31 protein-coding genes, 3 tRNA genes and 9 pseudogenes are annotated in these 41,492 nt (G+C 36.7%); 23 read left to right on the top strand and 20 right to left on the bottom strand.

All coding sequences use genetic code 11. The features are described 5' to 3' along the window. The 4 genes and pseudogenes from ACFIMG_RS00935 to rpsL form a co-directional block, all read right to left on the bottom strand. A pseudogene (locus ACFIMG_RS00935) lies at positions 1-80 on the bottom strand (elongation factor Tu); the annotation flags it as partial. Between the two features lie 62 nt (positions 81-142). Further along, positions 143-2,227, bottom strand: coding sequence for an elongation factor G (fusA, locus tag ACFIMG_RS00930; protein ID WP_375678921.1), 2,085 nt, complete (start codon positions 2,225-2,227; stop codon positions 143-145). Positions 2,228-2,251: 24 nt separating this feature from the next. Continuing rightward, a complete protein-coding gene (gene rpsG, locus ACFIMG_RS00925) occupies positions 2,252-2,722 on the bottom strand; it encodes a 30S ribosomal protein S7 (RefSeq protein WP_015856589.1) in 471 nt (156 codons plus the stop codon). 18 nt (positions 2,723-2,740) lie between these two features. After that, a complete protein-coding gene (gene rpsL / locus ACFIMG_RS00920; RefSeq protein WP_005773262.1) occupies positions 2,741-3,112 on the bottom strand; it encodes a 30S ribosomal protein S12 in 372 nt (123 codons plus the stop codon). A 511-nt stretch (positions 3,113-3,623) separates the two neighbouring features. Here rpsL and xth point away from each other — a divergent pair. The 5 genes from xth (at position 3,624) to ACFIMG_RS00895 (ending at position 7,806) form a co-directional block, all read left to right on the top strand. Next, a complete protein-coding gene (gene xth / locus ACFIMG_RS00915; protein ID WP_375678920.1) occupies positions 3,624-4,406 on the top strand; it encodes an exodeoxyribonuclease III in 783 nt (260 codons plus the stop codon). Between the two features lie 123 nt (positions 4,407-4,529). Beyond that, entirely contained in the window at positions 4,530-5,435 is a 906-nt protein-coding gene (locus ACFIMG_RS00910) for a transporter substrate-binding domain-containing protein (RefSeq protein ID WP_375678919.1), read from the top strand. Positions 5,436-5,576: 141 nt separating this feature from the next. After that, positions 5,577-6,329, top strand: a complete 753-nt coding sequence (locus tag ACFIMG_RS00905) for an amino acid ABC transporter permease (RefSeq protein WP_375678918.1) — start codon at positions 5,577-5,579, stop codon at positions 6,327-6,329. A 2-nt stretch (positions 6,330-6,331) separates the two neighbouring features. After that, a complete protein-coding gene (locus ACFIMG_RS00900; protein WP_375607440.1) occupies positions 6,332-7,048 on the top strand; it encodes an amino acid ABC transporter permease in 717 nt (238 codons plus the stop codon). A gap of 11 nt (positions 7,049-7,059) precedes the next feature. After that, a complete protein-coding gene (locus tag ACFIMG_RS00895; RefSeq protein ID WP_273791447.1) occupies positions 7,060-7,806 on the top strand; it encodes an amino acid ABC transporter ATP-binding protein in 747 nt (248 codons plus the stop codon). 103 nt (positions 7,807-7,909) lie between these two features. Here ACFIMG_RS00895 and ACFIMG_RS00890 read toward each other — a convergent pair whose 3' ends face one another. The 6 genes from ACFIMG_RS00890 to ACFIMG_RS00865 form a co-directional block, all read right to left on the bottom strand. After that, positions 7,910-8,701 (bottom strand): tetratricopeptide repeat protein, encoded by a 792-nt coding sequence (locus ACFIMG_RS00890; protein WP_375678917.1) that lies wholly within the window; start codon positions 8,699-8,701, stop codon positions 7,910-7,912. Positions 8,702-9,843: 1,142 nt separating this feature from the next. After that, entirely contained in the window at positions 9,844-12,567 is a 2,724-nt protein-coding gene (locus ACFIMG_RS00885) for a valine--tRNA ligase (RefSeq protein WP_375678916.1), read from the bottom strand. Between the two features lie 137 nt (positions 12,568-12,704). Beyond that, the gene (locus ACFIMG_RS00880; protein ID WP_375678915.1) at positions 12,705-13,259 is read right to left on the bottom strand and encodes a DUF2497 domain-containing protein; all 555 of its coding nucleotides are present in this window, start codon (positions 13,257-13,259) and stop codon (positions 12,705-12,707) included. Between the two features lie 249 nt (positions 13,260-13,508). After that, positions 13,509-14,801 carry a TolC family outer membrane protein gene (locus ACFIMG_RS00875; protein WP_375678913.1) on the bottom strand — a complete coding sequence of 431 codons (1,293 nt, stop codon included), beginning with the start codon at positions 14,799-14,801 and terminating at the stop codon, positions 13,509-13,511. A gap of 66 nt (positions 14,802-14,867) precedes the next feature. Further along, on the bottom strand, positions 14,868-15,542 hold the full coding sequence (locus tag ACFIMG_RS00870) for a protein-L-isoaspartate O-methyltransferase (RefSeq protein ID WP_375678912.1): 675 nt from the start codon (positions 15,540-15,542) through the stop codon (positions 14,868-14,870). A 220-nt stretch (positions 15,543-15,762) separates the two neighbouring features. After that, positions 15,763-15,836, bottom strand: a tRNA-Cys gene (locus tag ACFIMG_RS00865). Positions 15,837-16,020: 184 nt separating this feature from the next. Between ACFIMG_RS00865 and ACFIMG_RS00860 the strand changes: the two genes are divergently transcribed. Then, positions 16,021-16,095: transfer RNA gene (locus tag ACFIMG_RS00860), tRNA-Asn, on the top strand. 221 nt (positions 16,096-16,316) lie between these two features. Here ACFIMG_RS00860 and dnaB read toward each other — a convergent pair. From dnaB to ilvA, 4 genes and pseudogenes are all read right to left on the bottom strand, one after another. Beyond that, positions 16,317-17,189: pseudogene (dnaB, locus tag ACFIMG_RS00855) on the bottom strand (replicative DNA helicase); the annotation flags it as partial. Between the two features lie 1,178 nt (positions 17,190-18,367). Next, on the bottom strand, positions 18,368-19,750 hold the full coding sequence (locus ACFIMG_RS00850) for a DEAD/DEAH box helicase (protein ID WP_375678910.1): 1,383 nt from the start codon (positions 19,748-19,750) through the stop codon (positions 18,368-18,370). A gap of 289 nt (positions 19,751-20,039) precedes the next feature. Then, positions 20,040-20,570, bottom strand: a complete 531-nt coding sequence (locus ACFIMG_RS00845; protein ID WP_375607472.1) for a hypothetical protein — start codon at positions 20,568-20,570, stop codon at positions 20,040-20,042. A 35-nt stretch (positions 20,571-20,605) separates the two neighbouring features. Further along, positions 20,606-21,883, bottom strand: coding sequence for a threonine ammonia-lyase IlvA (gene ilvA, locus ACFIMG_RS00840; RefSeq protein ID WP_375678909.1), 1,278 nt, complete (start codon positions 21,881-21,883; stop codon positions 20,606-20,608). Between the two features lie 146 nt (positions 21,884-22,029). Here ilvA and ACFIMG_RS00835 point away from each other — a divergent pair. The 13 genes and pseudogenes from ACFIMG_RS00835 to ACFIMG_RS00775 all read left to right on the top strand — a co-directional run bounded on the left by ACFIMG_RS00835 (position 22,030) and on the right by ACFIMG_RS00775 (position 28,075). Next, positions 22,030-22,115, top strand: a tRNA-Leu gene (locus tag ACFIMG_RS00835). 222 nt (positions 22,116-22,337) lie between these two features. Then, on the top strand, positions 22,338-22,616 hold the full coding sequence (locus ACFIMG_RS00830) for a hypothetical protein (protein ID WP_375640989.1): 279 nt from the start codon (positions 22,338-22,340) through the stop codon (positions 22,614-22,616). A 26-nt stretch (positions 22,617-22,642) separates the two neighbouring features. Beyond that, positions 22,643-22,957 (top strand): annotated as a pseudogene (locus tag ACFIMG_RS00825) (hypothetical protein). 198 nt (positions 22,958-23,155) lie between these two features. Next, the gene (locus ACFIMG_RS00820; RefSeq protein WP_375678908.1) at positions 23,156-23,401 is read left to right on the top strand and encodes a hypothetical protein; all 246 of its coding nucleotides are present in this window, start codon (positions 23,156-23,158) and stop codon (positions 23,399-23,401) included. 228 nt (positions 23,402-23,629) lie between these two features. Beyond that, the gene (locus tag ACFIMG_RS00815; RefSeq protein WP_375678907.1) at positions 23,630-23,818 is read left to right on the top strand and encodes a hypothetical protein; all 189 of its coding nucleotides are present in this window, start codon (positions 23,630-23,632) and stop codon (positions 23,816-23,818) included. Positions 23,819-24,239: 421 nt separating this feature from the next. Next, the gene (locus ACFIMG_RS00810; protein WP_375678102.1) at positions 24,240-24,371 is read left to right on the top strand and encodes a hypothetical protein; all 132 of its coding nucleotides are present in this window, start codon (positions 24,240-24,242) and stop codon (positions 24,369-24,371) included. A gap of 171 nt (positions 24,372-24,542) precedes the next feature. After that, positions 24,543-24,888, top strand: a pseudogene (locus tag ACFIMG_RS00805) (hypothetical protein). A 233-nt stretch (positions 24,889-25,121) separates the two neighbouring features. Further along, entirely contained in the window at positions 25,122-25,340 is a 219-nt protein-coding gene (locus ACFIMG_RS00800) for an antitoxin (protein ID WP_375678906.1), read from the top strand. Beyond that, a pseudogene (locus ACFIMG_RS00795) lies at positions 25,340-25,671 on the top strand (type II toxin-antitoxin system PemK/MazF family toxin). Before ACFIMG_RS00800 ends, ACFIMG_RS00795 begins: the two are co-directional and overlap by 1 nt. Positions 25,672-25,838: 167 nt before the next feature. Continuing rightward, positions 25,839-26,158 (top strand): annotated as a pseudogene (locus tag ACFIMG_RS00790) (hypothetical protein). A gap of 3 nt (positions 26,159-26,161) precedes the next feature. Next, positions 26,162-26,739: pseudogene (locus ACFIMG_RS00785) on the top strand (hypothetical protein). A gap of 456 nt (positions 26,740-27,195) precedes the next feature. Next, positions 27,196-27,884 (top strand): annotated as a pseudogene (locus ACFIMG_RS00780) (phage antirepressor KilAC domain-containing protein). Further along, on the top strand, positions 27,881-28,075 hold the full coding sequence (locus ACFIMG_RS00775; RefSeq protein ID WP_375678922.1) for a hypothetical protein: 195 nt from the start codon (positions 27,881-27,883) through the stop codon (positions 28,073-28,075). Before ACFIMG_RS00780 ends, ACFIMG_RS00775 begins: the two are co-directional and overlap by 4 nt. A 54-nt stretch (positions 28,076-28,129) precedes the next feature. Here the strand turns inward: ACFIMG_RS00775 and ACFIMG_RS00770 are convergent, their stop codons facing one another. The 3 genes and pseudogenes from ACFIMG_RS00770 to ACFIMG_RS00760 form a co-directional block, all read right to left on the bottom strand. Next, complete coding sequence (locus ACFIMG_RS00770; protein WP_375678905.1) at positions 28,130-29,524, bottom strand: hypothetical protein; 1,395 nt, start codon at positions 29,522-29,524, stop codon at positions 28,130-28,132. Between the two features lie 123 nt (positions 29,525-29,647). Next, positions 29,648-29,839: pseudogene (locus ACFIMG_RS00765) on the bottom strand (DEAD/DEAH box helicase family protein); the annotation flags it as partial. Positions 29,840-29,854: 15 nt separating this feature from the next. Beyond that, complete coding sequence (locus ACFIMG_RS00760) at positions 29,855-30,007, bottom strand: hypothetical protein (RefSeq protein WP_375678904.1); 153 nt, start codon at positions 30,005-30,007, stop codon at positions 29,855-29,857. Positions 30,008-30,460: 453 nt separating this feature from the next. On the opposite strand from ACFIMG_RS00760, the gene ACFIMG_RS00755 reads away from it, so the two are divergent. The 4 genes from ACFIMG_RS00755 to ACFIMG_RS00740 all read left to right on the top strand — a co-directional run bounded on the left by ACFIMG_RS00755 (position 30,461) and on the right by ACFIMG_RS00740 (position 36,295). After that, entirely contained in the window at positions 30,461-31,069 is a 609-nt protein-coding gene (locus tag ACFIMG_RS00755; RefSeq protein ID WP_375678903.1) for a fumarylacetoacetate hydrolase family protein, read from the top strand. A 150-nt stretch (positions 31,070-31,219) separates the two neighbouring features. Continuing rightward, positions 31,220-31,699 (top strand): LysE family translocator, encoded by a 480-nt coding sequence (locus ACFIMG_RS00750; protein ID WP_375678902.1) that lies wholly within the window; start codon positions 31,220-31,222, stop codon positions 31,697-31,699. Positions 31,700-32,491: 792 nt separating this feature from the next. Further along, positions 32,492-33,892, top strand: coding sequence for an amino acid permease (locus ACFIMG_RS00745; protein ID WP_375612030.1), 1,401 nt, complete (start codon positions 32,492-32,494; stop codon positions 33,890-33,892). 1,011 nt (positions 33,893-34,903) lie between these two features. Then, on the top strand, positions 34,904-36,295 hold the full coding sequence (locus ACFIMG_RS00740; protein WP_375678901.1) for an amino acid permease: 1,392 nt from the start codon (positions 34,904-34,906) through the stop codon (positions 36,293-36,295). 126 nt (positions 36,296-36,421) lie between these two features. On the opposite strand, the gene ilvC is transcribed toward ACFIMG_RS00740, so the two are convergent. From ilvC to ACFIMG_RS00725, 3 genes are all read right to left on the bottom strand, one after another. After that, positions 36,422-37,441 (bottom strand): ketol-acid reductoisomerase, encoded by a 1,020-nt coding sequence (gene ilvC / locus ACFIMG_RS00735; RefSeq protein ID WP_375612028.1) that lies wholly within the window; start codon positions 37,439-37,441, stop codon positions 36,422-36,424. 1,068 nt (positions 37,442-38,509) lie between these two features. Beyond that, a complete protein-coding gene (locus ACFIMG_RS00730) occupies positions 38,510-39,244 on the bottom strand; it encodes a pyridoxine 5'-phosphate synthase (protein ID WP_375678900.1) in 735 nt (244 codons plus the stop codon). Positions 39,245-39,327: 83 nt separating this feature from the next. Next, positions 39,328-40,449, bottom strand: a complete 1,122-nt coding sequence (locus ACFIMG_RS00725; protein ID WP_375629922.1) for an ATP-dependent RecD-like DNA helicase — start codon at positions 40,447-40,449, stop codon at positions 39,328-39,330. Positions 40,450-41,492 lie beyond the last annotated feature (1,043 nt).

The raw sequence follows: 41,492 nt of genomic DNA, 5'->3' as shown, positions 1-41,492 counted from the left end.
GAGGTCTTCCCATGATCAACGTGACCAATCGTACCAATATTAACATGCGGTTTTGTTCGTTCAAACTTGCTCTTCGCCATTTGAGCTCTCCATTTTCCGTCCAAGCCAAGGACTAAGTTAAAAATTAATTACCAACCTGAAATTACGCGTATTTCTTTTGAATCTCCAAAGCAACAGCTGAAGGCACAGGCTCGTAATGATCAAACTGCATTGTATACTGCGCACGCCCCTGACTCATAGAGCGAAGAGTATTCACATAACCAAACATATTTGCCAAAGGAACCATTGCATTCACAACCGTTGCAATGCCGCGCGCTTCAGTTCCTGAAATCTGTCCCCGACGAGAATTGAGATCACCAATAACATCACCAACATAATCATCTGGTGTAACAACTTCCACCTTCATGATCGGTTCAAGAAGCTGTGCACCAGCCTTCTTTGCCCCATCACGAAAAGCCGCACGAGCAGCAATCTCAAAAGCCAAAACCGAAGAATCAACATCGTGATAGCCACCATCAATGAGAGTCGCTTTTACACCAAGCATAGGAAAGCCCGCAAGAGGACCTGACCCCATAACACTCTCAATCCCTTTTTGGACACCGGGAATATATTCTTTAGGAACAGCACCACCAACAATCTTTGACTCAAAAATAAAGTCATCACCATCATGAGGCTCAAAAACAATTTTCACACGAGCAAATTGACCTGCACCACCCGATTGTTTCTTATGCGTATAATCAATTTCCGCCATTTTAGTAATTGACTCACGATAAGCAACTTGAGGCTGCCCAACATTTGCTTCAACCTTAAACTCACGCCGCATACGGTCAACAATAATATCAAGATGAAGCTCACCCATTCCAGCTATAATAGTCTGACCAGATTCCTCATCCGATTTAACACGGAATGAAGGATCTTCGGCCGCTAGACGGTTAAGAGCAATACCCATTTTTTCTTGATCTGCTTTTGTTTTCGGCTCAATTGCAATCTCAATAACAGGCTCTGGAAATTCCATTCTCTCCAAAATAACAGGCTTCAAGGGATCACAAAGAGTATCCCCTGTTGTCGTCTCCTTAAGTCCTGCAAGAGCAACAATATCACCAGCAAAAGCTTCTTCAATATCCTCACGAGAATTTGAATGCATTTGAAGCATACGCCCCAAACGCTCTTTCTTCTTTTTCACAGTATTCTCAAGAGAAATACCTTTCTGAACTTTACCTGAGTAAATACGACAAAACGTCAATGAACCAACAAAAGGATCATTCATAATTTTAAAAGCAAGCATAGATAACGGAGCATCATCAGAAGATTCGCGTATCGTCTCAGCCTCAGTCTTTACATCAATACCCTTAATCGCCGGAATATCAACTGGAGAAGGAAGATAGGAAACAACAGCATCCAAAAGTGGCTGCACCCCCTTGTTTTTAAAAGCCGTACCACAAAGAACCGGATGAAACTGAACTTCTACTGTCCCCCTACGAATGAGAGAAACAAGCTGCTCGTTGGTTGGCATAACACCTTCCAAATAAGCCTCTGTCGCAGCTTCATCAACCTCCACAGCCATCTCAATCAATTTCTCGCGATATTCTTCAGCTTTTTCCTTTAAATCAGAGGGAATTTCACTTATTACCGCCGAGGAACCAATAGAACCATCCCACTTTAAAGCCTTCATTTCTACAAGATCAACAACACCTTCAAAGTCATTTTCAGCACCAATCGGCAACTGCAAAACAAGCGCTTTAGCACCTAACCGAGAACCAACCATCTCCACACTACGATAGAAGTCAGCTCCTATTTTGTCCATTTTATTAACAAAAACCATACGAGGCACGCGATACTTCTCAGCTTGCCGCCAAACAGTTTCCGTCTGAGGCTCCACACCAGCATTTGCATCCAACAAGGCTATTGCACCATCAAGAACACGCAAAGAGCGTTCAACTTCAATCGTAAAATCAACGTGCCCTGGCGTATCAATAATATTAAAGCGACGCTTCCGACCGTCTTGCCCTTCCCAAAATGTCGTTGTCGCAGCAGACGTAATCGTAATACCGCGCTCCTGCTCCTGCTCCATCCAATCCATTGTAGAAGCACCATCATGGGTCTCGCCAATTTTATGATTCTTACCGGTATAGAACAGAATACGTTCAGTCATCGTAGTCTTACCAGCATCAATATGCGCCATAATACCAAAATTACGATAATCTTCAATTTTATATTCGCGAGCCATTATATTTGCCTTAGTTTAAAACTTCTACCAGCGATAGTGAGAAAAAGCACGATTAGCTTCAGCCATACGATGAACATCTTCACGCTTTTTCACGGCAGAACCACGATTATTAGCCGCATCCATCAATTCACCAGATAAACGCTCAATCATCGTCGTTTCATTTCGACCTCGTGCCGCCGCAATCAACCAACGAATAGCAAGAGCCTGACGACGATCAGGACGAACATCAATCGGAACTTGATAAGTAGCACCACCAACACGACGTGAACGAACCTCAATGTGAGGAGCAACATTCTCTAAAGCTCGATGAAATAGAGCCACAGGATCTGTTTTTACTCTTTTTTCCACAGAATCGAGCGCACCATAAACAATACGCTCTGCAACTGATTTTTTACCATCAAACATAATGGCATTCATAAATTTCATAATAACCAAATCACCAAATTTTGGATCTGGATTAATCTCACGCTTTTCTGCTCTATGACGACGGGACATTGGCTTTGTCTCTCAATATTATTTTGGACGCTTTGCGCCATACTTTGAACGACGCTGTTTACGATTCTTGACACCTTGCGTATCAAGCAAACCACGAATAATGTGATAACGAACTCCTGGCAAATCTTTCACACGACCACCACGAATCATTACAACAGAGTGCTCTTGAAGATTATGTCCCTCTCCAGGAATATAACCAATCACCTCAAATCCATTCGTCAAGCGAATTTTAGCAACTTTACGAAGAGCAGAATTAGGTTTCTTCGGTGTTGTTGTATAAACACGCGTACAAACACCACGCTTCTGCGGATTCGACTGCAGAGCAGGAACCTTATTACGTTTAACTGGCGCCACACGCGGCTTGCGAATCAACTGGTTTACGGTAGGCATGCAACCTTCCTCTTTTCGATCTACATTCGTCTCACCCAATCGGGCTTTTCTATTTTCATTTCTATCCACCCCAACAAAATCGGAGCAGATATCTAAGTCTACACACAAAATCGGGCACACCTGTAAAAAACAGTTTACCCGACCATAAGCAGAGAAGGCAATAGCCTTTTGCACTAGCATTTGCTTTTAATCTTCTTAACACCTGTGAATAATTTTCCGGCTCATATCCAAAACACCTAATTACATCCACATCGGTTATGTTCATTTCTAATAGCGAGAACACGTACATTCGTCAAGGACTAAACAGCAGAAAGTTTTTAAAAATGAAAATAAATTAAATTTTAAAGCTTTAAATTTGCTTTTACCGCTACTCTTGATAAATTAATTTACCATAGTAATATCCCCTATAAACAAAAAAACAGCGATCTGACTGTAGTAAAACATAGCAGTAAACTGTAGTAAAACATAGCAGTAAATTGAATTGCATATTTGATATCTAATGATGAGCACCATGAAAATAGCAACGTGGAATATTGCTGGAATAAAAGCGCGACATGAAACATTATGTCAATGGTTGCAGCAAAGCCAACCGGACATAGTCTGTTTACAGGAAATTAAAAGTATTGATGAAAATTTTCCACGCGATACAATTGAAAATTTAGGTTACCATATAGAAACACACGGACAAAAAAGTTTTAATGGCGTTGCGATTCTCTCTAAAAAAACACCAGATGAAGTGATCCGTCGATTACCAGGCAATGATAATGATAAACAAACACGTTACATTGAAGCTGTTTATTCAACAAACAAAGGTGTTGTTCGTGTTGCATCTCTCTATTTGCCAAATGGGAATCCTATTGAGAGTGAAAAATATTCCTATAAGATAGAATGGATGGAAAGATTATATACACATGCAAAATCATTGCTTGAGTATGAAGAACCTCTTATTCTAGCAGGTGATTATAATGTCATCCCCACTCCATTAGATGCAAAAAAACCTCAAGAATGGTATCAAGATGCCTTATTTCTTCAAGAAACAAGAAAAGCATTCCAACGTATTCTTCATTTAGGTTTTTATGATGCTATCCGGAATGTCACCGATACTCCCTCCTTCAGTTTTTGGGATTTTCAGGCAGGTGCTTGGCCTAAGAATAATGGGATTCGCATTGATCATTTATTATTATCACCAGAAGCTGTTGATCAACTAATTTGCGCTCATAGCCAAACAGAAGTAAGGGGATATCAAAAACCATCCGACCACGTTCCTGTTTGGATTCACCTTAATATAAATTAAGAAAGTAAAATCCTCATTTCATGAGACAACAAAAAAATTCCACTCAAAATAATAACTATGCTACAGCATATAAACAGTATATCTTAAGCAAATAAAATAAAAATAAATGAATGGAGGACATAAATGAAGAAATCATTATTAATGCTTATTGCAGCAACGGCCATTGGATTCCCAAGTTTCGCGCATGCTGAACATGATACTCTTGAAAAAATAAAACGAACAGGGGAAATTACTTTAGGTGTCCGTGAATCATCTGGTTTAGCCTACGCCCTTGGTAATAATAAATATGTAGGTTTTCATACAGAAATGGCAGAACGGATCATTGATGATATCTCAAAAAAAATTGGTAAACCAATTAAAATTCATTATCTTCCCATCACTTCTCAAAATAGAATTCCTCTCTTAAAAAATAAAACCTATGATTTTGAGTGCGGCTCAACAACACATGATATTGCCCGCAGTAAAGAAGCAGCATTTGCTTATACGACATACATTGAAGAGGTTCGGATTGCTGTAAAGAAAAACTCTAACATTAAATCTCTTGAGGATTTAAATGGAAAAACAGTTGCAACGACCACCGGTACAACATCTGTTCAACTTATTCGTAAAAATAAACGTGCAAAAAACATTCAGTTTAAAGTTTTAAAGGGGAAAGATCACGGAGATAGTTTTTTATTATTAGAATCTGGTAAGGCAGATGCTTTTGTCATGGACGCTTCAATTCTTGCTGGACATATTGCTAAATCAAAGAATCCATCTGATTATGTCATTCTTGATACTGTACTTTCAGTCGAACCTATTGCCTGTATGCTCAGATTAAATGACAAAAAATTTGAACAAACAATCAACGATAGTATCGTACGTCAGATTAAAGATGAATCACTGGAAAAGCTTTATAATAAGTGGTTTATGAAACCGATCCCACCTGCTAACACTGTTATGAACCTTCCCTTGTCAAAACAAACAAGATATGCTTGGGATCACCCAAATAATAAGCCTCGAGAAAGCTACGCAGAAAAAGATTTATAGAATTTAATAAAGAAGAACCACACTCTTTTGAAATTGAGTGTGGTTTATATTTTAATTCACTTTTTAATAAATCTGGACTATGTAGATGCGCGTGGTTTATTGTCCTATTTGTGAATGACTAATTTGAGGGAATATCAATTAATGGACTTTTCTTTCCTTTGTAGAGATGACCTTACTCAAACATTGGTAACAGGATGCTTGGGAACTCCCGGCGTAAGTCATACCTATTTAGATACACTTCTCGATGGCTTAAAAAATACAATTATATTGTCTATCACTTCACTTATATTAGCTGTATTGTGTGGTGTTATTATAGGAACAATGCGCACTTTACCCAAAACATCCATAATCAATTATATATTTCGCACTATTGGTACTATTTGGGTAGAGATTATGCGTAATATTCCCCTCCTTGTACAAGTGTTTTTGTGGTATTTTGTTGTTCCGAAGATTTATCCACCAGCGATGAAATTTTCCCCCATTCTCTTAATAACATGCGCATTGGGATTCTTTACATCTGCACGCATTGCTGAACAGGTTCGTTCAGGTATTGAAGCGATTCCTTCTGGACAACGCTATGCTGCTATGGCAATGGGATTTACAACTTATCAAAGTTATCGCTATATTATACTACCACGTGCTATACGTGCAATTATGCCACCTCTTACTTCAGAAGCAATGGGCATTGTGAAAAATTCGTCTATAGCATTCGCCGTTTCAATAAATGAGCTCATGCAATTTCAATACCAAGCAATTGAAGAGGTAAGCCATGTTTACGAAAATTATTTACTTGTTACGATCCTTTATATTCTAATAGCCTTATTCGTATTCATTGTGATGACAGTCATTGAACAAATACTCAAAATTCCTAATTTTCAAATAAAGGGAAATTGAATATGATGAATTTCATAAGCTCTCAGTTTGGATTTTATTCTCCTTTCAATTTTTCCGACTTTGATTTTTCCTTTTTTACCTTTGATGTATTTCGTTCTTACATTTTATCAGGTTTACTCTTTAGCGTTTTTCTAACTCTTTTTGCAACGGTGTTGGGGTTTGTTTTCGGTACGCTTTTAGCAATGATGCGCCTTTCTTCCATAAAACTTCTTTCTTGGTTTGCAATCAGTTACATAACAGCTATGCGTTCAATACCACTTGTGATGGTTATCTTATGGTTTTTCGTGCTTCTGCCTTTTTTAACCGGTATATCCATTGGTGCAAATAAATCAGCACTCATTACCTTTACCGCATTTGAAACGGCTTATTTTGCTGAGATTATGCGTGCTGGAATCAATTCAGTTCCGCAAGGACAAAAATATGCAGGACAAGCTCTTGGAATGACATATTGGCAAAGTATGTACATTGTCATTCTTCCTCAAGCCTTTAGAGATATGCTTCCAGTCTTTTTAACACAAGTTATTATCCTTTTTCAGGATACAACCCTTGTTTATGCCATCAGTGGTCATAGCCTTTTGAATGGTTTTGATATTGCTGCTAATAATTTTGGTGTAAAGCAAGAAGCTTATATCTTAGCAGCTATTTTCTATTTTGTTATCTGTTTTACACTGTCACAAATAGTTTTGTATTTACAAAAAAAAGTATCCATTATTCGCTAACAGGAAAAAAAATGTCTACTCATATGATCGAAATAAAAAATGTTTCTAATTGGTATGGCGAAATTAAAGTCCTTAAAAACTGTACAACCAACATTAATAAAGGAGAAGTCGTTGTCGTTTGTGGTCCATCAGGCTCAGGAAAGTCAACACTCATTAAAACTATTAACGCTCTCGTCCCTTTTCAAAAAGGTGAAATTTGGATTAATGGAATACCTGTTCATTCAAAAAAAACGAATCTGCCTAAATTGCGAAGTCAGGTAGGAATGGTGTTTCAACACTTCGAGCTTTTCCCCCATTTATCTGTCACAGAAAATTTGACAATTGCACAAATCAAAGTCCTAAAACGAAGCAAAAAAGAAGCACTTGAACGTGGATTGTTATATCTTGAACGCGTTGGCCTCATTGAACACAAAGATAAATATCCTGGTCAACTTTCTGGAGGGCAACAACAACGTGTTGCTATTGCACGTGCCTTAACTATGGATCCACTTGTCATGCTTTTTGATGAACCAACATCTGCTCTAGATCCTGAAATGGTAGGTGAAGTACTCGATGTCATGATTAGCTTAGCAGAAGAAGGTATGACGATGATTTGTGTAACCCATGAAATGGGATTTGCGCAAAAAGTCTCTGAGCGTGTTATTTTCATAGATCAAGGAACAATTCTTGAAGACTGTTCATCTAAAGAGTTTTTTTCTGATCCGCAAGCAAGAAAACCGAGAACGCAAGAATTTTTGTCTAAAATCCTAAGTCATTAGCCATTAGATTATCAAAAAAAAGCTATCTTTACTATGAACGTGTATACAAGAAAACAGAGTTTAATATAAGATGAGAGAATGTAAAAATATTACAATCAGATGTTTAAAAACTGTTATTCTTTAAAATCTCAGCAACCAGTGAAATTGCTGTACGTCTCTCAGATTCATTACAAAGAGCAAAAGCCTGTTCTTGCAAAGGATGAATCCAATTTTTGTCTTTTACGTTAGCTTTTTCATAGGCAGCAGTTAACATTGCTGCCCCACGGACAATTTTTCCTTCTTGAAGCAGTATATTTCCAAGCATTGCTTGGGCAGAAGGATTTCCTTTTTTTGCTGAAAGTTGAAACCATCGTGCTGCTTGTATAAGATTCTTCTCCCTTCCCTCTCCCTTTAAAAATATTTTTCCTAAATGATACTGAACTTTAGGATTTCCATAGTTTACCGCAGCCTGCATATAAAGATGAGCAGCATAAGAAGGATCAGGTTTCACAGGTGATTGAGGAATACTTTTTTTTATATATCTCGCAAGTTTAACCAATGCATCAGAAACATAACTTTCATCCTCTGAACCAAGATCAGCACCTTTTTCAACAATATATGCAAAAAAATTATATGCCTTATAATCATTTTTAGGGACACCATCACCGTTTGCATAGATAGAGCCAAGTTTCCAATTCGCACCAATATGGCCTCTCTTAGCTGCACAACGTAATGCTGCAATAGCCTGATTTATATGCCCATTTTTATAAGCAGACATGCCACGTTTAAAAAAATAAAACGAACCATCATTCGCTTCTTGCAAGCTATTGACATCTATTACATAAACAGTCGAAAAGAATCCCCCTAAAATCACAACAATCGTGACTTTTTTCCATATCTGAAACCTATTAACCATTTCCCCCCTATCTCAATTTTAATGATTATATCTGTTACAAATTTCTTTGTAGATATTTAAACTCTTTTTCTTAGTAAGAAGCATACGCGATTTTAAAGTAAAAATTTTAAAAGAAAAGACAAATAGATAAAAATCATCCAAAATGTTCGATAAAATTAAGTATCCATTTTTATATACAACAAATTGATTTTTAAATATAAATCATCATTCTATATTTTATAACACATCCTTTAACATTCTAAGCTTTATCGATCTTAAAATTTTATACGTATGAGTAAAAATCGTTCAATAAAATAACGTACATTAAACAGCAACTTGAGAATGAAGAGAATACATGATGAATGGTAAGCGTTTAAATATAAAAAACAATACGAAAGATGGATAAATATAATGATGATAGTTAACTTATAACTTCACGACTGCCTTACCACCTTAAAGATGAAGTTTTTTGTCTCCGTCAATCTATAAACAATACAAGCTTTTTGTTTAACGGATTGCACCTGACATCATTTCACATGGGGTTACTTCATACTTTACACACAAGTTCTACCTCAGAATACTCACCACTACATACAAAAAAATACCACATGTGTAATTTTACATGCCTTATATTGCTACTCTAAATGATGATATTTTACAGAAATAAAACAATGTTTTGATTTATAATGATAATTTACCTTTTTGCATATTGAATGAGGACCTCGAATATCGTAAGATTCTCTCATTCCAAACCTGTTCCATGTTAAATTAATCAAAACCATCCGCTTGCACATTACAAGCAGAGAGAGCTATGTGGATAAAAACTCTGTGTAAGAAAGAACTAAAAATGCCTCTTACGAACGGTTTGAGCTAAGGGTTGTCCGGATATTGGACAGAATGTGCCCCCAGCGCTTGTTACTTCACAAGCATAAAGAAGGGAAGCTCAATAGATTTACCGTTATACCATTCATGATCTACGTCGTGGAATAGGCTTGGATGCCTTAAAAGATGTCTCTTTAATGATAAACATAAAACAATGGATTTCAGTAGAGATTTTATGATCGTTCATGAAAAACTAACAAAAGAAAAAGTTTCCTTTTAAAGAAGATCTATACTAGCCCTACTGGTATGCAATTATCTATCAAAAAAATAAAAAGTTGAAATCAATCTAACCGCTCTAAAGCAACAAATATTTTTTTCTGCGCTGCACGCAGTTCTACAACCCTGTTCCGCTCACGCTCAACAATTTCTGCTTTTGCATTTGCTATAAATTTGGGATTGTTTAACTTAAGCGATATTTTTTCAATATCTTGTTCAATTTTACTGACATCCTTCCTCAAACGAACACGTTCAGCCTCCAAATCAATCAACTGTCCTAATGGTAAACAAAAAACAGCCTCTCCCAAAATCATTTGTGCTGATATTTCCGGAACTTTATCAGAGAAATCAATAACTTCAATACGCGCTAATTTTTTTAGAAGTGCATCATAACGCTTCACACGCTCTCGCGTTACTTCCCCTCCTTCAACAACAACAAGAGGTGCTTGTGTCGCCACTGGAATATTCATTTCAAAACGTACAGACCGAATCCCTGTGACGACATCAATAAGCCAATTAATATCATCAGCAGCTTCTTCATCTATCAATGTTTCCTCTGGCCATTTTGTCAATGCGAGCATATCCTCACGCTTGATGGCTTGCGTTTCTGTAAGAGACCACAACTCTTCCGTCATATAAGGCATAAAAGGATGAAGAAGTTTATAAACTTCATCTAAAACCCAAGCAGTACAAGCTTGAGCCTCATTTTTAGCATCTTCATTTTCCCCCTGAAAAATAGGTTTGAGAAGCTCCAAATACCAATCACATAATGTATTCCAAATGAAACGGTAAAGAGTGGCAGCTGACTCATTAAATTTATAGTGTTCAATACCAGTCGTAACTGCTGAAATTGTTTTAGATAACTCTGTTAAAATCCAACGATTAAGCGCCAGTTTTGCTTGTTCTGGTTTAAAAGCTGGATCATGCTTCACACCACTCATCTGTGCAAATCGGGTAGCATTCCACAATTTCGTAGCAAAATTACGATAACCAGCAATACGGGAAACATCAAGTTTTACATCACGACCTTGTGCTGCCATAATAGCTAAAGTAAATCGAAGTGCATCAGCACTATATTGATCAATAAGCTCTAAGGGATCAATAATATTTCCCTTTGATTTTGACATCTTTGCGCCCTTTTGATCCCGCACAAGAGCATGCACATAAACCGTTGGGAAAGGAACGTCACCTATAAAGTGAAGTCCCATCATCATCATACGAGCAACCCAGAAAAAAATAATATCAAATCCTGTCACAGATAAAGATGTTGGGTAAAAAGTAGATAATTCAGTCGTTTTATTTGGCCATCCTAATGTTGAAAAAGGCCAAAGAGCTGATGAAAACCAAGTATCTAAAACATCCGGATCACGGATTAATTCAACAACTTCACCATAATGAGCAAAAGCTGAATCTAAAGCCTCTTTTTCACTTTTTTCAACAAAAACCGTTCCATCAGGACCATACCAAGCAGGAATCTGATGTCCCCACCATAATTGGCGAGAAATGCACCAAGGTTGAATATTTTGCATCCAATTGAAGTAAGTCTTTTTCCAGTTACCGGGAACAAACTGCGTTTTTCCTTGTTGAACAGCCTCTATCGCTGGCTTTGCTAATTCAGCAGCATGAACATACCATTGATCTGTCAAAAAAGGCTCAATAGGGACACCACTGCGATCTCCATGAGGAACCATATGGGTATGATCATCAACAGAAGCTAAATATCCCTGTTCTTCCATCAAAGAAATAATCTTCTGGCGAGCAACAAAACGATCAGATTTATCGAGATTTTCTACTAACACTTTTAATTCATCTGATAAAATCAAACCATCGAAAAATGCTTCATTTTCACGAAGAAAAATTTCGGCTTTTTGGGTAAAAATATTGATCAAGCGTAAATGATTACGCTGTCCTACTTCAAAGTCATTAAAGTCATGAGCTGGTGTGATTTTTACAGCACCACTTCCAGCCTCAGGATCAGCATGACTATCACCCACAATTAATAACCTACGACCAACAAGCGGCAAAAGAGCATTTTTACCGATAAGATTTTTATAACGCTCATCTTCAGGATTAACAGCAATTCCTGTATCACCAAGCATTGTTTCTGGTCGTGTTGTCGCCACTGTTATAAAAGTTGTAGCATCATTTGGATCAAAAGTTTTACCTTCAAGTGGATATCTAAAGTGCCACAAATGTCCTTGAACTTCTTTTTGCTCAACTTCAAGATCTGAAATAGCTGTTAACAATTTAGGATCCCAATTGACGAGGCGCTTATCCCTATATATCAACCCTTGCTTATAAAGCGTGACAAAGACTTCACGAACCGCCTGCGACAACCCCTCATCCATTGTGAACCGCTCACGCGACCAATCACATGAAACCCCAAGGCGACGCAACTGGTTTGCAATAACGCCTCCAGTTTCATAACGCCATTCCCAAATACGCTCAATAAACTTTTCTCTCCCCATTTCTTGACGCGTTGGCTCTTGGCGTTCTGCAAGTTGACGCTCCACAACCATTTGTGTAGCAATCCCAGCATGATCCATACCAGGCTGCCACAACACATTTCTGCCACGCATCCGTTGAAATCTAACTATTATATCTTGAATTGTTGTATTGAGCGCATGCCCCATATGAAGTGAGCCTGTAACATTAGGAGGTGGAAGCATAACGCAAAAAGGTTCTGCATCGCTTTTAGAACCAGCTCCCGCTTTAAAAGCCCCACGAGTCTCCCATCTCTTTGCAACTCGTTGCTCTATAGAGGAAGCATCATAGTTTTTTTCTAACATTCTATCCATCCATAACGCCGCTGAAAAACACAATATATGATCAAAACCTGATCAGAATCTCGTGAATCTCAGTCATTCACTAGAGAGCTCGCAAAATCGCAAACAAAATCCCCATAAAATGAAAAACATAAAAATAATTAAGACGATTTTTTAATCGCCTTCACAATCTCTTCACGCAAAATATCTTCCAGCAAAATAGGCAATTTAGACTGTAACCATTCTTCTATAGCAGGACGCAACACATCCTTTGCAATCTTTTCTGCAGAAGAAATACAATATGCAGACAATTCCACATGACCATCCCTTCCTGCGTCTGACTGTGATTTCCTTATCTCATCTTCATATTCTTTTGCTTTATAAACAGAATTCCGTTCTTCAGAAGAAAGCTTCATCTTTTGCATATCCATACCAACTGTATTATTTTCTGCCTCTATATCCTCTTTCTCTTGCGTTATCTTCCCTCCTTGATTTTCAGAAGAAAGACCAATACGATCAGCTAAAGCTTTCATAGCATCATCAACCGATAAGGTTGTATCATAAATACCCTCGGATGCCACTTCTGAAGCATTCACTGCAACATCTTCATTTAAAAAGTGATCAGATTGAACCGCATTTTCTTCGATTATTTCACGAATAGATGTTAAAATTTCATCCATACTTGGCTCACGTAACACGCTTGAACTCTGTACCATACTTTACAACCTCTCAAAGACGCAACAACAAATAGAATCATATTTTCAGTGTATGCAAAAGAATTATAAGATCAACATGCCTCCCACGATATTTTCAAATATGCTTGTCATAAAGAGGGCGCTACACACAGTTTTCTACACTTTATAAAGATAATATCTCGCCGCAATATTTTTTAACATATTCAACTGTTGATTTACTAATCTTTTAAAAACTAAAATAATTTAAGATTAAAGAGATACTTTTATGTATTATCGGATATATTTAATTGTTTTTAAACCTAAATAACTTGCAGTCAATTTACCAATAGAAGATTGAACACTATAGCTCGCCACAACAGCATTACGCTCTGCCATTGCAAGCGCAATCTGAGCATTAATCAATAGAGTACGAGAATTTAAAACATCCAGCGTCGTTGCTTGCCCTACGCGATTTTCTTGAACACGACCTTTCAGAGCAATTTCAGCAGCACGAACACTTTCACGGTAAGCAACAACAGATGAGCGTGCGCCCTCCAACTGAAACCAAGCAGAAGTAAGTGCTTGTCGCGTATTACTATGCGCCAAATCGAGTTGAAGCTGCGCCTGTCCAAGCTGTTCCCTTGATTGGCGAATTTGCGCAGACGTACGCCCTCCTTCAAAGATTGGGACACTTACTGACAACCCTATCGATTTAGAAACGCCATCTTCTCCAATCCCGCTGTAGATTCGATTATAAGATGCAGTTGCAGAAAAATCAACTTTAGGGAGCAATGCCCCTTCTTTCGCCTTTACATTATAAACACTCGCATCGACTAAATATTTAGCATAAAGGATTGCTGGATGCATCACAACGCTCATTTGGTAAGCCATATCAAGGTTGACGGGAAAATCTTTGGCTAGAGGTGGGCGTTTTAACTTTTCAGGATCAGAACCAATAACTTGTCGATACACTGCCTCTGCTGCTTTTACATCAGAACGAGCAAGACTCAGCTCTGAAACCGCCACGGAACGTGCAGCTTGAGCTTGAGCAAGATCAACATGCCCTCCTTCACCCACATCAAATTTTGCTTTATTTGAACGAACTTGTTCCTCAAGAGCTGCCAAATTTTCTCTCCGAAGATCGGCAACACGACGTGCGTGATAGACATTAGCATAAGCGGTCACCGCCTCCAGAAACGTATTTTGTTCAACATTACGAAGATATTCACGCTGGGCCTGCAACTTAACTTGAGCTGAAGAAAAGATATTTTGCGTGATAAAACCATCAAATAATCTTTGATTTAATCTCACTCCTATAGATCCAGAAGTGACATAAGGACCTGTAAAAGACTTATTGCGCCCATAGTTCCCAACCCCCTCAACTTGTGGCAATAGCCCCGATCGCGCAATGACAACATCATCACTGGATATACGCACAGCTGCACGTTCACTATTCAACTTAGCATTATATTTATAAGCCTTAGAAAAGGCATCCATCAATGTTTCAGCACAAACAGTCTCTGATAGTAAAACACTCAACACCAGCAATAAACACGCCTGAAACTTCTTGTTTACTCTAAACATAATACACACAATAACAAACCCCAAATAAATTACAAAATTATCTTTTATTCACAAAACAAACAAGCACTAAAACACAAAACCAGGTGTTTTGAAAAAACAAGGAAGAGGCTTTACAGCGAGATTAAAAGCACGACGAGCCGAGATGATCCCATCTTCTTTTATATAGATTTGTGCAACAGCAGCATTTCCATACCCTTCAACCACCACAAGACGTCCACAGTCTTTCATTTGATCAAAGATACCTTGAGGAATAAAATCAACAGATCCCTCAATGAAAATCACGTCATAAGGTCCCTCAACAGCATATCCTTGCTCTAATGGACCATGAACGACAACCACATTATCACATTGATTACGTTCTAAAGCTTCAAGAGCACATTCAAAGAGAGATTTATTACTTTCCAGCGCAATCACAGACCCTGCAAGTTTTGCAAGCAACGCTGCACAATAACCACTATTTGCACCAATATCTAAAACAACATCTGATGATTTTAAAGCGGCAAGCTGTAGTAATTTCGCTAGAGATGCAGGTTTCATCAAATAGCGTGCAGGAACCCCATCTTGCTCTGGACATAGAACAATATCGGTATCAAGATAACTTAACACTTTCATATCTTCCGATACAAAATCTTCACGAGACACCGTTAAAAAAGCTTCAAGAACTGATAAATCCGTTACATCGACTGTACGAATTTGATTGTCAACCATTTTGCGACGAAGCTCAGCAAAATCTGCAACCATAACGAATATTTTCTCCTAACCTACAAAAAACAAACAAAACAGCGATAATAAGGGATAAAGATCTCTTAAACTATGGGCGTTACAAAAAAGGATGCTACAGTCAACAATTAGATTTTAACTGTATAATCTCTCATACAAAAGTGTCTTCACAAGAATAGAGGGAAATAATCTATTTTCCTATACCTCATCTCCCTTAAAAGCCGTTTCGTTTAAAATCGGCTGGAGGCCTCGCCCGGAATCGAACCGGGATACAAGGATTTGCAGTCCTCTGCGTAACCATTCCGCCACGAGGCCTCGTCAACAAACATAAAGGTTTCAATAAGGGAAGGCAACGCATCCGTCAAGGTATAGAAATCTTCTCTCGCCTTTTTTCCTCTTATTACACAATTTATCATATTTTTTTAAAAAAAGTAATTTTATCCTTTGCAAATCAGTATTGCTTTGCTATAGCCTTTTCAATGAGATGATTGGGCACCGTTCCCCGGTAGCTCAGCGGTAGAGCAACCGGCTGTTAACCGGTTGGTCGCTGGTTCGAATCCGGCCCGGGGAGCCACTTTTCTTTTATTCCACGTAGTTTATTGTTTTTTCTAAAGTTTTTAGACATGAGGGATTCGTTAATAAAAGTAATGGAATAGGATTTTTGCAATAAAGTAGAAACGCAATATCCTCCGTGTAGCTTGCCAGCAGGTTTTGTATAATTTGCCACTAGGTTTTGTACCAATTTATTTTTTCTCAAAGAGTTTTAAAGATNCTCTTTAACGCATTTTTCTGCTCCTATTTTTCCAGATCACTAAAGCGTGTAAAATCGGATTGAAAGGCAAGGGGAACGATTCCTGTCGGACCATGGCGTTGTTTTGCTATAATAACCTCGGCTTTACCCTTGGCTTGCTCCATTGCCTCTTGCCACTTGCTATACTCAGCAGTGCCTTCTTTGGGTTCTTCATTTTTGAGATAGTATTCTTCACGATAAACAAACAGAACAATGTCGGCATCTTGCTCGATTGAACCAGATTCACGTAAATCGGATAATTGTGGACGTTTATCTGTTCTATTTTCAACTTGACGCGAAAGTTGAGAGAGAGCAATGATGGGAATATTGAGTTCTTTTGCAAGTGCTTTTAATCCGGTGGTAATGGCTGTAATTTCTTGAACGCGATTTTCTAATGAACGCTTTGAACCACTTGTCATGAGTTGGATATAATCAATAATCAAGACATCTAGACCATGTTGTCGTTTCAGACGCCTTGCACGGGCGGACAATTGTGCAAGGGATACACCACCCGTTTGATCAATATAAAGAGGGATTGTTTGTAAGGAACGCATTGCGTGAATAATTTTTGCAAATTGCTCTTCTGAGATATTACCACGGCGCATATCAGAAGAAGAAACCTTTATTTGCTCTGAGATAATACGAGTTGCAAGCTGTTCAGTTGACATCTCAAGTGAGAAGAAACCTACAATGCCCCCTTCATTGGCTTGGCTGTTATCATGACGCTTGCAAGCATTGGCAATATTAAAAGCAATATTAGTCGCCAGAGAGGTTTTCCCCATAGCAGGGCGCCCCGCAAGGATAATTAAATCAGATGCTTGTAACCCTCCCATTTTCTCATCAAGGGTTTTGATATGGGTAGCTATCCCTGAAAGCCTTTATAAGAGGACACTGCAATTATTTGCACATTATAAATTACGATTTCTTTCATCAGAGATGAATTATTAAGCTCCATCAGCAATGAATCGGTCTCATATATTTTTTTCCAAAGAAAGAATGATTTGTACTCAATAAAGGAATTAAACTTAAAAACCTGCTCATGAAGCAATCATTTTGAAAAATGAAAGAAACAACAATCAAGGTCATATATTATCTCCATACACCCCACATAACCTCCTCCCCATCCTAAAAGCAAAAAAACATAAAACAAGTCTGTAAACACTCCGACGTCTTATCTAACAGGTTATTTCTCCTGCTAACCACTTCAACGCTTTACAAACAACCTTGCCTTGTTCACCACACTGTCATAAAACATTTAATACATAAAATCTTATAGATTTTATATCCCCCAAATACTTTATATCCCCCAAATAATAGTTTTACAGTAAAAACCAAGATAACGAGCTAAATTGTTAAGAATCCTGAGAAAGCCTTCAGAAATCATGATATTCTCGCTATTGTATTATGCAGTCACATGCTTTTTTAAAGAGATATCTCTTAAATCCGCCAAGACTCTTTCACAATGACACCCGTAAATGGTATAAAATGAAATCGATTGGTCAGCCCCATCTTTATTTATAATAAAAGCCATACCATCGTACTATTTTCCAACTCTCAATCTCAGCAATCCCCCATTGCCTTGGAAAGAGTTTATAAAAATTATTTTATTTATTTTTCAAATGATTATCTATATGACAACTTCACACATTACGTGCAAGCGAATACTTTTGATTGATCCGCATAAATAACTTAAAAATGAAAAAAATACGATATAATGAATTATTAAATTATAAAACAATGCGTTATTATTAGACATCAATTTTTAAAATTAAAAGTTATCATTAAAGATAAAACACATCCTTTATAAAAATAGTTTTATATAAATAAAATCTACTTTTATTCCCATTAAAAAAATAGGAATAAAGCAAATAAATAATTTCCTCTACAATAAAGATTTTTAATAAATCCAAAAAGTTAGAAGTTTTCATTTCTAAAAAATGAAAACCTCTAAAGGATCTTCTTACTTTGACAAGAGTATTTTATAGCTCTTTTCAATTGAGAATAAATCAACAAAAGTAAAAAATCTCCAGTACATGATCTTTTTTCAAGACTTTATCTAAGCAGCCCTCTTAACTGATTTTCGAAAACGAAGAGGCTTTGCACGCTTTACTACTGTTTTTGCTTTTTTATGCCTCTCATTTTGAGGTGAAGAATTCTTCCGCTGCAACTGTGCGGTATCATCTTTTCGACCTAAAAACTGTTTTTGACGTTTAGATTTTTTAAAACGGCGTTCCTTATCGTTTTCTTTTTCTTTACTTTCTCGTACAATTGGCTTTTCTGGAAACGCTGCAAATTGTTCTGGAACAGCCTCAGCCACCAATTTCATACGAATCAAGCGCTCTATAGCACGCAAGCGGGACCTTTCTACCTTCTCATCAAAAAGCGTAAGTGCTACACCAGATGCACCATTACGTCCTGTACGACCAATACGATGTACATAACTTTCAGCTTCATCTGGTAAGTCGTAATTAATAACGTGGCTTATCCCTGGTATATCAATACCGCGTGCAGCAATATCTGTTGCCACTAGGATCTGCACAGATCTTTCACGAAAAGCTTTTAAAGCAGACTGGCGAGCACCTTGTGATTTATTTCCATGAATTGTTGCGACTAAATATCCTACCTTTTCTAAACTACGTGTGACAGCATCTGCCCCATGTTTCGTTCGAGTAAAAACAATAACCGAATCAAAAGCTGGATTTGTCAAAAGTTGACTTAAAACATTCTTTTTTTCATTCGTAGGAACACAATATAATTTTTGGCAAATCTCTACAGCCGTAGTACCTTGAGGAACAACTTCAATTTTAACCGGATCATTGAGTAAACATTTTGCAAGCACAGCAATTTCCCTCGGCATTGTTGCAGAAAAGAGTGCTGTCTGACGCTCTTGATGCAAAAGCTTTGCAATTTGCTTAACATCATGAATAAAACCCATATCCAACATACGATCTGCTTCATCCAAAATCAAAAAACGAGATTGGGAAAGATCAACACACTTTTCACGAACAAGATCTCTCAAACGCCCTGGAGTCGCTATCAAAACATCCACACCTGCTTCCATACGTTTAATTTGTTTTAAACGTGATACGCCCCCAAAAATAAGACATGTTGAAAGATGTGCTCCTTTCGCCGTAGTGCGAATCGTTTCATCAATCTGCACAGCAAGTTCACGCGTTGGAGCTAAAATCAAAGCGCGTGCAGTTTTAGGGCAGCGTTTATCACCCAAAGCCAAAATCTGACTTAAAATAGGTAAACCAAATGCCAAGGTTTTTCCAGAGCCTGTCTGAGCAACACCTAAAATATCGTGTCCTTTCAACATCACTGGAATAGCTTGTTCTTGTATAGGTTTAGGTTTACTCATCCCAGCAATGAGTAAATTTTTAATCAAAAGAGTAGGTAAACCTAACTTTGTAAAAACATTTTCTTCTTTTATAGGCAAAATAAAATCTTTCCTTAGCTGAAGAACTCAAAAGAAGTAACCATCTGAACTCTCCACTCAAGAATCCGCGCAAGAGAAATCCCTGACATTTTAAATGAAGCAACGCCTAAAAAGCGGCTTGCGCAACTTATGAACACCTTGAAATCAAGATAAAGGCGTATAAACTTCACTTTACAAAAAGCCAACAAACCAGCCTAAATGCCTTCACCTCTATTATCTTTGGATTATGATAAAAAAGCAAGAACTTTACGAAATACATTTATCATGAATAAAACAATATTTAGATCGTTTACTTTTTGATGATTGTGTCCATCGGTAAATGTACCTTGATAAAATCAGGATAAATCTCGAGAAAAACTGGATTTTGTAAAGTTTTTTGACCGCCATAAATTAAATACCATTGGTTTTTATCAAAAATCGCCAAAGTTTTATATTGAATGATGCGATCTTTCATCTCAAGAACTGTTGGAATTAAAGCATACAAAGTACCGTTATCAGTTTGTAAATACTCTATATTTTCTTTATCTAAATAATAAGCACCAGAAGGCAACCCCTCAAATTTCTTATGCAACTGTTGAAGAAAATCACTACGTAAAGCACTCTCTGTTGTATTCAATCGATGTGCCATCTCTTTATAAAGCCGCTCAGGCATATAACGAGAAATAGGCATAAAATCCCCATTTTTTATAGCATTATTGACATCAACAACGACTCTTGAAAGTTCATCTTTTTGTACTATTGTTGGCTGAGATGCTAAACTCTGTTGATTAACAATCAAAAAGAAAAATAGACTCAGCACCGAATAAAAAATAGGTTTCATCATTATACTTCTTGTTTTAGTAAAATTTCAGTTTCTCAAATAACAAAATCAAATAACGTTTGATCATCAGTAATATCACGATAACGCCAACCTAACGCTTGAAATTTTTCCTCTAAAAGACGAAAATTACCGTATTTTTTTGTTTCAATCGCAACCAATACAGAACCAAAGTTTCTCGCTGACTTTTTAAGATATTCAAAACGTACGATATCATCATCTGGTGATAATGTGGAAAGAAAATGACGCAATGCACCAGGATGTTGCGGAAAACTAAAAATAAAATATTTTCTCAACCCTTGGAAACGTAAAGAACGCTCTTTAATTTCTGGCAAACGCTCAAAATCAAAATTACCTCCTGAAATAACGAGAAGAATTTTTTTCCCCTTTAACTCTTGAGGAGGAATACTGTTAAGCGCATCAATCGATAAAGCACCAGCCGGTTCCAGAACCACACCTTCAACATTAAGCATTTCAACCATCGTAGAACAAACGCGGTTTTCAGGAACCGTAATGACAGAATCAGGGGGAAATTGCTTTAGAATTGTATAGTTTAGAGCACCAATTTCAGCCACAGCAGCACCATCTACAAAAGTGTCAATGCTTTCAAGCTTGACGCGTTTTCCACTCTCCAAACAAGCAAGCAAACTTGCAGCTCTTTGTGGCTCAACAAAACGAAGCTTTGTTTTCCAACCATATTCATGTAAAAACTTGCTCACTCCACTTGCCAAACCACCACCCCCTACCGGCACAATCATCAAATCTGGCTCACTTTCTCCATTGAGTTTTTTCCATTGTAAAGCAGCTTCACAAAGCACTGTTGCCTGCCCTGTAATAATGCGAATATCATCGAAAGGTGGAGCCATTACACCACCGCTCTCTACAACAAAGGATTGCGCAGCTTCATAACATTGATCAAATGTTTCACCAACCAAACGAATATCAATGAATTCTTTACCAAAAATACGTGTTTTTTCAATTTTTTGTTGTGGCGTTGTCATAGGCATGAAAATCACGCCTTTACGTTTAAAATAACGACAAACAAAAGAAACCCCTTGCGCGTGATTCCCCGCTGAAGCACAAACAAATGCAGAATCTGGTGATATACAGCTAAGCATTTCTGAAACAAAATTGAAAGCACCACGAATCTTATAAGACCGCACCGGTGTTAAATCTTCACGCTTTAAATAAATTTCTGCATCATACTTTTGACTAAGAAAATCATTTCTTTGAAGTGGTGTTTCAGCAAACACGTGATGCAATCCCACCATAGCTTTTGTGACGTCTTGAATAAATTGACTCATAACACTAATCATTTCATACTTTATTTACATTATAAAAGCTTTTTCTATCGATAAAGGAAACTATTGTCAGTCAAAATTTCACTAAAAAATGAAAAATGTTTCTTTTGTCATTAATTCTTGATTCAATAAAAGATATAGCTTATGAGAGAACTCACATCGCGGACGTGATGAAAACGGTAAACATAGCAGACTTAAAATCTGCCGGTCGAAGACCTTGCGGGTTCAAGTCCCGCCGTCCGCACCAGATTATCTTAATCTCTCTTATTTTCCAATGATTTATTAAAAATCAAAAAAAATTAAAGCACCTTCTAAACCACCTTTCGTAACTTTATTATAACGCTATAAGACGGCACCGCGGTGGTACTAAAATACGAATCATTGCTGCTTTTTGAGGTACCTTTTTAGCACTTTGACCTCCTCCTCGTCTTTATAGGATGGAGAGGCAATCAATATTGCTAATTTGGGATTGGCTTATACTCTTCATGACTCTTGTAAAACGACGCAAAAGCTCAGAAAAGAGATAGATGCAAAAGACAAAATAATAGATAAAGAAGCTGAAATAATACGTGCACAAAAAGATGTGATTCAAAAACAAGAAGAGTTAATTCGAAAATCAACTGCTTCTAAGATTATTTTTCCTCGAATGGCAGTAAAAAATTGGCCCAAAAGTAGTTTCAAGTACTTTCTCACGACCATTTTTTCAAGACAAGCAATCACAACACGCTCTGTCATAGCGCACATATAAATACGCAACAGCCTTCATGGGGGAAGATGATTATCAATACACAAACCGTTCTCTGCCTTGATCTAGATCTAAGACAGGCTGGGCGATTTCTCGTGTAGACAGCAGTATAACAAGTGGCACTTGTCAATTTTGAATTTTTTCGTTTTAAAGGCGATAGTATGCGCTATTTGCGTTTTCAGCAATGGCTTACAAAAATGAAGATCACAACAGATAAAGTCAATGCCTCACAAGAAGAGATGATTAAGACGGTGTGTGCAAAAGAATACAATCCAAAAGATGACAACGAAGCAAATGCTTTAGCAATTTTATATTTAGTTAAAGAAGGGAATGCGCATGTCTAATGCAATGCCATGGATAAGATTCCTTTTGAATGACTGGAACAGTGAGATAGATGGAATGACATGAGAACAAAGGGGCATTTATATAACGCTTTTCATTCGCATGTATGACAAAAAAGCACCAATTAAAACAGATTTTGAAATGCTTGCCCGCGCTTGCAATTGCTCGCAAAAAAGTTTGTAACTATTGTCGAATATCTCATGAAGAATGATAAACATATTGAGAAAGATAATGGTTTGTCGAATACGCGCGTTGAAGAAGAGCTAAAAGATTTTACTGATAAAAAAGTGCACATATCGCAAATTCATAGTGAGGCTGGAAAAAAGGTGTACAATAAAAAACGCTATAAAAAACATTTTAATGATTTTTCTGAAGCAAACGCTAAGCAAAATCAAGCTATAAAGAACCAGAATAAGAATATATATAAACTAAAACTATCATTTTAGCAAAAAACTGCTTCTGAAAATTTAGAAACAAACGAACAGGTTGACGAACCAACATAGGTTGCTGCTGTTGAGACCACATCAGAGCAAATCGAAACGGGTGTAGAAAACCAACCTTCCATTCACGAGCAAGAGAACATTACGAAAAAAGCTAAACGGGTTAGAAATGACAGTGGCTGTCGTACCCCTGATGATTTCGAACCTGTTTATGATTTCGCAATCGAAGAGGGATTGCCTCCAGAGCGTGTCAAAGCCGAAATGGCAAAATTTCGAGATTATTGGAAAGCTAGAACAGGCAAAGATGCACGCAAAACGGATTGGAAAGCAATGTGGCGCAACTGGGTGCAAAAAGCTATCGAGGATTTAGAGAACGGAAAAAACTATGGAAAATCACTCTTAAAGGCAAAAAAGTGTAGATGAACGCATCTCAGACAGCATCCTTGATATCGGGCCTCGAGGTCACTTTGAAACACATTCACGAGATGATAGCTCCGGAGTTTCCTTTAGTTTTGAAAAGTGGCAAGCATTGACACAACAGCAGGAAGCGATTGCCTTAGAAGCGTGTGATCAACTTCACGAATTGTTTTCAATAAAAGTGAGTAAAGAGGACATAGCCAAGGCAATTCGGATGCTTTCGTGTGGTTTAAAAAATTTCGCAACAGACAGATCATGAAGGTATAGCGCTTACCTATGGAATGTTTTTGGAAAGTGTTTCTGCGTGGTCACTCATAAAAACGGTTAAACGGGGATTTTATGCGATGAGGTAGAAGATTTATCGGATACGTTTTTTCCAAGCACTCGTGAGTTAGTAAGATTATGTCGTGATTTGGAAAATAGTCTTTTGACAAAAGCCAATCTTGTACGCAAGGCTGTTTTGAACACCCGTGAAAAAAGGCTGAAAGAAAAGGCAATGAGAGAGAATTCAAGACCACTCACGTTGGTTGAAAAGCAAGTGAAAAACATTGCAGGTTAGCAAACTAGTGAAAATTGCTGATCGTTTTGTGATTGGATGTGCATTTAAATCGACAAAATGGCACCGTACAGAGTGATTTAAAGATTTTATGATAAAAAACCTATCATATAAAACGCTCTGTACGGTCAAATTTGAGGCAAATAGACAAATTTGTAAAATTAGGATTAAAGTATGTTCATTTTAAAACATCTATTCTTAAAAAACCGTAAACAACCCATGCGAAAGAGGTTTGTTGCAACGGCAGTGGGTATGCCCCATGGGGGATGGGACAGAGGAGTATTTTTACAACCTCTACGAATACGAAGACGGCACAAGAGAGTGTGAAAAGTTTGATGGTGGTCAGTATTACAAAACACCTAAGAATGCGGATTTTAGTACCAAAGCGCAAGTAAAAGCATGGGTTTACGGTGGTGATATTCCGAAAAGCATTCTCAATTACGAACCTCTTATAGACGAGATCAACAGAGAGATAAAAAAATTATCGAAAACCGCAAGAAATAAATATGTTTACAGATAAGCAGCTAAGAGCCTTGTTTGGTATTATAACTTTTATATTTTTATGTTTTTCAGAAATTAAAAAAATATTGACTTTATTCAGAGTATATTGCGTATTGCTCTAAATGCGCTTCTTAAACATTTACACAAAAGCATAAAAAGCTATTGAATCATGGGCTTTATGTTATATTTTTATCTAATATTAGAGAGGGCGTTTTATGCACAACAAAATTACGTAAAGTTGGAGGATCCGTTATGCTCTCTATACCGCCTGCATTGTTTGATGTTCTTCATCTTACTGAAAATATGCAAGTGGGTTTGGCTATTGATAATGGACAATTGGTTGTGAAATCACAAATATCGCAAAATTACACTCTTGAAGAATTGTTAGCCGAATGTAATCCTTCGGACGATTTTGCGGATAAAGATGTAGAGTGGTTTGATGCTAAGCTTATTGGCAGAGAGCTCTTGTAATGAAGCGGGGTAAAATTTGGTTTGTATCGCTTGACCCAACCTCTGTCTATGAGAAAAAGGAACGCGTCCTGTACTGATTGTGTCACCGGAGGCGTTTAATCGTTTAACAAAAACACCCATTGTTTTGCCCATTACGAGTGGAGGAAATTTTGCTAGAATAGCAGGCTTTGCTGTTTCATTGGTGGGAACAGGGCTGCATACAACAGGTGTGATACGCTGTGACCAACCGCGTGCTTTAGATATAGTAGCGCGTAATGGAAAAAGAATGGAAACTATTCCATATATAATTATGGATGAAGTCTTAGCAAGGTTATCAACATTTCTTACTTGAATTTTTTCTACACTTTTAAATGTTTAAAAACACCAACTTTAGGTAAAAAGTAAAAAAGCATAAGATCATGATTTTTTTCTGCTGACAATCAGCTAATCAATTTTTCACAGAATAAAAATCAATAATTGACTAATGATGTCATTAATTATGACTCAAAAGGAGCAATGATGAAAACTGTCATCACTACGTCAATGTGTGTTGTTGGAGACAATAAAAGCGCTGTTCGCTTTGAACCATTACCCCCCAATAATCCATTTGTTGAAGTTTCTAATCAGGTCTACGCACGTCTCAAGCGCGCCAATGCTCAAAACCTTTTGTTGATATTCAAACAAAAATAAAACCCGACAAGACAATTGAACACATTAAGCAAGTAGAAAAAGAACCCAACCAAATATCATCTGAAACAGTAACAGAGGAAACCTTACTCGAAAAACCAAAAGCATCTAAGGTCTCTCAATCATCAACACCTACTCTTAAAAAGGCTTAGACGTTGAAGTTAATCATCTACCCAAAATGGTATCTTCAACAGGTGAAGGATACCTTCACCAGTCTTCAAGCACCACGCCTTAATTGGGCTGTGCGTAATGCTCTAAACACCGCAGCAAAACAGTCGAACGCTTTACTGAAAAGCAAATTGCCGATGTTACATCTGCCCAATCAAAGCATGTTAAGCAAGGTATTTATATTAAAGAAAAGGCTACAGCAAAGCTTCTCGAGACAGATATCATTGGTTCTGGAACACCGATACCTCTTAAATTTTTTCAAGCAAGAGAAACAAAACGCGGCGTAACTTACAAAATGTTTGGGAAACAAGAAATCTTACCCCATGGTTTTATCAAGGGAGGCAGTTTTCCAAAGCGTGTTGAATTGAAAATGGGAGGGAATGTGTTTCAAAGAGTAAATGGGGATAAATTTCCCATTGCAAAACGAGAAGGACCATCAATTGCTAAAGTTATGTCAAAGCCAGAGATTGCAAGTGCTATTGCACAATATGCCAATGAAAGATTAACCGAAAACACACAGAGACAACTTAAACGTCAAGAATACGCTGCTAATAAGAAAGGCTAGATCATGTTCTCAAGCTTTATCTATATCTTACATATCCTTATGAGTTTAAGCATTACATATTCTTATTGCAATTTTAAAAAAAGATCATCATTTATGCTTTGTTTTTTCAAAAAAAACGTAATAAAATCAATGTAGAAGGTACTTCCCAGCGGGTTGGCTTCGTTGCGGGGCAGGCGAGCGCAAACTATCGCTAGCGACAGAATTTTCAATTTGACTGTACATTGTACACTTAACTCATTGATAAATAACAATTTCAATATGTACACTGTACAGTATGTGAAACGTTTTCTTAGCAAAAAGTAATTTTTATTACTGGACAATTCTAGTAATAGGTATTTTCAAATCAGGTGCCTCAAAAACACCTTAAAACAACTAGCGGATTAGTTGCCGTGTTTCTTAGCGACCAGCACTCTTTTAGAATGTCATTAAGGAACGTCTAACATCTAAGAATTCTTTATGAATACCATTATTAAAATTACTGAATTATGTGGCAAAAGGCATGACAATATTATGCGTGACATCAAGAAAACGCTTGAAGAACTTAACGCCCTCAAATTTGAGGAGGTTGATTTTGGTGGGCACTACCTTGATAACATAAGGTGAAAGCCGCCCTTGTTATAACCCGCCAAAGCGTGAATGCTTAATTCTTGTTTCTAGTTACAGCACTGCCTTACGAGCAAAGATAATTAACCGTTGGAAAGAGTTGGAAAGACAAGTAGCTATTCCATAAATTGATTACTCCAAACCCGAAGTATTACTTGGCGCCTTAAATCATCTACAAAATCAAATTGAGCAGAAAGACCATGTTATTTCAGAATTAGCACCAAAAGCAAAAGCTTTAGAAGGCTTAAAACGCTCTGATGGTTTGTTTGGTTTGTTTGGTTTGTTTGAAACCGTGAAGATGTTGGAGATAAGACCAAAGGATTTAATAGATTACTTGCGTAAAAATGATTGGGTGTATCGACGTGCTCCAAGTGGTCCATTGTTACCTTAATCAGGATAAAATCAACAAAGGATTCATGGACTGTTCTGCCATCACCATTCAAAAACCGGATGGAACAGAAAAGGTGCTGCCTTCAACAAAAATCACACCTAAAGGATTGGCGGCATGTTTGAGAGAACAAATCCACGAAGGTGTGCAATGAAGGTAGGTTCTAACTTCTTATGCGATTTATGGATGGCATTATCTCAATTTTCTAGACATGAAAATATGAGTGATAAGATTGTACTGCTCATGGTTGACACCATGAGTTTAGTAGAAAAAACTTTGTTTTTAAAACTTCAAGATGAAGTGCCAATCCTTCTTTCGATATCTTTCTCATCTGACGCTCCATAAAAAAAGCCCCACAAAAGTGGGGCTGGATAAAATGATGTTCTAATCAATCTTGCGTTAATTATAATAAAGTGGCTCGCTACATCCACGGGCGCCTATTTTTTCATCTTCTACATAATGAGAATGCGCAAAATTCCGTACAAGATGATCATTGTTAGAGCCACCAGTCCAATCGCCTCCTCCCAACATAACATTTATGTCTACACGCAAACTGCTTCCTTGCTCCCCTGTATGCCATTTCGTCACTGGATAACAACCAGACAAATATTGCCAAACATAACCGCAACCATCCTCACAACCGATATGCGAAATCATCCGTCTATTGTTTGTATCAACGTGTCCTCCAGACGTCTTAGGAGAAGGCGCTTGATTGCCGACAATACTGGTTGCTTGATTACTTCCATACATGCATGGCGAAAACTCATCACTCGTCAAAAATCTCTTATTAACAGACCAAAAATCAAAGGCATGATTCGCATAGCTACGATTGGTTGTAATCGGAACACCATAGGCAGACTTTGCATTTACACCTGTCCCTGATTGAAGATAAATATCAACCCAAATATTATGCCACGGATTGTAAACCATCCCTTCTGGACTACTACGTGGGCGGTGATTTAAACACCAAACAGAATTGGGCAAAACATCCCCCGCTTGATACCCCGATAAGAGATGACCTTCAATCTCACCAACATCCGCACATAGCGTATGAAATCCACCGATCTTTTCAGAATTATCCTCTGTATAGCCATCAGGAGCCGTTGGATTTTGCGAAATTTCAAAGGATAGCGCATTCGTCTGATCTTTTAAGATGAGATATATATAATAATCCTTTCCTGCTTCAAGATCTTCGTCAAAAGTCATCCTTCCACGCCCTGGAATGCGGTAAAAGAGGTACCTACCCCCATTCTCTTCACCATGATAAAAGCGAAAACATGCCCCGTCATTGATCACAAGACCTTTTCTATTTTTCGGATCGGCTTCCAGAATTCTGTCAGGTTGATGAAAACGCACATTCTCTAAAAATTTAGTGGAAAGAGAACCTACCTTACCTTGAAGTTCAGAAAGACTGTCACTGTTCCTCTGTGCCTTCTCTTGAACTTCTGTCAATGCACTCTTCGCTTCTTCCGCTAACACTTTTGCCTCAGAGGCGGCTGTATTCGCAGAATTTGTCGTTGCTGTCACCGTGTCTAATGAACTCTTGACCTCTCCAAGCCCTTGCTTCGTCGTATCAGCTTCTTCTTTTGCTTGCTCCGCAACACTCTTCGCTTCTTCCGCTGTTGTCTTCGCAGTCTCAGCTACTTCCTTGGCTTCTACAATCAAAGGTTCTACCTTATCTGCCTTAACCTGCGCTGCTTCACAAATGATCAGATCAAATTCTGATAAACCGTATTTCTCTTGGGCATCCGCAATCACTTGGATTGATTGGTAAGTAGCAAACACCACAGTCATTGCATTTACTAATACTTTATTTGCTTTTTTTCAAAGCTTTTAAGCATCAGTTGATAGCTGATAGAGCGAGATCTGAGACATCGAGTTCGGCAGCAGCTTCTTTGTTTTACGACGCTTGCCAACTTATGTATTAGAATACACCACAAAGGAATGAAACAGTACTTCTGTATAGCGTGTCCATTCTCTTATCGTTTGTGACATCAAAGCCAGAGAAGGCACGAGAAACAAAACACGCTCTCCAGTTCCGGCTATTTGTTGTGCTATCTTAAAGCTGGTAAAAATCTTCTCCGTTCCAAATGCCATAATAACTTTGCCACGGTCTGCTTCTTTTTAACCATCACAGACTTTCTCATACTTTTTGATTTGTTGAAAAGTTATCCCTAATTGGTGCCTAATTGCTTTTACGACATTCCCAGCATTTTTCTTTGAAAGCGATTTTTTGCCTATAGAAATGTCGTTAAAATGTGGCTTTTTGCTTTTCACTTTCAAATCCCCCGCCGGTTGCGAGCACCCTCGCATTAGTATTCCGAGAGCCTGAAAGTATTGAATACGAACCAGATTTTTACTTTTAGTGCTCATAGCACCTAGACATAGAAAAATATCCCATAATTCCGAGACACCCACAGAGTGGGCTCATTTATGATCGAACTTTAGGGCTTTCAGACCCTACTAATCGCTGCGTAGACGAGCAAAATCACTCTTTAAGTAATAAAGTAATTTCAGGAGATTAGCAATCAAAATGAAAATAATCTCAAAAACTATAAGATTGAGCACTCTTCAAAAGAGGATAATGCGAAGGGCTGTCATCGTGGTTAGTCATTAACCCACATAATGCTTCTTTTCCAGAAAACGCAAAACGCGATATAAGAAAAAATGTTGTTTGCAAAGTTTTCTCTTGCCTATACAAAGAGAAAATGAAAAATTTGGAGGGCTCCCATGATAAATGACATCTACTGTGTTGGATACAATTATGTTGAACATGTTCATGAACTAGGTAATGTTGTTGAAGATGAACCTGTTATCTTTAGCAAGCCCAAAAGTTCACTCGTTTTAGGCAATGAAATTTATCTCCCTGATTTTTCCAAAGAAATACATTTTGAAACCGAAATTGTGCTCAAAATCTCAAAGGACGCTTTCATGATCATGGAGGAAGAAGCAGAAGAATGCTATGATGCCGTAGCAATCGGTCTTGATCTCACAGCGCGGGATTTGCAAACAAAACTGAAAGAAAAAAAGCTTCCTTGGCTTTTATCGAAAGGATTTAAAGGCGCCGCATACGTCTCTGACTTCATAAACAAGGAAAAAATAAACAACCCAATAACCTTTGCAATGAAGTTAAATGGCGAAACAAGACAAGTTGGCAATACGAAAAATATGATCTTTAACTTTGAGAAGATAATCTCATTTTTAAGTCACTACATTCAGCTAAGACGTGGTGATCTCATATACACAGGCACTCCACAGGGTGTCGGAAAACTTTCTCAGTTTGACAGAATAGAATTGTATCTCGAAAATCAATTAATTTCAGAGCTAAAAGTAAAATGAATCATCAAATACTGACCTTTTTCATTGTTTCATTTTTTTTAGTCATCTCACCGGGGCCGAATATGGCCCTTATCATCGATAATGCAACGAGATTGGGAAGAAAGAACGCATTTGTAAACGTTTTAGGATTGTGTACAGCAACATATGTGCATGGGGCATTTTCCACACCTAGGTGTATCAGCGCTCATTCTCAACAACAAAACGCTGTTTTTTTTAGTAAAACTCATGGGTGGCAGCTATTTATTATACATGGGCTTTAAATCAATTAAATCTGGAATACACAGCTTAAATTCAAAAGAAAGAAGTTCAACGAATGAAAAGCATGCTACGAGTGAAACAAAGCTTTTAACCAGCTATATGGACGGTTTTCTGACACAAATACTAAACCCCAAAGTATCTATATTTTACATAGCAGCTTTTCCAAAATTCTTAGCTTCTGGAGATAGCATTAAAAAAGGTTTTGAACTTGTCACAATACATTCTTTCAACATCTTTGCATGGTTTACTTTAATGACCATTTTTATATCATTTGCCAGTACCGCCTTAAAAAAGCAGCGGGTAAAAGGCTCGATTAACATTGCGACAGGAACAGTTTTATCTCTGTTTTCTTTTTTCATTTTCTTTGGATAGTTTTATCTTTTGATAACAAATTGTAAAGTTAATAGAGCAATCTTTTCCTGATTCTGTCTCTCACTATGAATAGCTCAATCTCTAACAGAGCTTATACAATCCCCAGTTCTTTTTTTCTTTATATAACTGAATTACGTTGCATTTCTTTATCATACTCTCAAGGACGTTTGTGTAAACAATGTGAGTTTCTCGTAACATTTTATAAAATGTTACCAATATCTAAACAAAATCCTTATTCATCACTTTAAAAAAAATAAGCTATGATATTCCTCTTTTCGTTTATGAAACAAAAGTAACTTTTTGATTTATGATAGCACCATACAAACAAAAAAATGATTTTAAAAATCATTTTAATTTTCCATTAAAAATTGTTTCTTAAACTAAGATGAGAACTCTCGAGTGCTATTTGAGCAAAAAGTAAAACTCTCACCATTATGAATAATAATAAATAATGCACTGATTACAAATAATAAGTTTCAAAAAATTATAAAAACTCCTGACAACTTTCTGAAATAATTTTAAAAGCCCCACGTCTTTTAATGAACAATTTATTTTTTTAATGAACAATTTATTTGTTATTCATAACAATAAAAAGCTCCCTATTCAAATATCTGTTACGTTATTTAAGAGGACAACATTCTCTTTTTTCAAAAGCATATTCTTTTCTTTATCCACACAAAATCATAAAAAACGTTTTTTTCCTTTACACCTCATTTATATCATGCTTCGATACAAAATAATGCTTTTTTAGTGTAATTTAATCTCAAAATAATTAAAGGGAACCCCCAAAAAATGAGCTACAAACAAAATTTAAAAGATAATTCTCAGAATAAGTTGCAGCGTGGACTACACAACCGACATGTACAACTTATAGCCATTGGTGGTGCTATTGGAACAGGTCTCTTCATGGGGGCAGGAAAAACAATTAGTGTAGCAGGTCCTTCCATCATACTCGTTTATGCTATTATCGGTTTTGCTCTATACTTTGTCATGCGTGCTATGGGAGAATTGTTGCTTTCTAATTCACAATACCGATCTCTTATCGATTTTTCAACCGATATGCTAGGACCGGGAATCGCTTTCTTTGTTGGCTGGAGCTATTGGTTGAGCTGGGTTGTAACTGGAGCTGCTGACATTATTGCCATCATCACTTATATGAACTTTTGGTGGCCAACACTCAATCCATGGTTTACCGTTTTTACCTGCATTAGTGTCTTTTTAATCTTTAACCTCTTTGCCGTGAAACTATTCGGTGAACTTGAATTCTGGTTTGGTCTTATCAAAGTCGTCGCAATTTTAGCATTAATTGTTGTGGGATTTTATATGATCGTTACGGGCTTTACCTCTCCCAATGGTACGGTTGCTTCTCTCAATCACGTATGGAACGATGGCAATATCTTTCCGCGAGGAATGACAGGTTTTTTTGCTGGATTTCAAATTGCCATTTTTTCTTTTGTTGGTATAGAAATTGCTGGAACAACCGCTGCTGAAGTAAAAGAACCTAAAAAAGTTCTCCCCAAAGCAATTAATGCAATACCGGTCCGTATTGTACTCTTTTACATTTTTTCTCTCGCTGTAATTATGTCTGTCACACCTTGGGATCAAATTGTTCCAGATAAAAGCCCCTTTGTCTCGATGTTTTGGCTTGCAGGCATTCCGATAGCTGCTGGCTTGGTAAACTTTGTCGTTATCACCTCAGCTGCCTCTTCAGCAAATAGTGGTATTTTTTCTACCAGCCGTATGATATATGGACTTGCAACACAAAAAGGTGCCCCTCCAATTTTAGGTAAACTTTCCAGATACCATGTTCCAGCCAATGCTCTATTCTTTTCCTGTTTATGTATTTTAATAGGGTATACAATTGCCTCACTCTCTCCAAGCCTCATAAGTGCTTTTACAATTGTGACAAGCATTTCAGCTATTGCATTTTTATTCGTATGGTCTGTAATTTTGATTAGCTATATTGTGTATCGTCGCAATCGCCCTCATCTACACGCTGAATCCATTTATAAAATGCCAGGAGGTGTTATCATGTGTGGGATAATTTTAGTTTTCTTTGTTTTCATGCTCTATTTGTTGACATTAGAAGCTGATACTCTACTAGCCTTAAAATATAGTATATTCTGGTTTGTTTTCTTAGGTATAATGTATTTTATGTTTGTAAAGAAAAAAATAACTCAAGGTAACAAATAAAGTCTATACATAAAAACATCTCAAAAAAGGGTAATTTTAGTTACCCTTTTCTACTTAACCTCCTCCCCAAACATCAAAAAACGACGATTCCTACCGGCACCGGTTTGTAAACAATCCGGCTTATTAAGGGGGAATGCTGCTGATCATTTATATGGTTCACCTACATAAGGCTCTATGGGCTAGCCCTGCCCTGAACACTCACCACCCATTCTAAAAATACTTAATGCGTAAAATGTTATATGCTTTATATCAGTACTCTACACAACAGTATTTTACTGCACAATAGGATAAGAAACGAGCTATTCTGTAAAAAATTCTCTATAAACTTCACTGACATTGTTTACTAATAAAACATGAGATTTATCTAAAACTTTCCCCCCAAAAAATTTATATTCAATTTTTTATCACAATTAAAAATATAGCTCTAAACAGAATATATCTTAATAGCTATCTGCAATAAAAAAAGATTCTATGAAAATATTTTTCTATTTGTAATAAATTTTAAATATTAATACTTAAATGTAAATTTTAAATATATTTTTTAATATTTTAAATAATAATTTAACCATTTAAAATTATTTTATTTATATACAAAGTTTTATATTTAATAAATTTACAATTTTATTTATATTTTTATATATATAACAATATCTATAAATAAATAATTTTAAATATAAAGATATTTATATAAAATTACTACAAACAAATATACATAAATATAAATTATTATTTATATACAACTAATAATAATATATAATATAAATTATATTATATATTATATATATAACTTATGTATAAAACATAAAAAATCAAAAAAAATATAATACAATTTATCTTTTGTTTCTTATATATAAAATAATTATTCCATTAATTAATAATGTTTTTGCTTTATTCACATATAGTCATAGAAAAAAATTCCTTTACTCCTTAACCATAGCGTGTTCCTATAGAAGGAATTACCTTTTTTAGGGTAATTTTTATTTAAAAATAACTAAGGAGAACTCCCCAAAAATGAACAAACAAAATTTAGAAAAAAAAACTAAGAAGAAATTGCAACGTGGACTACATAACCGACACATACAACTTATAGCCCTTGGTGGAGCGATTGGAACAGGTCTCTTCATGGGATCAGGAAAAACAATCAGTGTAGCAGGCCCCTCAATTCTACTCGTTTATGCAATTATTGGTTGTGCTCTATACTTTGTCATGCGTGCTATGGGAGAGTTATTGCTTTCTAATACACAATACCGATCTTTTATTGACTTCTCAACCGATCTTCTAGGGCCATGTGCCGGATTCTTTATCGGCTGGACATATTGGTTGTGTTGGATTGTCACTGGAACTGCTGAAATTATTGCTATTGTCACTTATACACATTTTTGGTGGCCTGAACTCAATCCGTGGATTCCTGTTATAATTGGTCTTATGTCCTTTTTAATTCTTAACCTCGTCGCCGTAAAACTATTTGGCGAACTTGAGTTTTGGTTTGGTTTTATCAAAATCGTAGCAATTCTAGTCCTAATCGTTGTAGGATTTTATATGATCTTTACCGGTTTTGTCTCTCCAAACGGTACGGTTGCTTCTCTTAGCCATATATGGAACGGTGGGAATATTTTTCCGCGAGGAATTACAGGCTTTTTTGCTGGATTTCAAATTGTTATTTTTGCTTTTGTTGGCATTGAACTCGCTGGAACAGCTGCTGCTGAAGTAAAAGAGCCTCAAAAAGCTTTACCACAGGCTGTTAATTCAATACCAATCCGCATTGTATTCTTTTATATATTCTCTCTTCTTGTGATTATGTCTGTGACGCCGTGGGATCAAATCAGTCCAGAAAAAAGCCCATTTGTAACAATGTATGCACTTATTGGTATCCCAACTGCTGCAGGTTTGATGAACTTTGTTGTCCTCACAGCTGCCGCATCTTCAGCAAATAGTGGAATTTTTTCTACCAGCCGTATGATATATGGGCTAGCAACACAAAAAGGTGCTCCTAAATTTTTAGGAAAACTTTCTCGTAACCACGTTCCAGCCAACGCATTATTCTTTTCATGTATATGCATCTTATTTGGTTATGCCGTTGTATCGTTATCTCAAACACTCATAGCTGCTTTTACAATTGTTACGACAATTGCCGCAACTTTGTTTATATTTGTATGGTCTATCATTTTGATCAGCTATATCGTCTATCGCCGCAATCGTCCTCTCCAGCATACTGTCTCTCCTTATAAAATGCCAGGAGGTGTTGTTATGTGTTGGGCGCTTCTTGTTTTCTTTGCATTCATTATCTATTTATTGTCATTAGAAGCTGACACTGCCATAGCTTTAAAATACACTCCAGCATGGTTCATATTTTTAGGAATTGTATACTTTCTTTTTGGGAAAAAGAATTATGCAAAAAATTAAAAAATAAAGCTTATATTACAAAAAACATATAAACAAAAAACATATAAAAAGGGTAACTAAAGTTACCCTTTTTATATTTATCTATAAAATTATAAAAGCTATTGACAAAATATCTCTGTAGAATCTTCAATTACGCTCTTTATCAACCAAAGCATTCGATTTTATCCAAGGCATCATAGAACGAAGTTTTTTACCCACTTCTTCAATAGGATGATTATCATTTAAACGCCGCATACTTTTAAAATGAGCAGCACCAGCTTTATATTCTTGAATCCAATTCGATGTAAATTTACCCGTTTGAATATCTTTCAATATACGTTTCATTTCTGCTCTGGTTTCATCCGTAATCACACGTGGACCAGACATATATTCACCCCATTCAGCTGTATTAGAAATCGAATAATTCATATTTGCAATGCCCCCTTCATACATGAGATCAACAATCAGTTTAACCTCATGCAAACACTCAAAATAAGCCATTTCCGGCGCATAACCTGCTTGTGTTAATGTTTCATAACCTGCTCGAATCAATTCAACAAGACCACCACAAAGAACCGCTTGTTCACCAAAAAGATCAGTTTCGCACTCTTCTTTAAATGTTGTTTCAATCACCCCAGCACGTCCACCACCAAGTCCACATGCATAAGATAATGCTACATTATGTGCATGCCCTGAAGCATCTTGCGCCACCGCTATTAAGCAAGGAACACCACAACCCCGTTGGTATTCATGACGAACTGTATGCCCTGGACCTTTAGGAGCAATCATCACAATATCAACGTTTTTTTTAGGTTCAATCAAGCCAAAATGAATGCTCAAACCATGCGCAAAAGCAATCGCTGCCCCATCGTGTAAATGATCATGAATATGTTCCTTATAAATATCAGCTTGCAATTCATCTGGTGTTGCCATCATGATGAGATCTGCCCATTTTGCTGCTTCAGCAACACTCACCACTTCAAAACCATCAGCCATGGCTTTTTTTACTGTTTCCGACCCTGAACGCAAAGCTATTTGCACATTTTTAACACCAGAATCTTTCAAGTTTAAAGCGTGCGCACGCCCTTGAGAACCATAACCAACAATGGCTACTTTTTTCCCTTTAATGAGATTAACATCCGCATCACGATCATAATAAACACGCATAAAAAATTCCTTCTTTCTCTATTTAAACTGGATTTCAGATTATTTTTATTCAATAAGAAACATTATCTACAGTGCATCACACACTTATAAAGACAAAAAACACAGCTTATAAGAACACAGCAATTGAATAATTTTAAAGTTTACATATTGCATAGAAAAAACTGTAGTCCCCAAACATTCCTAAAACATATACGGATCCCCAAATAAACTTCAACTGCTATTCTACAAAAACAATAATTACACAAAATAAGATTTCTAAAGAAAATTTAGCTAATATTCTACTCTTTTATCGTGCAACAAAACGCTATATTCTAAAAATTAAGATACAACATACAATCTTTAACATGAACCAAATCAATACGGATAGCAAGAAAAATTACAAAATAACAAGTATTGTTTTAATACAACCTTCAAAAGCATATACAACAATATCTTTAGAATAATAGAGAGGATGTTTTTACTTTTTACGTTCTTTTAATATCCACGCCTCTCACACGAAGAAGCCCCCATACGGCTATTATGTTATCCATTTATGGCGCCTTATAAAAAAATTTTAATATGCTCAAGCCCTTTTCAAGAATTCCCTATAATAGTGTAAGATTTATTGCACATCACTCTCTTTACTTCATAAAGCTACAAGTCGATATCATCATTCTATTTAACAGCTCCTATTGCATTAAGCTTATTCATAAGGAGATCTTACGTTATACTATTTACAGATAACCCAAAAATGAGCTCAAATATCAAGAAAATTTGTGTATTGATCCATTAAAATCCTACGCACTCCTTTATAAGGGAAATACTTTCAAAACCCTACTTCTTCTCCATTCAAAGAAATTATAATAAGAAGATTTTAAAACTTCCTCATAATGGATAGTACAAATAAAAAACATCGCATGCACTCAAAAACAAAAGATAGAAAGCAACCAATAAATAGAGGAACAATAGAATATTTATAATGCACGATAATAGTGCTATTTATCTCAAACATATATAAAATTGTTTTTTAAGATAAATTGGCAAACCTCTATAAAAATTTCTTTTCCAATTTTTATAGAGAGAAAAAGATTACGATAATAACCGGATAAAACGCTGAACAGTCTCATGTATTCCATACTCTAATGCATCAGCAATGAGCCCATGGCCAATAGAAACTTCATCAAGCCAAGGAATATTTTTGACAAGAGCAGAAAGATTCATAAGTGTCAGATCATGCCCTGCGTTTATACCTAACTGCAATTCTTTTGCTCTTCTTGCTGCTAAAACAAGTTTATTGAGCTCTTGATCTTGTTTTGTTTTATCCTGAAATGCACCACCGTAAGGTCCCGTGTAAAATTCCACACGATCAGCGCCCATTGCTTTAGCAATATCAAGACCATCGACAGTAGGATTAGCAAAAAGGGATACACGAATCTTTCTGTTTTTTAAATTCTGAATAATAGGTGCTAAAAATTCTGCATCATGAGCAAAATTCCAACCATGATCAGACGTTGACTGATCTGGATCATCAGGAACAAGGGTAATCTGATCCGCATAGTTTTCAGCGATATCTAAAAATTGATCACTGGGATAACCTTCAATATTAAACTCAGCAGTAGGAAAAGTGTTCTTTATTAAACAGTATATATCTGGCAAATCCGAAAAACGAATATGCCTTTCATCAGGGCGCGGATGAACCGTCAAACCTGCTGCTCCAGCAGCAAGCGCTATATGCCCAATATTCGTTATACTTGGCCACGGAAGATTACGTCGATTACGCAAAACAGCAACAGCATTAAGATTAACCGAAAGTTTTACCGCCATGCCCATTTCCATTTTTTATAGTGTGTAACAAGATAGAAAAAAGGCATTTTCCATCTGAAACTGAGATGATACACATATTTTCTCTATCGAACAATCGTTAAACGCTCCGCTGCGCGGGTAATTCCCGTATAAAGCCAGCGCGCATACATATCACGAAATGCAAAACTTTCATCAAACAAAACGACATTATTCCATTGAGAACCTTGCGCCTTATGAACCGTTAATGCATACCCATAATCAAAATCATCATATCGCTTTTTTAATTGCCATGAAATTTCTTGATCAGGGTTTTCAAACGCTGCTTTTAAAAGTTTAATCTTTGCTACCCCACGCTCACTTTCTTCTGGTTTCACAAGAAGATTAATACTTGGTTTAACGGTCTCCTTCTGTGAAGTCATCACCTTCCATAAAGAGCCATTCAACAAACCTTTAATCGGATCATTTCGCAAACACACCAGCTTATCTCCCGCTTGTGGATAATCTGCTGTAAATCCCTTTAACACACGCAAACGCTGATTATAAAGGTGGCGTGTACGATTAACCCCTACCAAGACCTGATCAGCATCCAAAACCAATTGTTGATTGACCTCTTTACGTGTCACAACGCGCGCTTCTCCATAGTCACCATAAGCAATATCGCGTCCTTCACGTACATCCATAGCAAGACGTATAATCGGATTATCTCGCGCTTGCCGATGAATTTCTGAAAGAAGAAAATCTGGTTCCCCATTAGAAAAAAAGCCTCCACCTGATATAGGAGGCAATTGACCTGGATCACCAAGAACAAGAATTGGCGTTCGAAAACTCATTAAATCACGGGCCAATTTTTCATCTACCATCGAGCACTCATCAACAATAATGAGTTTAGCTTGTGCAGCAGCACTTCTTCGATTTAACGTAAATGTTGGAGCAATAGATTTTTTTCCTGTTATTTCATCGGAAACTTCCTCTTCTCCACGCGGACAATAAATCAGCGAATGAATCGTACAAGCATTGCTTGCACCTTTAGAACGCAAAACCTGCGCCGCCTTCCCTGTAAAAGCAGCAAATTGAACAGAACCATCAACTGTCTCTGCAAAATAGCGTGCAAGCGTCGTCTTACCCGTCCCCGCATAGCCAAAAAGGCGAAAAAGAGGAAAACGCCCTTCCTTCAACCACGCGGCAACAGCCTTCAATGCATTATCCTGTTCCGGCGAAAACTGCATAGCTTACCAACATAAGATTTGCATAAAAAGAGCAGTATTTTGAAAAAAACCGACTATCAAGAAAAACCTTTTTATTAAGAATTGCTGACACACGCCCATCTAACAACTTTCGTAGCACAATTATCAATTATTTACCCATTGTTTTTTCAAGATATTGTAACAATCTAAATTTTATCTATACATCGATCTTCTTGGTAACACCTTATGCGTATCAAATAAAACATCATTTTTTACAACAGTAACACCAACAATGAAAGATGCATATCTTAAATTTAAAATAACAGCTATATACGCTTTTTCTAACCAAAATTTAGAATGAGAAAAAGAGTATTGCAATTGCAAAACCCTCACTAGAAAAAATGTCCTTAACAGGATAAAAATAATGTAATTTTTGAACGCTATTTTACACAATCAATCAGCTTTCTTGCACATAAAAATAAAGTACATCCACTATTACGAAATAATAATTAAATATATCAAAAACCTTTTAGCAGAAATAAAAATAGCTCTCAACAAAACGACTTAATCCTATGATGATACACCTATAAAGTTCCTATCTCCCTCTCATCATGATTTTAATAAATTTACTCTTCATGCTACAAATAATTGATATCTCAACGAATAAAGAGAGACATCACACTTATATGAAGCACGCTTTATCTCGCACAAATATGTAGCTTTTTCTGTTTCAACAATAAAATATGGTTCGTAAGTATGGCCTTCTTGGTAGTCTATTATAGAAAACTGGGACATGGCTTCAGTCCAGCGTAGCACTTCAGGTTCGTCCTCTAGAATATGAGAAAAGCGCAATTCTCCATCTATTGAGTTAAACTTTTTCTTTTTGTCGCAATGTTTTAAAGTTTATAAAAACTAACTGATTAATGCTATTCTTATTGCTAGAAATAACAAGACCTCTTTTTATCTATATAGATAATTGATTTTATATATCTTTTTAAAAGTACGGGACGCGTAAATAAAAGTTAGGGAATAGGATTTTTCAACCTATCTCTATAGGACGCCTCTTTTTTTGCAAACTTTCTCAA

Origin of the sequence: Bartonella sp. AP11XZML (assembly GCF_042196445.1) — a bacterium.
In the GTDB taxonomy this organism is placed as follows: Bacteria; Pseudomonadota; Alphaproteobacteria; order Rhizobiales; family Rhizobiaceae; genus Bartonella.
This window is presented reverse-complemented; position numbering and strand designations above follow the sequence as displayed.

What these genes read in the sequence shown, in the direction of transcription:
- fusA (WP_375678921.1), bottom strand. Translation starts at nt 2,227, where the DNA reads ATGGCTCGCGAATATAAAATTGAAGATTATCGTAATTTTGGTATTATG.
- rpsG (WP_015856589.1), bottom strand. Translation starts at nt 2,722, where the DNA reads ATGTCCCGTCGTCATAGAGCAGAAAAGCGTGAGATTAATCCAGATCCA.
- rpsL (WP_005773262.1), bottom strand. Translation starts at nt 3,112, where the DNA reads ATGCCTACCGTAAACCAGTTGATTCGCAAGCCGCGTGTGGCGCCAGTT.
- xth (WP_375678920.1), top strand. Translation starts at nt 3,624, where the DNA reads ATGAAAATAGCAACGTGGAATATTGCTGGAATAAAAGCGCGACATGAA.
- ACFIMG_RS00910 (WP_375678919.1), top strand. Translation starts at nt 4,530, where the DNA reads ATGAAGAAATCATTATTAATGCTTATTGCAGCAACGGCCATTGGATTC.
- ACFIMG_RS00905 (WP_375678918.1), top strand. Translation starts at nt 5,577, where the DNA reads ATGGACTTTTCTTTCCTTTGTAGAGATGACCTTACTCAAACATTGGTA.
- ACFIMG_RS00900 (WP_375607440.1), top strand. Translation starts at nt 6,332, where the DNA reads ATGATGAATTTCATAAGCTCTCAGTTTGGATTTTATTCTCCTTTCAAT.
- ACFIMG_RS00895 (WP_273791447.1), top strand. Translation starts at nt 7,060, where the DNA reads ATGTCTACTCATATGATCGAAATAAAAAATGTTTCTAATTGGTATGGC.
- ACFIMG_RS00890 (WP_375678917.1), bottom strand. Translation starts at nt 8,701, where the DNA reads ATGGTTAATAGGTTTCAGATATGGAAAAAAGTCACGATTGTTGTGATT.
- ACFIMG_RS00885 (WP_375678916.1), bottom strand. Translation starts at nt 12,567, where the DNA reads ATGTTAGAAAAAAACTATGATGCTTCCTCTATAGAGCAACGAGTTGCA.
- ACFIMG_RS00880 (WP_375678915.1), bottom strand. Translation starts at nt 13,259, where the DNA reads ATGGTACAGAGTTCAAGCGTGTTACGTGAGCCAAGTATGGATGAAATT.
- ACFIMG_RS00875 (WP_375678913.1), bottom strand. Translation starts at nt 14,801, where the DNA reads ATGTTTAGAGTAAACAAGAAGTTTCAGGCGTGTTTATTGCTGGTGTTG.
- ACFIMG_RS00870 (WP_375678912.1), bottom strand. Translation starts at nt 15,542, where the DNA reads ATGGTTGCAGATTTTGCTGAGCTTCGTCGCAAAATGGTTGACAATCAA.
- ACFIMG_RS00845 (WP_375607472.1), bottom strand. Translation starts at nt 20,570, where the DNA reads ATGAAACCTATTTTTTATTCGGTGCTGAGTCTATTTTTCTTTTTGATT.
- ilvA (WP_375678909.1), bottom strand. Translation starts at nt 21,883, where the DNA reads ATGATTAGTGTTATGAGTCAATTTATTCAAGACGTCACAAAAGCTATG.
- ACFIMG_RS00820 (WP_375678908.1), top strand. Translation starts at nt 23,156, where the DNA reads ATGAAGAATGATAAACATATTGAGAAAGATAATGGTTTGTCGAATACG.
- ACFIMG_RS00800 (WP_375678906.1), top strand. Translation starts at nt 25,122, where the DNA reads ATGCTCTCTATACCGCCTGCATTGTTTGATGTTCTTCATCTTACTGAA.
- ACFIMG_RS00775 (WP_375678922.1), top strand. Translation starts at nt 27,881, where the DNA reads ATGAAGGTAGGTTCTAACTTCTTATGCGATTTATGGATGGCATTATCT.
- ACFIMG_RS00770 (WP_375678905.1), bottom strand. Translation starts at nt 29,524, where the DNA reads ATGACTGTGGTGTTTGCTACTTACCAATCAATCCAAGTGATTGCGGAT.
- ACFIMG_RS00755 (WP_375678903.1), top strand. Translation starts at nt 30,461, where the DNA reads ATGATAAATGACATCTACTGTGTTGGATACAATTATGTTGAACATGTT.
- ACFIMG_RS00750 (WP_375678902.1), top strand. Translation starts at nt 31,220, where the DNA reads ATGGGGCATTTTCCACACCTAGGTGTATCAGCGCTCATTCTCAACAAC.
- ACFIMG_RS00745 (WP_375612030.1), top strand. Translation starts at nt 32,492, where the DNA reads ATGAGCTACAAACAAAATTTAAAAGATAATTCTCAGAATAAGTTGCAG.
- ACFIMG_RS00740 (WP_375678901.1), top strand. Translation starts at nt 34,904, where the DNA reads ATGAACAAACAAAATTTAGAAAAAAAAACTAAGAAGAAATTGCAACGT.
- ilvC (WP_375612028.1), bottom strand. Translation starts at nt 37,441, where the DNA reads ATGCGTGTTTATTATGATCGTGATGCGGATGTTAATCTCATTAAAGGG.
- ACFIMG_RS00730 (WP_375678900.1), bottom strand. Translation starts at nt 39,244, where the DNA reads ATGGCGGTAAAACTTTCGGTTAATCTTAATGCTGTTGCTGTTTTGCGT.
- ACFIMG_RS00725 (WP_375629922.1), bottom strand. Translation starts at nt 40,449, where the DNA reads ATGCAGTTTTCGCCGGAACAGGATAATGCATTGAAGGCTGTTGCCGCG.